Annotated in this window: 66 protein-coding genes, 1 pseudogene and 1 riboswitch (1 of these 68 only partly in view); of the genes and pseudogenes, 30 read left to right on the top strand and 37 right to left on the bottom strand. The window is 28.7% G+C overall.

Going from position 1 to position 57,671, the window contains the following annotated elements:
• From SY27_RS07410 to SY27_RS07395, 5 genes are all read left to right on the top strand, one after another.
• On the top strand, positions 1–48 hold the end of the coding sequence (locus SY27_RS07410) for a DUF6503 family protein (RefSeq protein ID WP_045968760.1). 762 nt of this gene lie to the left of the window's left edge; the window shows 48 of its 810 coding nt (coding positions 763–810); its start codon lies beyond the left edge, outside the window; its stop codon occupies positions 46–48.
• 2 nt (positions 49–50) lie between these two features.
• Positions 51–626: a DUF2911 domain-containing protein gene (locus SY27_RS07405; RefSeq protein ID WP_045968758.1), complete on the top strand. Its 576-nt coding sequence runs from the start codon at positions 51–53 to the stop codon at positions 624–626.
• 114 nt (positions 627–740) lie between these two features.
• Entirely contained in the window at positions 741–1,562 is an 822-nt protein-coding gene (locus tag SY27_RS07400; protein WP_045968756.1) for an AraC family transcriptional regulator, read from the top strand.
• Between the two features lie 95 nt (positions 1,563–1,657).
• Positions 1,658–1,816, top strand: a complete 159-nt coding sequence (locus tag SY27_RS18845) for a hypothetical protein (RefSeq protein ID WP_161794134.1) — start codon at positions 1,658–1,660, stop codon at positions 1,814–1,816.
• A 40-nt stretch (positions 1,817–1,856) separates the two neighbouring features.
• Positions 1,857–2,390, top strand: a complete 534-nt coding sequence (locus tag SY27_RS07395) for a carboxymuconolactone decarboxylase family protein (RefSeq protein WP_045968754.1) — start codon at positions 1,857–1,859, stop codon at positions 2,388–2,390.
• Between the two features lie 172 nt (positions 2,391–2,562).
• On the opposite strand, the gene SY27_RS07390 is transcribed toward SY27_RS07395, so the two are convergent.
• Both SY27_RS07390 and SY27_RS07385 read right to left on the bottom strand, forming a co-directional pair.
• Positions 2,563–3,555: a glycoside hydrolase gene (locus SY27_RS07390; RefSeq protein ID WP_045968751.1), complete on the bottom strand. Its 993-nt coding sequence runs from the start codon at positions 3,553–3,555 to the stop codon at positions 2,563–2,565.
• Between the two features lies 1 nt (position 3,556).
• The gene (locus SY27_RS07385; RefSeq protein WP_045968748.1) at positions 3,557–4,813 is read right to left on the bottom strand and encodes a POTRA domain-containing protein; all 1,257 of its coding nucleotides are present in this window, start codon (positions 4,811–4,813) and stop codon (positions 3,557–3,559) included.
• A 155-nt stretch (positions 4,814–4,968) separates the two neighbouring features.
• Here SY27_RS07385 and SY27_RS07380 point away from each other — a divergent pair, with 155 nt between their 5' ends.
• From SY27_RS07380 to SY27_RS07340, 9 genes are all read left to right on the top strand, one after another.
• A complete protein-coding gene (locus tag SY27_RS07380; RefSeq protein WP_045968746.1) occupies positions 4,969–5,832 on the top strand; it encodes an anti-sigma factor in 864 nt (287 codons plus the stop codon).
• A gap of 133 nt (positions 5,833–5,965) precedes the next feature.
• Positions 5,966–6,871: a hypothetical protein gene (locus SY27_RS07375; RefSeq protein WP_045968744.1), complete on the top strand. Its 906-nt coding sequence runs from the start codon at positions 5,966–5,968 to the stop codon at positions 6,869–6,871.
• A 68-nt stretch (positions 6,872–6,939) separates the two neighbouring features.
• Complete coding sequence (locus SY27_RS07370) at positions 6,940–8,232, top strand: NAD(P)/FAD-dependent oxidoreductase (RefSeq protein ID WP_045968742.1); 1,293 nt, start codon at positions 6,940–6,942, stop codon at positions 8,230–8,232.
• A 4-nt stretch (positions 8,233–8,236) separates the two neighbouring features.
• Complete coding sequence (locus SY27_RS07365; RefSeq protein ID WP_045969299.1) at positions 8,237–9,826, top strand: 4Fe-4S dicluster domain-containing protein; 1,590 nt, start codon at positions 8,237–8,239, stop codon at positions 9,824–9,826.
• A 2-nt stretch (positions 9,827–9,828) separates the two neighbouring features.
• Entirely contained in the window at positions 9,829–10,218 is a 390-nt protein-coding gene (locus SY27_RS07360; protein ID WP_045968740.1) for a toxin-antitoxin system YwqK family antitoxin, read from the top strand.
• On the top strand, positions 10,218–10,910 hold the full coding sequence (locus SY27_RS07355) for a glycosyltransferase family 2 protein (RefSeq protein ID WP_045968737.1): 693 nt from the start codon (positions 10,218–10,220) through the stop codon (positions 10,908–10,910). The genes SY27_RS07360 and SY27_RS07355 overlap by 1 nt, the downstream gene beginning before the upstream one ends.
• The gene (locus SY27_RS07350) at positions 10,910–12,400 is read left to right on the top strand and encodes a cellulose synthase family protein (protein WP_045968734.1); all 1,491 of its coding nucleotides are present in this window, start codon (positions 10,910–10,912) and stop codon (positions 12,398–12,400) included. Before SY27_RS07355 ends, SY27_RS07350 begins: the two co-directional genes overlap by 1 nt.
• 2 nt (positions 12,401–12,402) lie before the next feature.
• On the top strand, positions 12,403–13,740 hold the full coding sequence (mptB, locus tag SY27_RS07345; protein WP_045968732.1) for a polyprenol phosphomannose-dependent alpha 1,6 mannosyltransferase MptB: 1,338 nt from the start codon (positions 12,403–12,405) through the stop codon (positions 13,738–13,740).
• Positions 13,741–13,851: 111 nt separating this feature from the next.
• Positions 13,852–14,178, top strand: coding sequence for a co-chaperone YbbN (locus tag SY27_RS07340; protein ID WP_045968730.1), 327 nt, complete (start codon positions 13,852–13,854; stop codon positions 14,176–14,178).
• Positions 14,179–14,188: 10 nt separating this feature from the next.
• On the opposite strand, the gene murF is transcribed toward SY27_RS07340, so the two are convergent.
• On the bottom strand, positions 14,189–15,466 hold the full coding sequence (murF, locus tag SY27_RS07335; RefSeq protein WP_045968727.1) for a UDP-N-acetylmuramoyl-tripeptide--D-alanyl-D-alanine ligase: 1,278 nt from the start codon (positions 15,464–15,466) through the stop codon (positions 14,189–14,191).
• Between the two features lie 65 nt (positions 15,467–15,531).
• Positions 15,532–17,235, bottom strand: a complete 1,704-nt coding sequence (gene gldJ, locus SY27_RS07330) for a gliding motility lipoprotein GldJ (protein ID WP_045968725.1) — start codon at positions 17,233–17,235, stop codon at positions 15,532–15,534.
• A gap of 210 nt (positions 17,236–17,445) precedes the next feature.
• Here gldJ and porU point away from each other — a divergent pair, with 210 nt between their 5' ends.
• From porU to SY27_RS07305, 5 genes are all read left to right on the top strand, one after another.
• The gene (gene porU, locus SY27_RS07325) at positions 17,446–21,327 is read left to right on the top strand and encodes a type IX secretion system sortase PorU (RefSeq protein WP_045968723.1); all 3,882 of its coding nucleotides are present in this window, start codon (positions 17,446–17,448) and stop codon (positions 21,325–21,327) included.
• Positions 21,328–21,365: 38 nt separating this feature from the next.
• Positions 21,366–22,565 carry a type IX secretion system outer membrane channel protein PorV gene (gene porV, locus SY27_RS07320; protein ID WP_045969298.1) on the top strand — a complete coding sequence of 400 codons (1,200 nt, stop codon included), beginning with the start codon at positions 21,366–21,368 and terminating at the stop codon, positions 22,563–22,565.
• Between the two features lie 65 nt (positions 22,566–22,630).
• A complete protein-coding gene (gene cdd / locus SY27_RS07315; protein ID WP_045968721.1) occupies positions 22,631–23,116 on the top strand; it encodes a cytidine deaminase in 486 nt (161 codons plus the stop codon).
• A gap of 157 nt (positions 23,117–23,273) precedes the next feature.
• Complete coding sequence (pdhA, locus tag SY27_RS07310; protein ID WP_045969296.1) at positions 23,274–24,272, top strand: pyruvate dehydrogenase (acetyl-transferring) E1 component subunit alpha; 999 nt, start codon at positions 23,274–23,276, stop codon at positions 24,270–24,272.
• 4 nt (positions 24,273–24,276) lie between these two features.
• Positions 24,277–25,905 (top strand): pyruvate dehydrogenase complex dihydrolipoamide acetyltransferase, encoded by a 1,629-nt coding sequence (locus SY27_RS07305; RefSeq protein ID WP_045968719.1) that lies wholly within the window; start codon positions 24,277–24,279, stop codon positions 25,903–25,905.
• A 153-nt stretch (positions 25,906–26,058) separates the two neighbouring features.
• Here the strand turns inward: SY27_RS07305 and SY27_RS07300 are convergent, their stop codons facing one another.
• Positions 26,059–26,517 (bottom strand): hypothetical protein, encoded by a 459-nt coding sequence (locus SY27_RS07300; protein ID WP_045968717.1) that lies wholly within the window; start codon positions 26,515–26,517, stop codon positions 26,059–26,061.
• A gap of 125 nt (positions 26,518–26,642) precedes the next feature.
• On the opposite strand from SY27_RS07300, the gene SY27_RS07295 reads away from it, so the two are divergent.
• From SY27_RS07295 to SY27_RS07275, 5 genes are all read left to right on the top strand, one after another.
• Positions 26,643–27,149 carry a GbsR/MarR family transcriptional regulator gene (locus SY27_RS07295; RefSeq protein ID WP_045968715.1) on the top strand — a complete coding sequence of 169 codons (507 nt, stop codon included), beginning with the start codon at positions 26,643–26,645 and terminating at the stop codon, positions 27,147–27,149.
• Positions 27,150–27,487: 338 nt separating this feature from the next.
• The gene (locus tag SY27_RS07290; protein WP_045969294.1) at positions 27,488–28,198 is read left to right on the top strand and encodes a YqjF family protein; all 711 of its coding nucleotides are present in this window, start codon (positions 27,488–27,490) and stop codon (positions 28,196–28,198) included.
• Positions 28,195–29,016, top strand: a complete 822-nt coding sequence (locus tag SY27_RS07285; protein WP_045968713.1) for a DCC1-like thiol-disulfide oxidoreductase family protein — start codon at positions 28,195–28,197, stop codon at positions 29,014–29,016. Before SY27_RS07290 ends, SY27_RS07285 begins: the two co-directional genes overlap by 4 nt.
• 2 nt (positions 29,017–29,018) lie before the next feature.
• Positions 29,019–29,927 carry a TIGR01777 family oxidoreductase gene (locus SY27_RS07280; protein ID WP_045968710.1) on the top strand — a complete coding sequence of 303 codons (909 nt, stop codon included), beginning with the start codon at positions 29,019–29,021 and terminating at the stop codon, positions 29,925–29,927.
• 100 nt (positions 29,928–30,027) lie between these two features.
• The gene (locus SY27_RS07275) at positions 30,028–30,489 is read left to right on the top strand and encodes an SRPBCC family protein (RefSeq protein ID WP_045968708.1); all 462 of its coding nucleotides are present in this window, start codon (positions 30,028–30,030) and stop codon (positions 30,487–30,489) included.
• Here the strand turns inward: SY27_RS07275 and SY27_RS07270 are convergent.
• The 3 genes from SY27_RS07270 to SY27_RS07260 all read right to left on the bottom strand — a co-directional run bounded on the left by SY27_RS07270 (position 30,482) and on the right by SY27_RS07260 (position 33,548).
• Positions 30,482–31,045 (bottom strand): AidA/PixA family protein, encoded by a 564-nt coding sequence (locus SY27_RS07270; RefSeq protein WP_082084317.1) that lies wholly within the window; start codon positions 31,043–31,045, stop codon positions 30,482–30,484. The two genes, SY27_RS07275 and SY27_RS07270, sit on opposite strands and share 8 nt — an antisense overlap.
• A gap of 93 nt (positions 31,046–31,138) precedes the next feature.
• A complete protein-coding gene (locus SY27_RS07265; RefSeq protein WP_045968705.1) occupies positions 31,139–31,687 on the bottom strand; it encodes an inclusion body family protein in 549 nt (182 codons plus the stop codon).
• A 391-nt stretch (positions 31,688–32,078) separates the two neighbouring features.
• Complete coding sequence (locus tag SY27_RS07260) at positions 32,079–33,548, bottom strand: sulfatase-like hydrolase/transferase (protein WP_045968703.1); 1,470 nt, start codon at positions 33,546–33,548, stop codon at positions 32,079–32,081.
• Between the two features lie 255 nt (positions 33,549–33,803).
• On the opposite strand from SY27_RS07260, the gene msrA reads away from it, so the two are divergent.
• The 5 genes from msrA to msrB all read left to right on the top strand — a co-directional run bounded on the left by msrA (position 33,804) and on the right by msrB (position 37,659).
• Positions 33,804–34,334, top strand: a complete 531-nt coding sequence (gene msrA / locus SY27_RS07255; protein WP_045968701.1) for a peptide-methionine (S)-S-oxide reductase MsrA — start codon at positions 33,804–33,806, stop codon at positions 34,332–34,334.
• Positions 34,335–34,845: 511 nt separating this feature from the next.
• Positions 34,846–35,106, top strand: a complete 261-nt coding sequence (locus SY27_RS07250) for a glutaredoxin domain-containing protein (protein ID WP_045968699.1) — start codon at positions 34,846–34,848, stop codon at positions 35,104–35,106.
• An 18-nt stretch (positions 35,107–35,124) separates the two neighbouring features.
• Positions 35,125–36,690 (top strand): YdiU family protein, encoded by a 1,566-nt coding sequence (locus tag SY27_RS07245; protein ID WP_045968697.1) that lies wholly within the window; start codon positions 35,125–35,127, stop codon positions 36,688–36,690.
• 10 nt (positions 36,691–36,700) lie between these two features.
• Complete coding sequence (locus SY27_RS07240) at positions 36,701–37,204, top strand: peptide-methionine (S)-S-oxide reductase (protein WP_045968696.1); 504 nt, start codon at positions 36,701–36,703, stop codon at positions 37,202–37,204.
• 11 nt (positions 37,205–37,215) lie between these two features.
• Positions 37,216–37,659, top strand: coding sequence for a peptide-methionine (R)-S-oxide reductase MsrB (gene msrB, locus SY27_RS07235; protein ID WP_045968694.1), 444 nt, complete (start codon positions 37,216–37,218; stop codon positions 37,657–37,659).
• 55 nt (positions 37,660–37,714) lie between these two features.
• Here the strand turns inward: msrB and SY27_RS07230 are convergent, their stop codons facing one another.
• The 12 genes from SY27_RS07230 to SY27_RS18515 form a co-directional block, all read right to left on the bottom strand.
• Positions 37,715–38,311: an HPP family protein gene (locus SY27_RS07230; RefSeq protein ID WP_045968692.1), complete on the bottom strand. Its 597-nt coding sequence runs from the start codon at positions 38,309–38,311 to the stop codon at positions 37,715–37,717.
• A gap of 15 nt (positions 38,312–38,326) precedes the next feature.
• The gene (locus SY27_RS07225) at positions 38,327–39,640 is read right to left on the bottom strand and encodes a voltage-gated chloride channel family protein (protein ID WP_200894140.1); all 1,314 of its coding nucleotides are present in this window, start codon (positions 39,638–39,640) and stop codon (positions 38,327–38,329) included.
• Between the two features lie 30 nt (positions 39,641–39,670).
• Positions 39,671–39,738, bottom strand: a riboswitch (Fluoride riboswitch).
• 143 nt (positions 39,739–39,881) lie between these two features.
• On the bottom strand, positions 39,882–40,103 hold the full coding sequence (locus SY27_RS07220) for a hypothetical protein (RefSeq protein WP_045968690.1): 222 nt from the start codon (positions 40,101–40,103) through the stop codon (positions 39,882–39,884).
• A 131-nt stretch (positions 40,104–40,234) separates the two neighbouring features.
• Complete coding sequence (locus SY27_RS07215; RefSeq protein ID WP_045968688.1) at positions 40,235–40,960, bottom strand: GNAT family N-acetyltransferase; 726 nt, start codon at positions 40,958–40,960, stop codon at positions 40,235–40,237.
• Between the two features lie 2 nt (positions 40,961–40,962).
• Positions 40,963–41,412: a DMT family transporter gene (locus SY27_RS07210; RefSeq protein WP_045968686.1), complete on the bottom strand. Its 450-nt coding sequence runs from the start codon at positions 41,410–41,412 to the stop codon at positions 40,963–40,965.
• Positions 41,413–41,462: 50 nt separating this feature from the next.
• Positions 41,463–42,065 (bottom strand): Crp/Fnr family transcriptional regulator, encoded by a 603-nt coding sequence (locus tag SY27_RS07205; protein ID WP_045968684.1) that lies wholly within the window; start codon positions 42,063–42,065, stop codon positions 41,463–41,465.
• 38 nt (positions 42,066–42,103) lie between these two features.
• Entirely contained in the window at positions 42,104–42,766 is a 663-nt protein-coding gene (locus SY27_RS07200; RefSeq protein ID WP_045968681.1) for a class I SAM-dependent methyltransferase, read from the bottom strand.
• A 229-nt stretch (positions 42,767–42,995) separates the two neighbouring features.
• Entirely contained in the window at positions 42,996–43,169 is a 174-nt protein-coding gene (locus SY27_RS18840) for a hypothetical protein (protein WP_161794133.1), read from the bottom strand.
• 78 nt (positions 43,170–43,247) lie between these two features.
• The gene (locus SY27_RS07195) at positions 43,248–43,757 is read right to left on the bottom strand and encodes a hypothetical protein (protein WP_045968679.1); all 510 of its coding nucleotides are present in this window, start codon (positions 43,755–43,757) and stop codon (positions 43,248–43,250) included.
• Between the two features lie 5 nt (positions 43,758–43,762).
• The gene (locus SY27_RS07190; RefSeq protein WP_152640726.1) at positions 43,763–44,134 is read right to left on the bottom strand and encodes a hypothetical protein; all 372 of its coding nucleotides are present in this window, start codon (positions 44,132–44,134) and stop codon (positions 43,763–43,765) included.
• 383 nt (positions 44,135–44,517) lie between these two features.
• Positions 44,518–45,369 carry a hypothetical protein gene (locus SY27_RS07185; protein WP_045968676.1) on the bottom strand — a complete coding sequence of 284 codons (852 nt, stop codon included), beginning with the start codon at positions 45,367–45,369 and terminating at the stop codon, positions 44,518–44,520.
• A gap of 246 nt (positions 45,370–45,615) precedes the next feature.
• The gene (locus tag SY27_RS18515; protein WP_255350298.1) at positions 45,616–46,029 is read right to left on the bottom strand and encodes a GNAT family N-acetyltransferase; all 414 of its coding nucleotides are present in this window, start codon (positions 46,027–46,029) and stop codon (positions 45,616–45,618) included.
• A 214-nt stretch (positions 46,030–46,243) separates the two neighbouring features.
• Here SY27_RS18515 and SY27_RS18985 point away from each other — a divergent pair, with 214 nt between their 5' ends.
• Positions 46,244–46,420: a hypothetical protein gene (locus SY27_RS18985; RefSeq protein ID WP_200894146.1), complete on the top strand. Its 177-nt coding sequence runs from the start codon at positions 46,244–46,246 to the stop codon at positions 46,418–46,420.
• Positions 46,421–46,530: 110 nt separating this feature from the next.
• Here SY27_RS18985 and SY27_RS07180 read toward each other — a convergent pair whose 3' ends face one another.
• The 17 genes and pseudogenes from SY27_RS07180 to SY27_RS07115 all read right to left on the bottom strand — a co-directional run.
• Positions 46,531–47,136, bottom strand: coding sequence for a hypothetical protein (locus SY27_RS07180; RefSeq protein WP_152640725.1), 606 nt, complete (start codon positions 47,134–47,136; stop codon positions 46,531–46,533).
• Between the two features lie 35 nt (positions 47,137–47,171).
• Positions 47,172–47,984, bottom strand: a complete 813-nt coding sequence (locus SY27_RS07175) for an RHS repeat domain-containing protein (RefSeq protein ID WP_082084316.1) — start codon at positions 47,982–47,984, stop codon at positions 47,172–47,174.
• An 18-nt stretch (positions 47,985–48,002) separates the two neighbouring features.
• Entirely contained in the window at positions 48,003–48,395 is a 393-nt protein-coding gene (locus tag SY27_RS07170) for a hypothetical protein (protein ID WP_152640724.1), read from the bottom strand.
• A 68-nt stretch (positions 48,396–48,463) separates the two neighbouring features.
• Positions 48,464–49,168 (bottom strand): M91 family zinc metallopeptidase, encoded by a 705-nt coding sequence (locus SY27_RS19070; protein ID WP_255350297.1) that lies wholly within the window; start codon positions 49,166–49,168, stop codon positions 48,464–48,466.
• A pseudogene (locus SY27_RS19190) lies at positions 49,166–49,339 on the bottom strand (RHS repeat-associated core domain-containing protein); the annotation flags it as partial. The pseudogene SY27_RS19190 and the gene SY27_RS19070, both read right to left, overlap by 3 nt.
• A gap of 47 nt (positions 49,340–49,386) precedes the next feature.
• Entirely contained in the window at positions 49,387–50,139 is a 753-nt protein-coding gene (locus tag SY27_RS07160) for a hypothetical protein (protein WP_045968665.1), read from the bottom strand.
• Positions 50,111–51,244 carry an RHS repeat domain-containing protein gene (locus SY27_RS07155; protein WP_045968663.1) on the bottom strand — a complete coding sequence of 378 codons (1,134 nt, stop codon included), beginning with the start codon at positions 51,242–51,244 and terminating at the stop codon, positions 50,111–50,113. Before SY27_RS07155 ends, SY27_RS07160 begins: the two co-directional genes overlap by 29 nt.
• A gap of 140 nt (positions 51,245–51,384) precedes the next feature.
• Positions 51,385–51,909, bottom strand: a complete 525-nt coding sequence (locus tag SY27_RS07150; protein WP_045968661.1) for a hypothetical protein — start codon at positions 51,907–51,909, stop codon at positions 51,385–51,387.
• A 14-nt stretch (positions 51,910–51,923) separates the two neighbouring features.
• Positions 51,924–52,073 carry a hypothetical protein gene (locus tag SY27_RS18835; protein ID WP_161794132.1) on the bottom strand — a complete coding sequence of 50 codons (150 nt, stop codon included), beginning with the start codon at positions 52,071–52,073 and terminating at the stop codon, positions 51,924–51,926.
• A 160-nt stretch (positions 52,074–52,233) separates the two neighbouring features.
• Positions 52,234–52,500: a MafI family immunity protein gene (locus SY27_RS07145; RefSeq protein ID WP_045968659.1), complete on the bottom strand. Its 267-nt coding sequence runs from the start codon at positions 52,498–52,500 to the stop codon at positions 52,234–52,236.
• 5 nt (positions 52,501–52,505) lie between these two features.
• Positions 52,506–52,721: an EndoU domain-containing protein gene (locus SY27_RS07140; RefSeq protein WP_052705204.1), complete on the bottom strand. Its 216-nt coding sequence runs from the start codon at positions 52,719–52,721 to the stop codon at positions 52,506–52,508.
• Between the two features lie 45 nt (positions 52,722–52,766).
• Entirely contained in the window at positions 52,767–53,324 is a 558-nt protein-coding gene (locus SY27_RS19275) for a hypothetical protein (RefSeq protein ID WP_369793057.1), read from the bottom strand.
• An 8-nt stretch (positions 53,325–53,332) separates the two neighbouring features.
• On the bottom strand, positions 53,333–53,878 hold the full coding sequence (locus SY27_RS19065) for a hypothetical protein (RefSeq protein WP_369793056.1): 546 nt from the start codon (positions 53,876–53,878) through the stop codon (positions 53,333–53,335).
• A 307-nt stretch (positions 53,879–54,185) separates the two neighbouring features.
• Positions 54,186–54,701: a YgcG family protein gene (locus SY27_RS07130; protein WP_045968655.1), complete on the bottom strand. Its 516-nt coding sequence runs from the start codon at positions 54,699–54,701 to the stop codon at positions 54,186–54,188.
• Positions 54,702–54,748: 47 nt separating this feature from the next.
• Positions 54,749–55,912, bottom strand: a complete 1,164-nt coding sequence (locus tag SY27_RS18155; protein ID WP_052705199.1) for an RHS repeat domain-containing protein — start codon at positions 55,910–55,912, stop codon at positions 54,749–54,751.
• Positions 55,913–56,189: 277 nt separating this feature from the next.
• Positions 56,190–56,768, bottom strand: coding sequence for a hypothetical protein (locus tag SY27_RS07120; RefSeq protein ID WP_045968653.1), 579 nt, complete (start codon positions 56,766–56,768; stop codon positions 56,190–56,192).
• Positions 56,765–57,671: RHS repeat domain-containing protein (locus SY27_RS07115; RefSeq protein ID WP_161794131.1), on the bottom strand; the 907-nt coding region annotated here is incomplete at its 5' end. The genes SY27_RS07120 and SY27_RS07115, both read right to left, overlap by 4 nt.

Raw genomic sequence — 57,671 nt, 5'->3', positions numbered from 1 at the left:
TCAAAAATAGAAACAGAAAATATTAGTAAAAACACTAACACTAAATAAAAATGAAAAAAATTGTAGCAACAATGATCTTTGCTGTAGCAGCATTAAATGTAAATGCTCAAGAATTTGCTAAATTAGATAAAAGCGGATTAGATGCAGCTTTTTACCCTGAAAATGCTCCAAAACGTGCATTTATAAAAGATAAAACAAAACAACTTGAAGCTGAACCAAAAATTAGAATTTTATATTCAAGACCATTAAAAAAGGAAAGAGAAATCTTTGGGAAAGTAGTAAAATTTAATGAAGCTTGGAGAATTGGAGCAAATGAATCTACAGAGATTTTGTTTATGACAGACGTTATTTTTGGAGAAACAAAAGTAAAAGCAGGTCGTTATACACTGATTGCAATTCCTACAGAAAAAGAATGGACAATTAAATTAAACACTGAAAATGACGGTTGGGGAAATTACTCTTATGATAAAAGTAAAGATATTGCAAGCGTAACAGTTCCTACATCATCAAGCGACAAAGAAATTGAAGCATTATCAATTACAATGTATGAGAAAAGTAAAAATGTAGTACATATAAAAATTGGATGGGATAATACTATTGCGGAAATCCCTGTAACACTACAATAATATAAAGAAAACCATTTTTTAATTAAAAAAATAAACATTAACAAAATAGGCTACAAAGAGAAATAAAACTTTTTGTAGTCTATTAGTTTTATAATTTAAATAGCTCCTAAAACAATGCTCTATACAGGTCAAATTAATGAGTTTATTAGATTAGCAGAAATAAATGCGGCTAATTGCGAGTTGCTTAAAGAAAAAATAAGAGAAGGATTAAGCATTGTTTGGTGTTTAGAAGACTTGACTATAAAAATTGATGGAAATGAAGTTCTATTTCAAAAAGACACTATATTTTTTCTAACAGAATATCATAAAATTGAAATCATTGAAGTAGAGAAAATCAGATTAGTACACTTTAATAGAGCTTTTTATTGTATTTCAGATCATGATAATGAAGTAGGTTGTAAAGGAATATTGTTTTTTGGAGCGTCTCAATTACCAAAAATTACAATTCCAGAGCATGAATCGGATAAATTTGAGATACTCTGGAAAATGTTCTCAATTGAAATGGAATCAAAAGATGATTTACAAAATGATATGCTTCAAATGATGCTAAAAAGACTACTCATCCTTTGCACAAGAATATATAAAGAACAAACCCAGTTAACAAACTTTGATAGAAAACAATTAGACATTGTTAGAGAGTATAATTATTTGGTAGAAATTCATTTTAAAACAAAACATAAAGTCTCAGATTATGCAGAAATGCTAAATAAAAGTCCAAAGACACTTTCAAATGTTTTTAAAAAATATGGCGAAAAATCACCATTACAAATTATTCAAGATAGAATTGTTTTAGAATCAAGAAGATTACTCCGTTATTCTGATAAAACAATAAAAGAAATTACTTATGAAGTTGGATATGAAGATATTCAAACATTTAGTCGATTCTTTAAAAAAATAGAAGGAATCTCTCCTTCAGACTTCAAGAAAACAATATAACAGGAAAAATTACCTACTCAAAGGGAAATCCTGTCTAACTCATAAGGCTATATTCTTCTCAACTTTGTACTATCAAATTGAAAGTATAAAAGACAATGAAAAGATTACAATTTTTACAAGCATTCTTGAAGGATTTTAAAAATCCTTTTTCGAAAAAACAAAAAGCAACATTAATCACAGTAGGTGAAAAGCAATATTGCGAAAGTCATTTTATGGTAGACTACTACTGTAATGATCAGTTTCTATTTATATAATTTAATAAAACCAATAATAATATTTAATAATTAAAACAATATGTCAAATTTTTCAGTACCAACAAGAGATCAAGTTTCAGAAAGCAATCAAGCAATATTTGATAATTTACAAAAAGCAGTAGGTTTTGTCCCAAATATTTATGCTGCAATGGCACATTCTAAAAATGCATTAGGAAGTTATTTACAATTTTCAGGATCAGAAACATCTTTATCTAAAAAAGAAAAAGAAGTTGTTGATTTAGCCGTTAGTCAATTAAATGGTTGTCGTTATTGCCAATCTGCACATACTGCAATAGGGAAAATGAACGGATTTACAGATGATCAAATCATTGAACTTAGAAAAGGAACAGCAAGTTGGGATAATAAAACAAGCGTTTTGGCACAAACATCAAAACTAATAGCAGATAAAAGAGGAAAAATTTCTAATGAAGAACTAGAAACTTTTTTTAACGCAGGATTCACAAAAGAAAACCTAGTAGATTTAATTGTGGCTATTGGAAGTATAACAATAACAAACCTATTCCATAATGTTACTGATGTTCCAATTGATTTTCCAATTGCTCCAGAACTATAATTTTAAAAATAGAATTGGGTAAAATTGATAAATATTCATGTAAAATTGTATAATACTATTTTTAAAATATTTATCATTTTTGTGAAAATCATAAATATGAAACCATGAAAATGGTTCTAATTTAGTTTTTATTTAATTGATTTGTTTATAAGTGCGATGAGTGATAAAATCCTTATCGTACTTTTTTATATTCAAATGCTATAATTTCAAAAGCAGGTTTATTTTGTACAGTATAATCACTATTGTCAAAACCACCAACATTGTTATGATTGTCATACCATTTCCATAAAAAACCACCTGCAAACCAATCTTCTTCCCAAAAAGTATTAAAAAGAGCCTGTAAAGCATTAGATTGTCCTTCTAAATTAACAATTCTGTTTTTTGAAAATTCCCAAGGTTCATGTGTTGTATAATCTTTACTTTGATAGCCAAACTCTGTAAATAAAACTTTCTTCTTTAGTTTTTTAGAAAAACCTTCTATTTTCTCTTTATATATTTCCCAATTGTTTTCTAATTCATTTATTGTAGGCGTTTTTTCTTTTGAAAGCGGAAAGTAAGCATCGATACCTATGTAATCTAAAGCATCAAAAAAAGGAACAGTTTGATAAGAATCCCAGTTTTCAGCATAGGTTAATTGTCCAGAATAAATAGCTTTTATTTTTTCTATTAAATGATGCCAATATTTAGGACGATTAATCACAAAAGTATTTAATTCAGTACCAATGCAAAATAATTCTATTTTTTGTTTCTCGGCAATTTCAGCATAAAATAAAATAAATTTTTCATAGTTTTTTTCAAGTGAAACCCATTCTGCTTCTGAGTTCATTTCAATATGACCTGTAAACCCATTTGGAATCCAAATTTGAGGTTTTAGCATTACTTTAATCTTGTTTTTATTGAATAATGCAGAAGCTGTTTCAATACCTTCTTTTCTTTCTCCAATCCATTGTCTTTGTGAGTTAAAAAAAACAGTACTATCCTTTGTAGATTTCATAAAAGCAAAAGGCATTAATGTAATCCAGTTTGCATTTGTTTTTATTACAGGTTCAATTTCCTTTTGAGAAGTTAATGTATTGGATGCAACAAAACTTATTCCATTGATTTTGTTTTCTTGTGACGAACAAAAACAAAAAAGTAGAAACGATAAATAGAATAATTTTTTCATCTTAAAAATATTGACCAATTCCAAATACTAATCCTTTTGTACCATTTTTTGATATACCAAAACCATAATCTAACCTAAAAATAGCATTAAAAATAGTTTTGTGCATAAAACGCAACCCAACTCCTGGATAAACTCTAAAGTTTTCAGATTTTGTAAAATCGCTAAAACGACCACCTGGTTTTCTCCATGAGCCTACATCGAGAAATGAATTGCCTTGTAAAACAAACCATTTCCTTTCATATAAAGTGGTTCTATATTCTGTATTTATTACAAAAGTGCCTGTTCCTCTATCTATTATGTTTCCAACTCCTCTTATGTTTACATTATTATCTAATGAAAAAGGAGAAAAAGGAGAAGTATCATTTGAAGATAACCCTAGTCTTATTCGTGTAGCCCAATTACCAGTTAATCCTATTCTTTTGAAATATGAAAAATCGTTCCAACCGATTAGAAATTTATCTTGAAAAGAATTGGATTGTGTAACAAATTGAAGATTGGTAGTGTTTTTTATTCCTCTTATTAAATAAAAATCATATTTTAAGTTATCATAGTTATTATTTAATTTAAACAAAAACTTATCAATATCAAAGTATTGCGGAACACTTGAACTAGTTGCACCAGATTTATATTCGTATTTTTCGTTGAAAATAGAACCTCCAAATTTTATAGTATTCTTAAAGCTAGTTCTATAAACGCCTAATAACTCAAAAGACTTATTAATATACTCATATTTTGCAGAAGTGTCTTCAAAGAAAATAGGTTCAATGCTTCCTATATTTTGAAAACTAGTTTCAATACCTAAGTTTTCATTAAATAAATATGGAGATGAAAAATTTATTCCGAATGAATTTATCCCATTATTTTGATAGAAAGCACCAACAGTAATGTTTTTACCTAGTAAATTATATTCATACATGCCTATTCTATAAGCAGCAGCAACATCATCTGTTGTCCAAATAGTTAAGTTGGGAATTAAACTAAGGTTTTCAATAATTGTAAATAAAACAGAATAGTTATTGTTAGAGCTAGTTTTTTCTACTTTGTAAGTAACATTCGATATACCATTTAATCGAGTAAGTGCTTGTACATCATGGTCTAGTTTTATGCTATCTAAAACCTTTCCTTCTTTTGATTGAATGAAATTTGCCATGAATTTAACATCCATTTTTTTTGCTCCAGACCATCCTATTTTATCAATAATGTTTTCTTGAGAAAATGAAAATTGAAAAAAAAGAATTATAAACACTAGTTTTTTCATTTTTTTATTCAAATATCTATAAAAATATTTATAAAAATAAAAATAGGGTAAAATTGACAACAATACAGGAAAAATAGAAAAACAGATAATTAATTAAAAACATTAAATTTGTTAAAATAAAGCGATTTAACTGATTAAACTTAAAATAAAGCGTTATGAAAAAGAATTTTTTTACAATTTTAATGTTAGGGTTTTTAATAACCTCATGTAATAATGATGATGAAGTAGTTTCTTCAACTCCTGAATTAAAATTAAATCTTGAAGGATTAGAAGATCTTGGTTCAGATTTTAAATATGAAGGATGGATTATTGTGAATGACAATCCTATCTCTACAGGTGTCTTTACTGTAGATGCTAATGGAACATTATCACAAACATCATTTATAGTTAACCAAACAGATTTGGCAAATGCTACTAAATTTGTTTTAACTATTGAGCCTACAGTAGATCCTAGTCCAGCTCCTTCAGATACTAAATACTTAGTAGGGGATTTTTCTGGAAATTCTGCAAGTATTTCAGCAGGAATTGTTGGAGACTTTAGTGAATCAACAGGTAAATATTTACTAGCTACACCAACAAATAACAATATGAATCCAGAAGCAGGAGTTTGGTTTATGGATGTTTCAGGCGCAAATCCAGTAGCTGGATTATCTTTACCAACATTGGATGAAGGTTGGAAATATGAAGGATGGGTTGTGAGTAATGATGTTGTTTTAAGTACAGGAAAATTTACTTCTCCTGAAGGTTCTGATGAAGCAGCTCCATATTCTGGAACAATGATGGCTCCTCCTTTTCCGGGAGAAGACTTTCTTATGAATGCTCCTGAAGGATTAACATTTCCAGGTAATTTAAGCGGTGCGACTTTGGTTATTTCAGTAGAACCACATCCTGATAATTCTCCAATGCCATTTGCTTTAAAACCATTATCGCACACAGTTGCAAGTCCAGCAGTAACAGGGACTAACTTTGATATGATGAGAAGTTTGTCTTCTTTTCCATCAGGAACAGTAACAAGATAAATTTAAATTTTAGTTTGTTTTTAATTAGGGGTGAGATAATATCAAACCTCTATTTTTATTAAATGAAACAGAAAATCTGACAAGTAGTATACTTATGATTGCTTGTTAAACAAATATTTAAAAAAATAAAGAAATGAAAAAGCATAAAATATTTTTTGGAGTCTTATTGTTAAGTTCAATGTCTTTTGCGCAAGAAGTAGAAGATGAGCAAACAAATATTCAGAATTATACACCTTCAAAATTATTAGAAAATGGAAAATGGGATATAAAATGGTTTAATAATTTATATACTCAAACCGAAAGAGACGATAATGGAGAAAGAATAAAAAACGAACCACGTCAAAATTATTTTACAACATCCTTAGAAATCTTTACAGGAATAAGTGAAAATAAAAAATTTAATGCAGGTTTTATCGTTGAATTTAGATCTAATACTTTTAATAATCAAGATGTTATAAGTGTTTTTGATTTTAAAAATGCAGTAGGAAAATCGAGAAGTAGTATAGGACATATTGCACCTTCAGTTAAAATAGCACCTTTTAATTCATTGCCAAGATTCTCTATTCAAAGTTCGTTTTTTATTCCAACATTTGATAAAGAAAGTAATGAAAATGGTTATTTAGCTCAAAAAAGTTTTATTTGGCAAAATCGTTTTTTCTATGATTATACTTTTCCTGGAAATAAATTTCAACTTTTCTCTGAATTAGGAACTCGTTTTTTCTTTGGAGAAGATAATGTAAATGATAATGGCTCTTTTAATCCAGACGGTGGATTTGCAAATAATAGTTTAGAAGTTGCACCTGGCGTTTTTTTGAGTTACTTTCCAACATATAAATTTACAGTTCTTGGATTTGTTCAGCATGCCCAATTAATCGATTTAGGAAATGAATTCTCACAAAATTATACTGCACTTGGTGCAGGAGCAAAATATCAATTAACAAATGTTCTAAATGTTGAACTATTATATAGTAAGTTTGTAAGAGGAAGAGATAGTGGTCTAGGACAATCGTTTAATTTTGGTTTAAGGGCAATTTTTTAATAGACTGTTAGAAATCGAACTATTTTTTTTATCTTCAACTAATAAATTTGCATTTTAATACCTTGTATATGGAACATGTAGTTATAATAGGAAACGGAATATCAGGTGTCACTTTAGCAAGACATATTCGTAAAAAATCTGATAAAAAAATCACAATCATATCTGCCGAAACTGAGCATTTTTTTTCTAGGACAGCTTTAATGTATGTATATATGGGACACATGAAGTTTGAACATACACAACCCTATGAAAATTATTTTTGGAAAAAGAATAAAATTGAACTTGTTTTTAATAAGGTTGAAAAAGTAATTACAACTAAAAAAACATTGGTTTTAAGTGATAATACTCAACTAAAGTATGATAAGTTAGTAATTGCTACAGGGTCAAAATCAAATAAATTTGGCTGGCCAGGTCAAGACTTAGAAGGTGTTTTAGGATTATATCATAAACAAGATTTAGAACAATTAGAACAATTTTCGAAAAATGCAAATCATGCTGTTATTGTAGGTGGTGGATTAATTGGAATTGAATTAGCTGAAATGTTAATATCAAGAAAAATACCTGTAACTTTTTTAGTAAGAGAAACTAATTTTTGGGGAGGAGTTTTGCCAGAAGGAGAAGCTAAATTAATTAATAAGCATATTATAGAACATCATGTAGATTTAAGATTGGAAACCAATTTGAAAGAAATCCTTTCTGATGAAAATGGAAGAGCAAAAGCTGTTGTTACAGAATCGGGAGAAGTAATAGATTGTAATATAGTAGGTTTAACAGTTGGAGTATCGCCAAATATAGATTTCCTGAAAGATTCAGATATAAAAACCAACAGAGGTGTTTTGGTAAATCGCTTTTTAGAAACAAATATCCCAGATGTGTATGCTATAGGTGATTGTGCAGAACAGCATGAACCAATTGGAAATAGAAGAAATATTGAAGCAGTTTGGTATACAGGAAGAATGATGGGAGAAGCATTAGCACAAACATTAACAGGAAATAGAATAGAATATAATCCAGGACATTGGTTTAATTCAGCAAAGTTTTTTGATATTGAATATCAAACTTATGGTTGGGTTTGGGCAAAGCCTAAAGAGTATGAAAAACAATTTTATTGGGAACATACTTCAGGAAAGAAAGCAATAAGGATATCATATCATAAAGATACAAATGAGTTTCTAGGGATTAATACATTCGGAATTAGAATGCGACATGAATTTTTTGATAAAGCTCTTACAGAGAGGCAAAGTGTAGAGTTTGTAATAAATCGTTTAAAGGAGGCTAATTTTGATCCTGAGTTCTTTGCAACATATGAAAAAGAAATCGCTGTACAATTTAATCGCCAATTTCAAACTATAAATGCCTAATAATATGGAAAAATCTACCCAAAATCTAGCAATTACAGCAACGAGTACATCAATTAATGGATTACAAAAAATAGGATTGTTTTTAGGTTTCTCCGGACTTCTAGTTTTAGCTTTAAGTTTTTTTAATATAGAAGCTTTAAACAATTCAGTTTGGTTGACTTTTTCTTTACTAAGCATTACTGTTGGGTGTATTGTATATGCAAAAGGTTTATATGCTAATAGACCTGAAGGAATAAGTAATACAGGAGTGTTTTTTAGTAGTTTAAGTTTTAGAGGAACAGTAGCTTGGTTAATAGGAATTATTTTAACCGCATTCTATGTTTTTTTATATTGGTTTCCAGAATATTTAGGATTAGGGCAAAATGGAGCATCAAATACAGGGATTGTTGCGTTTTTTGATCCACTAAGCCTCTTTTTAAACGGAAATGTAGCAAGTCAATGGTTTGTTTATGGAACATTGTATTGTGTTGCTATACTAGGTTTAGGAATTAAATTTATGTATAAATACAGGCATAATAAATATCAATTATTTAGAACAGGTTCTGTAATATTTTTTCAATTAGGATTTGCTTTTCTTTTACCAGAAATATTAGCAAAACTGAATCCATCAGATGCTTATTATGCAAAAGATTTGAAAAACATGTGGCCTTTAAATTATTACTTTTTTGATGAATGGCATGTGAACAATATGTTACAAGGAGGCAATCTGGGAATGTTCATGTTATTATCAGGATTAGCCTTGATTTTTATTATTTCACCTATACTAACATATTTCTATGGTAAAAGATGGTATTGTTCATGGGTTTGTGGTTGTGGAGGATTAGCTGAAACGGCTGGAGATTCATTTCGTCAATTATCAAGTAAGAAAGTCTCAGCATGGAAATTCGAAAGATGGCTAATTCATCTAATTTTGGTATTTTCTTTTGTAATGACTGTGGCTGTTATTTTTACTTTTTTAAATAATAATCCAGAAAAATATTTAATTTCTAAAAACCAATTCATCTACTTTATCGTATCTTTTATAGGAGTCTTCACTTTTGTGTTATACAAATTCAAAAAGAATGATTTAGATACTGATGCAAAGTTTACAATAGGATCATTATTAGCCATTATGGTATTAGTAATAGTAATGAATTTTTATTCAGGAAATCATAATATATTCTTTTTAGATAGTTATAAATTGCGTGAGTGGTATGGTTTTGCAATAGGTTCAGCTTTTAGTGGTGTAATAGGTGTTGGATTTTATCCAATATTAGGAAATAGAGTATGGTGTCGCTTTGGTTGTCCAATGGCAGCAATTTTAGGACTACAACAACGATTATTTTCTCGATTTAGAATTACAACAAATGGAGGACAATGTATTTCTTGTGGAAATTGTTCAACATATTGTGAAATGGGAATAGATGTTAGATCGTATGCTCAAAAAGGTGAAAATATAGTGCGCTCTTCTTGTGTAGGATGTGGAGTTTGTTCCGCAGTTTGTCCAAGAGGAGTATTAAAACTAGAAAATGATTCCGAAAAAGGAAGAATTAATTCTAACGAAATCTTATTAGGTAACGATGTTAATCTATTAGATTTATTAAATACTAAATAACAATGAAAACCTTTATTTTAATTATAACTTTACTATTTGCTTTAAACACAGAACAACATTATGTGAAAAATTATTATTCTAATGGGAAAATGAAAGAAGAAGGATGGATGAATAATGGGAAAAAATGCAAGTATTGGTTTTATTATTATGAGAATGGGAATACAAAACAAGAAGGGCATTATGAAAATAATAAAAAAGTGAATTGGTGGATTTATTATGATAAAAATGGAGAAGTACTAAAGAAAACAGAATATAAAAATAATGTTCCAAATGGATTTTCAATAATATATAGAGATGGAGATGTTGTGAAAGCAGAAAAATATTCTGTTGGGAAAAAAATTAAAGAATGGCATTCAATTGCCGAATTTAGAAGGGATAACCCTAATTTTTAATGAAAAATATTAAAGTAATTATACCTGCCTATAATGAAGAAAAGGCAATTATTAATGTTATAAAAGAAATTCCTGAAATTGTTACAGAAGTTATAGTAGTAGATAATAATTCTACAGACCAAACTTCAAAAGTAGCAAAAGAAGCAGGAGCAACTGTATTGTTTGAGTCTCGAAAAGGATATGGTTATGCATGTTTAAAAGGATTAGAATATATAAAAAACTCAGAAGACAATGTAGATATTGTTGTTTTTTTGGATGGTGATTATTCTGATTATCCTGAAGAGTTAATTAAAATTGTTGATCCAATTTTAAATCAAAATATAGACTTTGTAATAGGAGCTAGGGTTAAAAAACTTAGAGAAAATGGCTCAATGACACCGCAACAGGTTTTTGGAAATTGGTTAGCAACATTTCTAATGAAACTTTTTTTTAATGCTAATTTTTCAGATTTAGGTCCTTTTAGGGCTATTAAATATGAAAAATTAGTAGCTTTACAAATGGAAGATAAAACGTATGGATGGACAGTTGAAATGCAATTAAAAGCATTGAAACAAAAGTTGAATTATACGGAAATTCCCGTTCGATATAAAAACAGAATAGGGGTTTCAAAAGTTTCTGGAACCGTAAAAGGGACAGTAATGGCAGGTGTAAAAATAATAGGTTGGATACTAAAATATACCTTTAAAAAGTAATGACATATTTAATACTTTCTTACATCACATTATTTTTTTATAGTCTTTCCATTATCTTAATTTTTTTCTATAGTTTGGCTCAGTTTAATTTGTTATTGAATTATCTGAAGAACAAGAAGAAAAATATAAATGAAAGCAGAGAAAAATTTGATTTTACTAAAGAATCTGAAATACCTTATGTGACAATTCAATTACCTATTTTTAATGAAAAATATGTAGTAGAAAGATTGTTGAAAAGTATTTCGTTGTTAGATTATCCAAAGAATAAATTAGAAATTCAAGTTTTAGACGATTCTACAGACGATTCAGTTATTCAAACTAAAAAGTTTGTCGAAGATTATGTGAAAACAGGATTAGACATTCAACATATAAGAAGACAAAATAGAGTAGGATATAAAGCAGGAGCATTAAAAGAAGGGTTGAAAATAGCAAAAGGAGAATTCATCGTAATATTTGATGCTGATTTTATACCCAAACAAGACTGGTTATTAAAAACAATCCCATATTTTAAAAATGAAAAAGTAGGTGTTGTGCAAACACGTTGGGGACATATCAACAGAGACTTTTCAATCCTTACAAAAATACAAGCATTTGCTTTAGATGCTCACTTTACATTAGAACAAGTTGGACGTAATTCAAAACAACATTTTATCAATTTTAATGGAACAGCAGGTGCTTGGAGAAAAACCTGTATTATTGATGCTGGAAATTGGCAAAGCGATACATTAACAGAAGATTTAGATTTAAGTTATAGGGCACAATTAAAAAAATGGGAATTCGTTTATTTAGAAGAAATAGAAACTCCAGCAGAATTACCAGCCGTTTTAAGTGCTGCACGTTCGCAACAGTTTAGGTGGAATAAAGGAGGAGCAGAAAATTTCCGAAAGATATCTCAAAAAGTAATTGCAGCACATAATATAAAATTAAAAACAAAATTTCATGGATTATTACATTTGTTAAATAGCTCCATGTTTTTGTGTATTTTCACAATGTCTGTTTTAAGTGTTCCAGCCTTGTTTATAAAAAATCATTATCCTCAATTAAATGTTTTTTTTAATATAATGGCATTTTTTGTTATTACATCAATCCTTTTTTTTATTTGTTATTGGTACACATTTAAAAATTTACGTGGTGGTGGCTTAAAAAGTTTTTTAAAATATGTTTCATTGTTTTTTACTTTTTATTCTATTGCAATGGGATTTTCTTTTCAAAATTCAATAGCTGTTTTAGAAGGATTATTTGGCAAAAAAAGTGAGTTTGTTAGAACACCAAAATTTAATATTGAAGCTCTAAAAGACAAATGGAGAGAGAATGTTTATCTTTCTAAAGCAATCTCTAAAAACACTATTGTAGAAGGACTGCTAATGTGCTATTTTTTATTTGGAATGTACAGTGCTTTTGTCTTAGATGATTTTGGATTATTTCCTTTTCATTTAATGTTATTAATAGGTTATGGCTATGTGTTTATTAAATCATTCAAATCCGCATAGTATTGGATAATTTAGTCGCAAAATATAAGAAACTATTTTTAATAATTCTATCTATTTTAGCTTACATTGGGTTAGGATATTTTGTGCCAAGAGAAAATTTTATCTATTTAGCATCATTATATACGATTACATTTTTATGCTTTTATTATATATATAAGTATAAAATGGAATATGATGATAAAATACTTTTCAGGCTTGGGTTATTACTCCGTTTTTTACTTCTTTTCTGTTTGCCTTTTTGGTCGCAAGATTTTTATCGATTCATTTGGGATGGTCGCTTAATTTTGTCAGAGATGAGTCCTTATGCGTTTAAACCACAAGATATTATAGATTCTGTTACTATTTCTCAATCAAAAGAATTGTTTGAAGGAATGGGAAGTTTAAGCGCTCAACATTATTCAAATTATCCACCTGTAAATCAAATCCTTTTTGTTATTGCCGCTATTCTTTCGTCAAAGTCTATCTTCTTTTCTGCACTTATATTAAAGATAATTGTTTTATTAAGTGATGTTGGAATTTATTACTATGGCAAAAAAGTATTGCGAATATTAAAAATAAACCCAAAGCGAATCTTTTTATATTTTCTAAATCCATTAGTTATAATTGAATTAACAGGGAACCTTCATTTTGAAGGAGTGATGTTGCTGTTCTTTGTTATGGGATTGTACTTTTTCTTTTTAGAAAGAGAGATAATTAGTGCTGTTTTAATAGGTTTGTCCATTGCTACTAAATTATTGCCATTATTACTGCTTCCATTCTTTTTTCAGAAATTAAAACTTAAAAAAAGTATAGTTTTTTATAGTATAATTATAGGATTAAATGTTTTGTTGTTTTTACCTTTTATAACAAAAGATTTGATAGCAAATTATTCAGAAACAATAGCATTGTGGTTTGTTAATTTTGAATTTAATGCAAGCTTTTATTATTTATTCAGGGAAATAGGTTTTTATATTAAAGGATATAACACTATTGGAATTATTGGAAAAATCACACCTGTAGTTTCAATTTTGATTATTCTATTCTATTCATTGTATAAAAAAAATATTGATGCTAAAGAAATGTTGACGAATAGTTTAATTGCATTGTCTTTTTATTTTTTTATATCAACTACAATTCATCCGTGGTATTTAATTAATCTAATGCTTCTTTGCATTTTTACAAAATTTCGATTTCCAATAATTTGGGCATTTTTTGTAATCTTGAGTTACTTTGCTTATAGTCAAACTCCTTTTAAGGAAAGCTATGTTTTAATATTTTTAGAATATTTATTTGTTATAAGTTTTTTAATATATGAGAGTTTTCCTAAAATCTTTAAGAATAATAGTGTAAAAATGTTTTAAACTTGGATTCATATGTTTTTCTTTTGTATGAAAAATTGACAATTAATTATGTAAAAAGGAATATTATAAATTTAAATATAAAATCAATCTTTGTAACTTAAAAACGATATAATGATTGAAATTACTAGTGATAATGATTTGTTTACTATTTTAAAAGATAACGAATTAGTAATTGTTTTGTTTTATGCAAATTGGTGTAATCCTTGTCGTAAAATGAAAAAAATATTAAAAAGTATTCATGATGAATTTAAAATGATTAGAATTATCACTATTGATATTGAAAGAGATTCCAATTTGTTTTTGGATAATGATATTAATGTAATACCAATGGTGCATTATTATAAAAAAGGACATGTTTTTTCTAAAGAAAGCGGTTTGAAATCTTCTGAATATCTGAGAATGAATATTGAAGCTTTAATAAAAATACCTTTAAACTAGTCAATAAAAATTAAAGTAGTTCTAAAACTCTTTCTAAAGCCATTCCTCTCGATCCTTTTATAAGTATTAAATGGTTTTGAAATAGAGTCCTCTCAAATGACTTTGAGAAATTTTCATAATTATCAAAAAAATCAAAATTACTATCTCCAATTTTATTTTTATAGAAATCATTACCTATGAAATAACATTTTAATTCTTTTCCAATTAAAGATTCTATGATTTTTTTATGTTCACTTTCACTTTCATTTCCTAATTCAAACATGTCTCCTAGAATTAGTATTTTATCTTCTTTGTCTAATTGTAAGAAATTTGTAATTGCAGCACTCATGCTGCTTGGATTTGCATTATATGCATCTAAAATGATTTCGTTATCATTTTTTTTGATTAATTGTGATCGATTATTTGTTGGAATGTAACTCTCTATGGCTTCTTTTATCAGTAAATTGTCTATGCTAAAATAATTACCAATTGTTATAGCGGCATTGATGTTGTTAGCATTGTAAATTCCTATTAAATTTGAATGTATATTAATAGAATCATACTCAATATTTACCATTGGATTAGCTTCAATGCTTTTTATTTTAATATCACTATTATAGTTTTGAGAAAAAGTATATCTAGTAATTTTTTCTGTTTTAGAAGATTGAAGTTCGTCATCAAGATTTACGAAAGCTATTTTTTCATTTTCATGCAAATAATTATATAATTCGCTTTTTCCTTTTATGACACCTTCAATTCCACCAAATCCTTCTAAATGTGCTTTTCCAAAATTTGTAATATATCCAAAATCAGGTTCCGCGATATTACATAAAAATTCAATTTCCTTTTGATGATTAGCACCCATTTCTACAACTCCTACTTCTGTTTCTTTAGTAAAAGACAATAAGGTTAATGGTACTCCAATATGATTGTTAAGATTACCAATAGTTGCTTTGGTTTGATATTTTTTGGATAAAACAGCATGAATTAATTCTTTGGTTGTTGTTTTTCCATTACTTCCTGTTAAGGAGATAATTTTTAGTTTTAATTGTCTTCTATGATAATTAGCTAATTCTTGTAGTGTTTTAAGAGTGTCATCGACAAGGATTGTTCTGTTGTCTATAAAGTAGTTTTTGTCATCTATGATAACATATTTTGCACCTTTCTCTAATGCTTGTTTAGCAAAAGTATTTGCATTAAATTTTTCACCCGTTAGAGCAAAAAATAAGTTTCCTTGTTCAATTTTTCTTGTATCAGTTGTAATAGAATTACAATCAAGAAATTTAGAGTAGATGTCTTTAATATTCATATAGCGAAGATAATAAAAAAGCCCTTTTCTTAAAAAGGGCTTTTTTATAAAAAATAAATATTTTTTTAGAATTTAGGATTACCTCTAGGAGTCTTTTTATTTGACTTAGGACCTACTTTTGACATTGCATTTCTAAATCCAATATAATCAGTAGCCATATCTTGAGGGAAATATCTTCTTGAAGCTGGGTCTAACCAATATGCTCTATCTCTCCAAGAACCACCTTTGTAAACTCTTACATCGTCATTTACTAATGTTGTTCTTTTGTCAGACTTGTCATATTTTTTGATAATTTGACCAGCGCTATCAACAGATATTGAATGCTTTGGTGATTCATACATTCTTGTTTTATCGTCTTTTTTCTCTCCTTCTTCTTCATCAGAAGTGTTAAAGTTGAAATAACGAGTTGAAGGTTTATCACCATCTCTATAATTTCTATTATCAGAAGTAGAGAAGTTTTGTCTTAAATATGTTTCGTTATCATCTACAGGAACTTGTGCAAGTTGTCCTGGTAAATTTCTAGCCATAATTCTACCATTACTTAAAGTATCATAGGTAATATTATCAGCAGTTACAATTTCTGTAGATCCATCTTCACCAATTTTGTTTTTCATATAAACATTTCCTCTATAGTAGTTGAAGTCATTTGCTTCATCGTCTACCATTGGTCTGTAAACATCAGCAACCCATTCTGCTACGTTTCCAGCCATATCATATAAACCAAAATCATTTGGTGGGTAACTTTTTACTTTATTAGTAATATCAGCACCATCATCACTCCATCCAGCAATTCCTCCGTAGTCTCCTTTTCCTTGCTTAAAGTTTGCTAATTGATCACCTCTAAATTGTCTTTTTCCTGAACGAGTATATTGTCCACTCCAAGGATATTTCTTTTGTCCTTTATATATGTTGAATTCTCTACTTCCTACTAGTGCGATTGCTGCATATTCCCATTCAGCTTCTGTTGGAAGTCTGTATTCAGGTAATATTAAGCCAGAATTTCTTTGAGCATATACATTTTTAGCTGTGTCAGCTACTTCTTTTTTACCACCATTCATTTCTCTTTTGTAAACAATGTCTTCGTTTCCACCAAAAGTTTGTGTTGGGGCAGCAAGATATGTTTCAGTGTTGAATGAAGACTCAGCAGTTACATCTGTACCTAATTTGATTTTTGCGTCTTTTTTCAAATATCCATTTTTTTCTAAGATATTTTCATTAACGCGGTCTGTTCTCCACTTACTAAATTCTACAGCTTGTATCCAGTTAACACCCACTACTGGGTATTCTGAATAAGCAGGGTGTCTTAAGTAGTTATTAGTCATGGTTTCGTTATAACCTAAACGATTTCTCCATACTAATGTATCAGGAATTGCACCTGTGTATATATTCTTGTAATTTTCTTCTGTTGGAGGGAAAACCGTTTTTAACCAGAATAAATATTCTGTGTACATTAAATTAGTTACTTCGGTTTCATCCATGAAAAATGATTGCACATGCTGTTGACTAGGAGCATTGTTCCAATCATGCATTACATCATCCTGTACTTTTCCCATTGTAAAAGTTCCTCCTTCTACAGGAACCATTCCTGGAGGAGTTTCTTGTTTTGAGAATTTAGAATTGTGTTGAAATCCACCATTCTTGTCATTGATTTTCCATCCAGTTGCTCTAGAACCACCTTTAGTCCCAGAACTTTTGCTACAACTGGTAAAACCTATAGCTATTGATAATATCAATAAAGCTTTCATTGTCATAATTTTCTTAATTTTCATACTCTAGTAGGTGTATAAATTTGAGTCGCAAGATAGCAATTATGTGTTAAATTGCAACATGTTTTTAAAAAAATGTAAAAAAAAAATAATTTTTTGTTAAAACTGTCTATATACTAACGTATAAATTTATTTTTTATTATAAATAATAGGAATATGATAAATATTTTTTTCTATTTGTAATATTAAAAAATATATTACGTTTTATACATAATGAAAAAAATAGCTGTATTTATATTTCTTTTACTTGGATTACTTATTTTCTCTCAGAATCAGCAAAGTATAGCTATTCAATGGGAAGGAAGTGTTTCGTTTGAAGAGCAGGATTTCACTGTTAAATATCCAAGTTTTAAGGGAGAATTTTATAATTTAAATGTTGCTTCAAGGTCTCTTTTGTATAAAAAAGAAGAGTTTGTTACGAGTTTAATTGATGAAAATTCTTTACAAATTTCAAATATAAGTTATAAATCTATTTCAGAAGAAGAACTTTTAAATCTTGATAAAAATAAAATACCAACTTCAATAAAAGCTGAAATTGAATCTGTTATTGCAAGAGGTCAATATGTGTCTTTATTCAGTTTTTCGCCTATAATAAAGGAAGGGAATGGCTATAAGAAAATAATTTCATTATCTTATAGCTATAATTTTAAGAATTCTAATTTAAATAAAGGGGGTAATAGTCTTTTTGGTGTGCAAAGTGTTGAAAATTCGGTGCTTTCTTCTGGGAATTGGTATCGTTTTTATGTAGAAAAATCAGGAGTCTATATAGTTTCTAAAACGTTTTTACAAAGTCTAGGGCTTGATGTTAATGTTGATCCAAGAAATATTAAGATTTATGGTAATGGAGGGAGAATGTTACCTTTATTGAATAGTGCGTCATATCCAATAGATTTGGAAGAAAATGCTATTCAATTTATAGGAGAAGATGATGGTGTTTTTAATGATTCAGATTATATATTGTTTTATGCTGAAGGGGTTGATACATGGAATAAAGAAAGTTTGACTAAAAATAATTTATTTGCTGATAAATCCTATTATTATGTAACTTCTTCAGGCGGTCAAGGAAAAAGAATTCAGAATGCATTAGAGCCTGTTGGTGCTCCCGATTTTAGTTTCTCAAAATTTGATGATATAATTATTCATGAAAGAGACTTGGTTAATGTTGGGAAAGTAGGAAGAAGGTGGTTTGGAGAACAGTTTAATATTGATGATGATCAAGTTTTTGATTTTGAAATTCCTAATATAGATGTAAGTGTTCCAGTTGCAATTAAGGTTAATTTGGCTTCTAAATCATTTGGATCTGCTTCTTTTAGTGTAAAAGCGAATAACCAAGTTTTGGGTAATGTCCCTTTTCAAATAGCTACTGGAGGAGCATTAGGTTATGAAAATATTTTAAATGCTAATTTTAATGCAGTTTCTTCAAGTGTTTCTATTGGTTTGAAATATAATAATGGAGGTGTTCCATCTTCAAATGGGTATTTAGATTTTATTATGTTGAAAGCAAAACGAAATCTTCAAGGCTATGGAAAGCAGTTTTTCTTTTTTAACAATCAAGAATCTAATAATATTGGAGTTGGAGAATATCAAATTGCTAACGCTTCTGGTATTACCCAAGTTTGGGATGTAACAGATATTTTTAATGTTAAAAAATATTCAAATAACGGACAATCTAATTTTTCTTTTAAGGTTACGCTTGGTTTTGAGAAAAAATATATTGGAGTTGATGCAAGCGATTATTATAGACCATCTAAAGAATCAAGCTCTCAAGTTTTAAACCAAAATTTAAAGGGCACTATATTTAATGATAATCAAGGAGTTTTTCAAGATATAGATTATTTAATAATCACGCCATCATCATTGGTTAGTCAAGCTGAAACTTTAGCAAATTTTCATAGGAATTATTCCAATTTGATTGTTAAAGTTGTTCCATTAGAAACAATTTATCAAGAATTTAGTTCTGGAAAACAAGATGTTGCCGCTATTCGGAATTTTGTAAAATATGTTTATTGGAATGCTTCTTCTCCCGATAAAAGAGTTAAATATCTTAATCTTTTTGGAGATGCATCTTATGATTATAAAGATAGAGTAGTGAATAATACAAATATTGTTCCTGTTTTTCATGGATTTAACCCAAATGCTAATGAAGTAAATAATTCTTCTAATATGTCTTTGTTTATTTCATTTATGTCTGATGATTTTTATGGACTAATGGATGATAACGAAGGGCCAATGGTTAATAGTATTGATGGAATAGATATTGCAGTTGGAAGAATGTTAGTATCATCATCAGTTCAAGCTCAAGAAATGGTAAATAAAGTGATTGAATATCATAAAGAAGAGTCTTATGGAAGATGGAGAAATAATTATGTTGTATATTCAGATGATGCAGATACTCAAGGAGATTCACAATTGCAATTTGCATTAAATGCTTTAGCAGATGATTTAGTTGCGGCAAAACCATTTGTCAATGTCAAGAAAATTCATACAGATGCTTATATTCAGCAAGTAGCAGCAGGAGGAGAACGTTATCCAGATGCTAAAAATGATTTTTTAGATGCAATGCAATTAGGAGCGTTAGTGTTTAATTATTTAGGACATGGAAATGAAGAGTCTCTAGCAAGGGAGAGATTGTTTGAAAAGCTAGATGCTCAAAATTTAAATAATCATTACCGATATCCGTTGTTTATTACAATAACTTGCGATTTTACTCGTTTTGATGATCCAAACAGGTTTTCAGGTGGAGAATATTTATATTGGAATCCTGCTGGAGGAGCAATAAGTACAATTGCTACAACAAGAGAAATAGGGGTAACAACTGGTTTGGTGATGAATGATTTGTTAAATGAGAAATTATATGCTTTCGGTTCAGATGATTATCCGACTATAGCAGAGGCTCTTAGGCAAGTAAAACTTCAACCAGGAACATCAAGTAATAGAAGAGTTGTTTTTTATATTGGTGATCCTGCTTTAAAATTAGCTGTTCCAAAACCTAAAGTTGTACTTACTGAAATAAATGATATACCTGTGGCTTCGTTTACTGGAACCTTTCAAGCGTTAAGTTTAATGAAGATTAAAGGTGCTTTAGTTGATGAAAATGACGCTGTAATTACAAATTATAACGGAGATTTAGCAGTTCAAATCTTTGATAAAGATGTTAATAGAACAACTTTGGGTAATAATGGAGTAGTTAATGGTGCGGGACAATTAATTACAATGGATTTTACAACGCTCGGAGAAACAATCTTTAGAGGTAATGCGTCATTAAATAATGGGATTTTTGAATTAAGCTTTGTAGTTCCTCAGGATATAAAAATACCTGTTGGAAATGGGAAAATTAGCTTTTATGCTAAACGTAATAATCCAATGTTAGAAGATCAAGCTGGATATAGTAGAGATATTCTTATAGGTGGTGTTAATGTTAATGCACCAACAGACGAAACACCTCCTACTGTTAGACTGTATATGAATGATGAAGGATTTGTTTCAGGAGGAATTTCAAATTGTTCACCTATATTATTAGCATTTCTTGAGGATGAGCACGGAATTAATACAGCAAGTGGAATTGGACATGATATAGTGGCTATTTTAGATGGCGATGAATCAAATCCATATATACTAAATGATTATTACGAAACAGAAAATGATGATTTTACAAAAGGAAAAATTAGATATCAGTTTAGAGATTTATCTCCAGGTTTGCATACAATAGTTTTTAAAGCGTGGGATGTTTATAACAACCTTGTTACAACAGAAATTCAATTTAATGCAGTATGTGGAGATGATAACCTTACATTAGAAAGAGTATTGAATTATCCAAATCCTTTTGTGAGCTATACAGAATTTTGGTTTACACATAATAGGCCTTTCGAACCTTTAGATGTTCAGGTACAAATTCTAACTATTACTGGAAAACTAATAAAAACAATAAATCAACAAGTAATCACGGATGGTTTCTTATGTAGAGAAATAAAATGGGACGGAAAAGATGACTTTGGTGATAAAATAGGAAAAGGAGTTTATATTTATAAATTAACTGTGCGTTCGGCAAATAATGGAAATCGAGCGGAAAAATACGAGAAACTTGTAATACTATAATAAAATATTATATTTGTCTAATTAATTTAATGTCAGGAATGAGAAAAATTGCATTTTTACTACTAATAGCTTTAACGAGTCACTATACTATAGCCCAAGAAAGGGTTATTACTACTGGAGTTCCATTTTTATTGATTGCAGCAGATGCAAGATCAGCAGGAATGGGAGATATGGGTGTGGCTACGTCAGCAGATGCGTATTCACAACAACATAATCCAGCAAAATATGCCTTTTCTTTAGAAAAACAAGGATTTTCATTGAGTTATACACCATATTTGACAAGTATCGCAAATGACATTTCATTAGGTCAAGTTACCTATTATAATAGAATTAACGAAAGAAGTGCTTTTGCAGGTTCTTTACGTTATTTTGGATTAGGAGATATTCAATTAACAAATGCGCAAGGTGATTTATTGAATACGGTAAGTCCAAATGAATTTGCGTTAGATGGTTCTTATTCGCTTAAACTAAGTGAACGTTTTTCAATGGCAGTTGCAGGAAGATTTATAAGATCAAACCTTAAAATTGCTACAGATAATAATGATGCTTCTGCTGCTTCTACATTTGCAGTTGATGTTGCAGGGTATTATCAATCTGAAGAATTAGCATTTGATGATTTTAATGGTAGATGGAGAGCGGGATTCAATTTTCAAAATTTAGGACCAAAAATCAATTATGATAATGATAATTTAGATGAAAATTCAAACTTTTTGCCTTCTAATTTACGTTTAGGCGCTGGTTTCGATTTTATTTTTGATGAATATAATAAAATTGGAGTTTCTGCGGAAGTAACAAAATTATTAGTGCCAACTCCTCCTTCTAGAATTACTGAGGTAAATGAAGATTTAAATAATGATGGTACTATTGATGACGCAGATGTTCAAGTAGCAAATAGTAATGCGATATTAGATTATAAAAAAACAGGCTGGGTAAGTGGTCTTTTTAAATCCTTTGGAGATGCACCAGATGGTTTTTCAGAAGAATTAAAAGAATTTACTTATGCATTAGGTGCTGAATATTGGTATCAAGATTCCTTTTCATTAAGAACAGGGTATTTTCATGAAAGTGAAACAAAAGGAGCAAGAAAATATTTTACTCTAGGAGCTGGTTTTAAATATAACGTTATGAAAATTGATGTTTCTTATTTATTCTCAGCATCAAAAGTTAGAAACCCATTAGAAAACACATTACGTTTTTCTCTAACATTCAATTTTGGAGATAAATATGATGAATTATAGAAATTAATATATAAAAATAAAAGCATCCAAATTCTTAATTGAATTTGGATTTTTTTTCCTTATTTATGAAGCAAATTACAATTACAACAACGTTCTCTGTTTACGAATCATTAAAAGAACTTAATCAAGAAGATAGTGCTTTGATGATGCAAGCAATAAAAGCAAGAAAAAATGCTTATTCTCCTTATTCAAAATTTAATGTAGGTGCTACAATTTTATTAGATAATGGAGAAGTCGTTCATGGTTCAAATCAAGAAAATGCTGCATATCCTTCAGGATTGTGTGCAGAAAGGGTAGCTATTTTTTATGCTGGAGCAAATTATCCAAACGCAAAAGTTTTAAAATTATTTATTTCAGCATCTCCAAGTGATAGAGAACTAGAAGAACCTATTCCTCCTTGTGGAGCATGTAGGCAATCTATTGCAGAATATGAAATTAAGCAAGAACATGATATTGAAATCTTTTTTATGGGTGGAAGTGAAGGCAAAATTTATAAATCAAATTCTTTGAAAAATTTACTCCCTTTGCTATTTGATAAAAAATATTTGTAATATCTCTATGGTTTTTACAGCATTCCAATAAAAAAAGTAAAATTGATAAGAATTAATTTTTTCAATAAGGTTGGATGTAGTATTTTTGCTTTTTGTAAAATTTTACAAAGTGAAAGAACCAGTTTGTAAAAAATTTCAATTTAACAAAATAAACCAAATGAAGCCAATAACAAAAGAAGTTTACCTTAAGTGGTATGAAGACATGCAGTTATGGAGAAAGTTTGAAGATAAACTTGCTGCACTTTACATTCAACAAAAAGTAAGAGGATTTCTACATTTATATAATGGTCAGGAAGCAGTTTTAGCTGGTGCTTTGCACGCAATGGATTTGTCTAAGGATAAAATGATTACAGCTTATCGTAATCACGTTCAACCTATAGGAATGGGTGTGGATCCAAGAAGAGTTATGGCTGAACTTTTAGGAAAAGCAACAGGTACTTCTCAAGGATTAGGAGGATCAATGCATATTTTTTCAAAAGAACATGGTTTTTATGGTGGACATGGAATTGTAGGAGGTCAAATTCCTTTAGGAGCAGGTTTAGCATTTGCAGATAAGTATTTTGAAACTGGAGGAGTTACAATGACTTATTTTGGAGATGGTGCAGCTCGTCAAGGTTCATTGCATGAGACTTTTAATATGGCAATGAATTGGAAACTTCCTGTGGTTTTTATAGTAGAGAATAATGGATATGCTATGGGGACTTCTGTTGAAAGAACAGCAAATCATACCGATATTTGGAAATTAGGTTTGGGTTATGAAATGCCTTGTGGACCAGTTGATGGAATGAATCCAATAAAAGTTGCTGAAGCAATGCATGAAGCAATCGAAAGAGCGCGTCGTGGAGATGGGCCAACATTCCTTGAAATGAAAACATATAGATACAGAGGACACTCAATGTCTGATGCACAACATTATAGAACAAAAGAAGAAGTTGAAGAATACAAAAAAATAGATCCAATTACACAAGTTTTGGATATTATTAAAGAAAATGGATATGCTTCAGATTCAGAAATAGAAGCAATCGATCAAAGAGTAAGGGATTTAGTAGAAGAATGTGAAAATTTTGCAGAAGAATCTCCATACCCAGATTTAAGTGTGATGTATGACGTAGTCTACGATCAAGAAAATTATCCATTTTTATCTCATAAATTATAATACTATGGCAACAGTAATTACAATGCCTCGTTTGAGCGATACAATGACAGAAGGAACTGTAGCAACATGGCTTAAAAAAGTAGGCGATAAAATTAATGAAGGTGATATTTTAGCCGAAATTGAAACGGATAAAGCAACGATGGAATTTGAATCTTTTAATGCTGGAACGTTATTACATATTGGAATAAATGAAGGTGAAACGGCTGCTGTAGATTCATTATTAGCAATTATTGGTAAAGAAGGAGAAGATATCTCAGGAATATTAGCAGGAGATAAAATATCTGCTACTGAAGAGAATACAAATGTTGAAGAAAAGAAAGTAGAAACAAATGAAGCTGTTACAATTCCTGAAGGAGTAGTTGTTGTTACAATGCCTCGTTTGAGCGATACAATGACAGAAGGAACTGTAGCAACATGGCTTAAAAAAGTAGGTGATAAAATTAATGAAGGTGATATTTTAGCCGAAATTGAAACGGATAAAGCAACAATGGAGTTCGAATCTTTTAATGCTGGAACTCTACTTTATATTGGAGTTCAAGAAGGAGATTCTGCACCAGTTGATACAATTTTAGCAATATTAGGACCAGAAGGAACTGACGTTTCTAATATAGTTGCTAATTATAAAAATGAGTCAGGTAATAATTCTGCTGAGGAAGTAAAAACTGAAACTAAAACAGAAGAAAAAGAGGCTGTAGTTTCTAATTCTAATACTTCAGTTTCTGAAACTAACTCAGGTGGTAGAATTTTTGCTTCTCCTTTAGCTAAAAAAATAGCTAAAGAAAAAGGAATAAATTTAAGTCAGGTTAAAGGATCTGGAGAAAATGGAAGAATTGTAAAGTTAGATGTTGAGAACTTCACACCATCTTCTGTAGTAACTAAATCAGTTGAAACGGAAGTTTCTCAAGCTACTTCAACAGTTGCAAATGTGAAACCATTTGTTCCAGCAGGAGAAGTATTCCAAGAAGAAATTAAAAATTCGCAAATGCGAAAAGTAATTGCAAAACGTTTAGCAGAATCTAAATTTACTGCTCCACATTATTATTTAACAATTGAGTTAGATATGGATAATGCAATTGCTTCAAGAGGATTAATTAATGCACTTCCAGAAACTAAAGTTTCCTTTAACGATATGGTTGTTAAAGCAAGTGCTATGGCATTAAAAAAACATCCTCAAGTAAATTCACAATGGAAAGATGATGCTATGATTATTAATCACCATGTAAATATTGGTGTTGCTGTAGCAGTAGAAGACGGATTAGTAGTTCCTGTGTTGAAATTTACAGATCAAATGAGCTTATCTCAAATAGGAGCAAATGTTAAAGATATGGCTGGAAGAGCGAAAACTAAGAAAATTCAACCAGCAGAAATGGAAGGAAGTACATTTACTATCTCTAATTTAGGTATGTTCGGAATACAATCTTTCACTTCTATTATTAATCAACCAAATTCAGCTATTTTATCAGTTGGAGCAATTGTTGAAAAACCAGTAGTAAAGAATGGTCAAATAGTTGTAGGAAATACAATGACTGTTACTTTAGCTTGTGATCATAGAACAGTTGATGGAGCAACAGGAGCTCAGTTTTTACAAACTTTCAAATCATTTATGGAAAACCCTGTTACCATGTTAGCATAAAAAACATAATTACAATATATAAAAACTGTCTAAATAATTTTTTAGGCAGTTTTTTTATGATATTAAATTATTTAAAAAAGGAATAGAGATAAAAAAAACGAACTATTTAAAATAATTCGTTTTTTAAAATCTAACAATTAAAAATTATGGCAATTAATCGTCATCTTCATCATCATCATAATAATGTCTTTTGTGTTTTTTATAATGTTTATGCTTATAAACCTTTTTATATGATGGTTTGTGATATTTTACTCTATGAGTTTTAAAATGAGTATAAGGTCTATGACCATGATAATCAATAGCCACTCTGTAACCTCTATTTACATCATAATCTCTGCAGTATCTTGGTAAATATCTTGATCTTACCCAATTATTAGACTCATAATAAATGTAAACAGATGAATGAGTGTCATAATAAGCCTCAATTTCTGGGTAATAATAATATTCAACCTCTTCATAGTGATTGTGAACTTCAGGATGTGAATTCACATTGATACTAATTGCAACTTTTTGAGCATTACTCTGTAATGAAAATAGTATTACAAATGTCGCTGCAAATATTTTAAAACTTTTTCTTAAACTTCCTAAGTTATTTTTAAATGTATATTTCATAAGGCATCTTGTTTGTTTTCTTTTAAACTAAAATCAATTATTGTGCCAAAAACAAACTTTCATTTTTTTTTGAAAGTTTAAAAACTTTTATATACATTTGTAGTATCAAATTAAAGAGATAATAAATGCAATTTAAAGAGGCTAAAAATAAATTCGTTCAAACATGGGGAGCACTTGGCTCTCAATGGGGAATTAATAAAACTATGGCTCAAATTCATGCTTTGTTAATGGTTAGTAATGAGCCAGTTTCAATGGAAGATATTATGGAAGAATTGCAAATTTCAAGAGGGAATGCAAGTATGAACATTCGCGCTTTGATGGATTGGGGAATTGTTTATAAAGAATATAAAGCAGGTGAACGTAGAGAATTTTTTATAGCTGAAAAAGATTTAGACGAATTAGCTGTAAAAATTTCAAGAGAAAGAAGTAAAAGAGAAATAAAACCAGCATTAAAAGTATTAAAAGAAGTTTCATCTATTGAAGCCTATAAAACGGAAGAAGAAAAACACTTTATAGAACAGACGGGCAAATTATATGAATTTGTTTTAAAAGCAGATAACGTTTTAGATAAAATTACCGAGTATAAAGACAATTGGTTAGCCAAACTAGTTGTAAAAATAATGAAGAAATAAAGAAAAAAATTTAATCAAAACTTTCATTTTTTTCTGAAAGTTTAAAAATAAAAAAAAGCATGAAAACAATTCTTAAACTAATAAAAGGCATAAATATAGTAGCTTTGTTATTATTACTATTTGGAGCTTATGGGCTGGTTTTTACGGGAATATTGCAAGTTTTAGCTGCTATTTTATTTCTGATACAATTTCCAAAAAATAAATGCATATATGTATATTTTACCTTAGTAATAGTCTTTTTCTGTCTTTGGGATGGTAGTTTTAATTGGCTATTCTCAATACCGATTTTTTTGATCTTTTTCTTAACTTTTATTATTCATAAACAAAATACAATGAACATGAGCTTTTTAACTGCACAATGGAAAAATTTAGCTTTAATTAATTATGAAATTGACGCTTCAATTTTGGAAAAATACCTTCCAAAAGGGACTGAAATAGATTTTTATAACGGAAAATGCTATGTAAGTTTAGTTGGCTTTCTCTTTCAAGAGACCAAATTGTTGGGATTTAAAATTCCATTCCATGTTAATTTTGAAGAAGTTAATCTTCGGTTTTATGTAAAACGTTTTGAAAATAACGAATGGAAGAGAGGTGTGGTATTTATTAAAGAAATTGTTCCAAAATATGCCTTAACTCTTGTTGCTAATACAATTTATAAAGAGCACTATCAAACACTTCCAATGAATCATAACATCATATTATCTGAAGGAAAAATGGATATTGGATATCAATGGAAGTTAGATAACAAATGGAATTCAATTGATGTAACAGTTAAAAGCAAATTACTTCCTATTGAGGAGAATACAGAGGCAGAGTTTATTTGCGAACATTATTTTGGTTATACTAAATTTAATAACAATACAACATTTGAATATGAAGTAAAACATCCTAGATGGAAGCAATATGAAGTAATTAGAACAAAAATTAATGTTGATTTTGAAAATGTATATGGAAAGGAATTTGCCCATTTAAAAGAAATGAAACCAAATTCAATAATTCTAGCAGAAGGTTCTGAAATAAGTGTTGAAAATAAAAGGAAAATAAGATGAAAACGCTAAACAACCATACACTTCTTTATGATGAAGATTGTCCATTATGCAATATTTATACTTCTGGATTTATTAAAGTAAAAATGTTAGATGAAAATGGACGTAAATCATATGCTTCTATAATTAAGGAAGAACAAAATTATATCGATTTTAATAGAGCAAAAAATGAAATAGCTTTAGTTGATACCCAAAATAAAAAAGTTTTTTATGGGATTGATAGTTTACTAAAAGTAATTGGAACTTCATTTCCTTGGATAGAAAAAATAGGAAATTGGAAACCAATAAATTATGGACTAAAAAAAGTATATAAATTTATTTCTTATAACAGAAAAGTAATTGCACCAAGTGTAATTAAAAATAAAAATACAACGGAATGTGTTCCTGATTTTAATGTAAAATATAGAATGTTTTATATTCTATTTGTAACCTTTTTTACTGCAATTGTATTGTTTCAATATGCAAAAATGATTACACTTTTACCTAAAGCTAATTTTGGAAGAGAAATACTTTTAGCTATTGGACAAATTGGATTTCAATATTTGTTTATTCAAAAATTAGATAAACAAAAACAACTTAATTATATAGGGAACTTAGTTACAGTTTCAGTAATGGGAAGTTTAGTCTTATTACCAATTTTATTATTAAACCAATTTGTAATTATAAATGAATATCTAATTTTAGGTTGGTTTGGATTAACTGTAAGTATAATGATATTAGAACATTTCAGAAGAATTAAACTTTTAGAATTACCAAAGTATTTAACAATGACTTGGGTTTTATATCGAATAATAGCATTATTAATCATTTTAAATAGTTGAAAATGAAAAAAATAGTCATAGTAGCAGGAACAGGGTTTTTAGGACAAGTTTTAGTGAATTATTTTAATAATAGCTTTGATGAAATTGTGATTCTAACAAGAGGAAAATCAAGAATGAGAGATAATATTAAATATGTTAATTGGAACACAGTGTCATTAACAGGCTGGGAAAATGAATTAGAAAATACAGAAGTATTAATCAATTTAGCAGGAAAATCAGTAGACTGTCGTTATACAAATAAGAATAGACAAGAAATATTAAAATCAAGAATTGATAGTACTAAAATATTAAATGAAGCCGTTTTAAAATGTAAAAATCCACCAAAACATTGGTTAAATTCATCTACAGCAACGATATATAGACATTCTGAAGATAAGCAAATGACAGAAAGCAATGGAGAAATAGGAAATGATTTTTCTATGAATGTAGCTAAAGCTTGGGAAAAAGCTTTTTTTGAAACAGAAACACCAAATACATTAAAAACAGCCTTAAGAACCTCAATAGTATTGGGAAAAAGTGGAGGTGCTTTTGCTCCATTAAAAAGATTAGTACAAACAGGTTTTGGAGGAAAACAAGGTAATGGTAATCAATTTATAAGTTGGATTCATGAATATGATTTTGCAAGGGCTCTCGATTTTGTAGTTCAAGAAAAAATGATTGGAATTGTAAATATTGTAGCACCAAAACCAATTAAAAATAAAATATTTATGAGCCGATTAAGAAAATCAGTTAAAGTATCAATTGGTTTGCCAATGTCAATATCACTTTTAAAAATGGGAGCTAAAATTATTGGTACAGAATCTGAATTAGTTTTGAAAAGTAGAAACGTAGTTCCAGAACGGTTGCTTCAAAAAGGATTTCAATTTCAATTTGATACTATTGAGAAAACATTTAAGAATTTAGTGTCATAACAAACCTTAATATCATTGATAATATAATTTATTTTCGATAGCCTTTTTTATCCTTCTAAAAAATAAAGAAAATAACAATTAACTCTTTAATAAAAAAGATATGACAGTTATACACATTACTACTGAAATAAAAGCTCCAATATTTACGGTATTCAATAATTCTAGAAATATTGATTTGCATCAAAAATCAGCTAGTCAAACGCAAGAAAAAGCAATTGCAGGAGTTACATTGGGATTAATAGAAAAAGGAGAAACAGTAACTTGGAAAGGAAAACATTTTGGGATTTATATTCAACATCAAAGTATCATATCTGAAATGGAATTTCCTACTTATTTTATAGACGAACAATTAAAAGGGCATTTCAAATCATTTAAGCATCAACATTTATTTGAACAAAGAGAAGGTACTACAATAATGCAAGATATTTTGCAATATGAAACCCCATTTGGAATATTTGGAAAATTATTTGATTACTTTCTGTTAAAAAAACACCTTACTAAATTTCTTTTATATAGGAATCAAGTTTTAAAAAATACTTCAGAAAATGAAAAGTTTAATTGAATATTGATTTTTTGCGAATGTTTATTTCTAAAGGAAACCAGAAATAGCCATATAAATTTTGTTGATTACCATTATTATCTAAATTGTAAACTGAAAATATAATTTTAAATTTATTTTTCCCGAAAGAAGCAATAGTAGATTCAAACCAGATAAAATTTTGATTAGTATTAGTTATAGCTAGATCATTATCAGTATTTAAATAACTTGTAACAATATTTCTAGAAGTACAAACTGATGTAAACAAATTAGAAGTTTCTTTTTTTGTATTAAAGTTTTCAATTTCATTTAGCATAATACTATCAGACGAATCTCCATCAATAGAAATCCCTGAAATAGAAATTTTATGATTTTTTTTTGCCTGAAAAAAAACAGAATGTAGAGAATCAGGTAATTTATGATTCGTTTTTTTTGGATAGATAGCAAACCAAGTCGATTCATCTATTTTAATAGGTTCATCATAGTTAATATTTGGATTTGTATATCTTTTTTGAATTTCAACGGTATCAATTACAATCAAAATTTTAAAAATAGACTGTTGAGTTATTGTAGACATCATAATAATATATATTTAAATTTAGAAAACACGAACTAGATTTCTCATGTTCGTGTTCTCAATTAAGACCTTATGTTTAATAAAGTTGATGAAAAACTAGGTTGGAACAACAACTTGTGGATCCCAATAGTAATATCCATATAACTCTTGTGTTTGTCCATCACTAGCAAGAGTATAGACAGCAATGTAAACATAGAAGTTTTCAGTTCCACCTCTAGCAATTTTAGAATCATAACTTGTAAAATTCTGAGTTGTTAAAACAGGTGGAATACCATTTTGTTGTTCAGGATTAGGCTGAACAGCTCTATTTCGAGTAACAATATTAGTAGTAAATGTATTAAAAACTTTATCTCCTTTCCAGTACTCAATTCCATAAAGAATTACTGAATCATCAGAATTTTGTTGAATTGATGTGCCTCTAAAAGAAACATTATCTCCAACATTAGCTTTAAAACTCAAATCTGCTGTTCCTTGACCAGAAACAATTCCTCTAGGACTATAGCAAATCATATATTGACTGTTATGATTTATACCTTGAGCTTTTTTAGGGTCAGTATTCTTTGGAAAATTATTTTTGATGTACTCTGTGTCTATGACTACAAGAACATCGATCTGTGCCGATGAGGCTGCTAAACTTTGACTCATAATTTGTTTGTTTGTTTATTTGTTTCCTTACTCATAAGGCTTTTCAGGTTTTCGCCTCGTTTATTAATGTGGTTTCTGAACTCCACGTTGGGATTTTGTAATATTACTATGTAAAGGTATTTAGTATAGATTGTTTTTTTAACCGTATAAATACCTGTTTTTTAATTAATTATGTTTTTATTTCATGTAAAAAGTGCTTTTATAAGTTTAATAAATGAAAATTATAATCAAAAAAAAGAAGTAAGGAATTGAAGTAATAAGTAATGCAATTATTTTAAAACTGGGAGATGTTTTTAAATGATTAGATTAATTATCTTTAAAATAATTTTTGAACAAAAAACACTTGCAGTTTATTTGATAAACTGCAAGTGTTTTTTTATATTAAATAGGGTTAGTTGTGAATTAGTAATTTTTCTGCTTCAAGTTTTTTTAGTGCTAATTCTAATTCTAGTCGGATCTCTTTATAATTAGAATCATAAGCTAAATTAGTAGTCTCCTCAGGGTCATTCTTTAAATCATACAGTTCATATTCTGTAGGATAAGCTCCTAAAGCGTCAAAATAATAATCAAATTTCCAGTCTTTTGTTCTAATACATCTCAGTCTGTTTGAGGCTTTCACAGCAGAAGGCATATTATTAGCTCCAGCTTTAGTATCGTCATACGTAAATAAAATAGCATCTTGAACAGAAACATCTTCTTTAAGTATAGGAGTTAAATCTACACCTCGTAATCCAGAAGGAGGAGTAGCTCCAGTTAGGGAAGCTATAGTGGGCATTATATCAATCAGAGAAGCTAAATTCATGGTTGATTTATGTGGTTCATCTGCTGGGAATAATATCGGATTTGATATAATTATTGGAATTCTAATAGCTTCTTCATACGCTACAAATGCTTTTTGGCGTAATCCTCCATGCGAAAGTCCCATTTCACCATGGTCAGATAACCTAAATACAATAGCTTTGTCCGCTAAGCTTTCATTGTTAACGTCTTTTTTATAAAGAGTATCTAAGAAAAAACTAATTTCCTTATCTACCCATTTAAGCATGTTCCCATAGAAATTAATGTAATTTAGTTTTTTTTCATCCGTTTGTAGTGGTCCTAATAATGATGCAGAACCAATTAAAATTTGCTCTTGTGCCATTGGTTTTTTACTTACTAATAAATGTTCATTAACAGTCTTAGGTAAACCAATAGATCCTTTTAAGAAATTGTCATTATAACCATAATCAAACCCACCAGGATAGCATAACACATCATGAGGATTAACTAATGATAATACTAAACAATAAGGTTGGTTATCTCCTTTAGAGCGACGTTTTTTAACTTGTTCTAGGAAAGCTATTCCTTGTTGGATATAATCTTTATCATGATTAGCAAATCCTCCACCAAAGTTTTCAGGTTTAGTATCTTCTCCTGCATCAGGTGCTTCCCATCCTTTGAAGCCATATAAGGCTACATCAGATGCGGTTAATCCATTTTCTCCTTCACCTTTGCTTAAGTGCCATTTTCCACGATATTGAACATCATAACAATCATCAATAAGCATTCTGGCCATATTGGGTAATGTATTGCTTAATTCTACTTCTGCAGAAGAATAATCTCCACCAAAAGTTAGAGTTTGTGTTACATTATGTTGTGCAGGATAAGTTCCAGTGAATAAAGTTGCACGACTAGGTGAACACATACAGCTATTACAAAATGCTCTATCAAAACTAAATCCATTTTGTTTTAAGAATGTAAGGCTATGTAAATTTTCTTTTTCCCAACCAATAGGAAAATTTTGAGTAGCTCTTTCTTGGTCAGTAATAATTAAGATAATGTCTGGTTTAGACAATTTTTCAAGTCTTTTTTCGAAATCCATTTTTGTAAGTTTTTATTGTTTGCTTTTTTTTTATTGTTTTTCTTTTAGAAAATATTTTAAGATATACTCAAAATTAAGAGTATTAAAAAGTTATTTATAGCGTATAAATACCTGATTTTTAAAGCTAAAATTGTATTTAGTTTAATTATGGGAAGAAAGCACAAATAAAAAGGAAGTATTATTAAGTATAAAAATTACTTCTATACTACCTTTGTATAAGTAAATAATCAACACTATAAAAGAAAGGTTTAAAAAATGAAAAATAGAATGTTAGCAACTTTTGGAGGTGGGTGTTTTTGGTGTATTGAAGCAGTAATTCAAAGATTAAAAGGGATTGAAAAAATCGTATCTGGTTACGCAGATGGACATATTAAAAATCCTGCTTATCGTGAAGTTTGTTCTGGAAACACAGGTCATGCAGAGGTTGTTCAAGTAACTTTTGATGCTGATGAAATCTCTTATGAAGATTTATTGACTATTTTTATGACAAGTCATGATCCTACAACTCTTAATGCCCAAGGAGCAGATAGAGGAACACAATACCGTTCTATTGTACTTTATCATAATGATGAACAAAAAAAAATAGCGAAAAAAGCGTTTAAAAATGTACAAGAAGTATATACTATGCCTATTGTAACAGAGCTTAAACCATTAGAGGTTTTTTATGAAGCAGAAGATTATCATCAAAATTATTACAATGAAAATCAAGAAGCAGGTTATTGTAGAGCGGTTATTGATCCAAAAATAGCTAAACTAAGAAAAATGTATGCCGATAAATTAAAATAAAGAAAGGGAAATGTTATATCTACAAATGTAATACAATACGGAATTAAGCTAAGAAAAGCACTAGAATTAAAGGTGAAAAGATGGATTGATGAAAATGGTAATGAGTAAATCCTATTCAATTATCAAATTATGAAGAAAAGTTAAAGTAATATATTGTTTTTAGCATTGGTGTCTAGGTTGTCATAGTCATGAAGTATTATTACTTTAAAAAATGGTAAATGCATTAAAAGGGAAATGATAAAGCTATCTTTTTAGCGATTCAAACTGTTTTTAAAGAAATCATACCAATACATTTGATAAAATTATTGAAATACAAAAGAATAGGATTTAAAAATCTCTTTCAAACACGATGAAGGTTCGGAAGAAACTCATAATATTTCTTCAGTTATACATGATTATAGAACAAGTGGAATACCTTGGTTTATTTTAATAAATCAAAAAGCAATGTTGTCTTTAATGATTTTCAGTTGAATGTTGAAAAGCAATTGAATTTTTGAAAACATTATAAATTATGCTTAAATTACCAATTATTAAGATTTATGGTGCTAATAGGTGTCATAAAACACAATATTATATTCACTATTTTAAAAGTCGAAATATAAATTTTCAGTTTTACGATGTAGAAGAAAATGAATTTTATGCTGACGAATTGAGAAATTTATATGAAAATAGAAAGTTAAACTTTCCTACAATTGTTATTGGCACAAAGAGATTAAGAAATCCAAAAGAAACTGAAATTGGAAAAGAATTGCAAAAGCTAACAGAGAAGTAACTCTTATATACAACAAAAATGAAACTCAATATAAAAAATAGATTTACTAATGAATTGCCTTCAGATATAGTTGAGGTTAACGAGCCTAGGCAAGTAGTAGAAGCCTGTTTTTCTTATGTGAAACCACAGAATCCTTCAAATCCAAAACTTATTCATTCTGCATTGGAAGTAGCTAATTTGGTAGGTTTATCAAAAGAAGATACCTATTCAGAAGCATTTTTAAATGTATTTTCGGGAAAAGAAGTTTTAAAAAATACAGAACCTTATGCAATGTGTTATGCTGGTCATCAATTTGGACATTGGGCAGGACAACTAGGAGATGGTAGAGCTATAAATTTATTTGAAGTAGAGCATAATAATCAATATTATATGCTTCAATTAAAAGGAGCAGGAAAAACACCTTATTCAAGACGTGGTGATGGTTTCGCAGTTTTACGCTCTTCTATTAGAGAACATTTATGTAGCGAAGCTATGTTTCATTTAGGTGTTCAAACAACACGTTCTTTAGCACTATTATTAAGTGGAGACGAAGTCCTAAGAGATGTTTTGTACAATGGAAATGCGGATTATGAAAAAGGAGCTATAGTTTGTAGAGTAGCACCATCATTTATTCGATTTGGAAATTTTGAAATCTTTGCAGCTCGTGAAGATTATAAAAACTTGAAAATAATAACAGATTTTACCATAAAATATTATTATCCTGAAATAAAAACAGAAGGTAAAGATAAATACATTTCTTTTTTTGAAGCAGTTGCTAATAATACATTAGAGATGATTGTAAATTGGCAGCGTGTTGGTTTTGTCCATGGTGTAATGAATACAGATAATATGTCTATACATGGAATAACTATAGATTATGGACCTTATGGATGGTTAGAGGATTATAATCCAAATTGGACGCCTAATACAACGGATAATGAACATAAACGTTATCGTTTTGGTAACCAACCTAAAATTGCGCAATGGAATTTATTACAACTTGCCAATGCATTATATCCATTAATTGATGAAGCTAAGCCATTAGAAGAAATCTTGAATGATTTTTCAAAGAAGTATGAGATGAAATATTTGAAAATGATGCATGATAAGCTAGGAATTAAAAAGGAAGATGAAAACACAAGAAATATAGTGTATTCATTAACTGAAAACCTTCAGCTTACAGAGACTGACATGACTATTTTCTTTAGAAATTTAAGTGAAATTAATAAAGAAGATTCGGTTGAAACAGCATTTGAAAAAATTAAAAATGCTTTTTATATTATTGATGAGGTAAAAGACTTAACTTTAGATACTTGGTTTTATTGGTTAACCTTATATTTAAATCAATTGAATATAGAAAATCTTTCTAATATGGAACGAAAAACAGCAATGGATAAGGTTAATCCTAAATATGTTTTACGTAATTATATGGCTCAATTAGCTATTGAAGATGCAGATAAAGGTGATTATAACTTGTTAAATGAGTTATACGAAATGCTTTTACATCCTTATGACGAACAACCAAAGTATGAAAAATGGTTTGCTAAAAGACCCGATTGGGCTCGACATAAAATTGGCTGTTCTGCCTTGTCATGTAGCTCTTAAAAAAAATAATATGATAGAAAAAATAGGATTTGGAGGTAGTTGTCATTGGTGTACAGAAGCTATATTTCAATCATTAATAGGAGTAAATAGAGTAGAGCAAGGTTGGATTGCATCCGTTAATGAAAATGAATCTTTTTCAGAAGCCGTAATTGTTGAATATGACTTAAATAAAATGAGTCTTAAAACTTTAATTGAAGTCCATTTAAACACACATAGCTGTACTTCAAATCATTCCATGCGAGAAAAATATCGTTCAGCAATTTATTATTTTTCAAAAGAGCAAGAAAATAAAGCAATAACAATACTTAATGATTTGCAAAAAGAATTTGATAACAAGATAATTACAAAAGTATTACCCTTTCGTTCTTTCGAAATGAACAAAGAAGAACAATTAAATTATTATTTAAAAAATCCTGAAAAACCTTTTTGCAAGAATATTATAAATCCTAAGTTAAAGAAAATTATGCGACTTTTTTCAGATACTATTGAGTTTAAAAAAACGATTAACTCTTAAAAATTAAAATTATGCTAAATTGGAATAATATTATACATTTTACGAATAGAGGTAATCCTGACCCAGATAAAAAAGTAGTAAAATCGGATGCCGAATGGAAAGCTCAATTAACAGAAGAAGAATATAGAATAACTCGATTAAAAGGAACCGAAAGACCACATAGTTCAGAATTATGTTCTCTATTTGAGCCAGGAATTTATGGTTGCATCTGTTGCGATACTTTGTTGTTTGATGCAAATGAGAAGTTTGAAAGCGGAACAGGCTGGCCTTCTTTTACACAACCTATAAAAGAAAATGCAGTAGGTTATGTTAAAGATATTTCATTTGGAATGATTCGAGTAGAAGCAGTTTGTAATACATGCGATGCGCACTTAGGTCATGTTTTTCCAGATGGACCAGAACCAAGTGGTTTACGATATTGTATGAATGCGATATCTATGAAAAAAATGAAATAGAATAATTCACAAAGCCTCGTTTCATATCCAAGCGAGGCTTTTTTATTGAAAGTACTTAGCTTTTCTTTTTAATAAAAACTTTCCGAATAGAATTTGTAAACCGTTTATTAGTTGGGTATTGTCTGCGAGGAGTTATGTTGTTGAAAATTAATGCAAGGGTAAACAAAATAAGTGTGCCAGATAGCACAGGAGATAAAACATAAAAATATCCTAACTCTTTAATTTTTTCAGTACCTATAATGGCGATTAAAGCTGTTGCGCCACCAGGTGGATGTAAGGTTTTGGTAACTTGCATTAAAACAATAGAGGAAGCAACGGCAAGAGGAGCTGACAACCAAATAATGTCAGGTATTATTTTATAAATTGTGACACCAATAATTGCCGATATTGTATGACCACCAATTAAATTCCTAGGTTGTGCTAAAGGGCTCTGAATTGCACCATAAATAAGAACACAAGAAGCACCAAAAGAGCCAATAAGGAAAATATTCTCAGTTTTTGATAGTAAATTACTTTGTAAAAAAGCAATTAATCCAATACCAAAAAATGCTCCAATAAAAGACCATAAGTGTTCTTTGTAATCAACTAATGTTTCTTTATATATGACATATCTTGAAATACGTAATTTTCGTTTTATTTTCTTCTTTACCATTTTTTGTAAACAGAATTAAAGATCGTTTATTCGTTTTTTTCTATAATTAATGTACTTACTGTGTTTAGGTTCTCCAATCATTTGTTTTCCATAAATACTATTATGCCCAGAAACAAGATAAGCAACTACACAAGCTAAGGCAATATAAATGCCACATGAAGAACCAAACAATTCAATACCCATTAACATACAAGCCATAGGTGTATTTGTAGCACCTGCAAAAACAGCAACAAATCCCATTCCTGCTAAAAGACCAGTTGGTAGTGGAATAAAAAGAGATAAAGCACTTCCTAATGTAGCACCAATATAAAATAATGGGGTTACTTCACCACCTTTAAACCCAGCGGAAAGCGTTATAATTGTAAAAGCCATTTTTAAAGCAAAATCATAAGTTGGCATTTGTATTTCAAAAGATTCTACTATGGTAGGAATTCCTAAACCAATATATTTAGTAGTACCAATTAAAACAACAGCTATAGCAACAATTATACCTCCTATAAAAGGACGTAAAGGAGGAAATTTAATTTTAGATTTAAATATTGAGCTTGTAAAATGAATAATTTTACTAAATGAAGCAGCACAAAGACCAAATAAAATACCAGCTAAAACACTATATAAAATAGTTGTAAACGATACTTCAGGAATAGTAGGTATATGATAGTGAGTGTGTTTTGCTTGCCAAATATCCGTTACTAAATCAGCTAAAATTGCAGAAGCAAAAGCAGGGAAAATAGCATTGTAACGAATTCGGCCTATTAAAAAAACTTCTAAACCAAAAAGTGCACCAGCTAATGGTGTTCCAAAAACAGAACCAAAACCAGCAGCAATAGCAGCAATAATTAAAATTTTTCTTTCACTTGTATTTAGTTTAAAAGGTTTACTAAATTGATCAGCAATAGCGCCAGCCATTTGAAGAGCAGTTCCCTCTCGTCCGGCCGAACCACCAAAAAAGTGAGTAACTATAGTTCCTAAATAAACAAAAGGAGCCATTTTAAAAGGAATAGTTTCTTTAGGCTTATGTATAGTATCAATAAGCATATTATTCCCAGCTTCTACATCTTTTCCAAAATAATGATATAATAAGCCTACAAATAAGCCTCCTAAAGGAAGAAACATAATAAGCCATAAATGATTTTCCCTAAAATTTGTGGCCCAATTTAAAGATTCTAAAAATCCAGCCGAAGCAGAACCTATACATAATCCAATAATTAAACTAATAAATAGCCATTTTGTAAGATAAGAAATTACAGGAAATTGTTTTAGTAATAAGTTTATTTGAGTTGTAATGCTACTACTGAATGACGGCTTCTTTATTTTATTTTTTTGCATAGTAATCCTGATTAAATGCATTAAACATTATATTAATCAGGCGTCATCAGCTTTTAGAAAGCGGTTGGGTAAGGAAGAACACCATTTCCTTCTATTTCTTTTGCAAATGTAATAATAAAATATAAATATACAATCACTGTCTTAATAGTGATTATTAATATTATTATTAGTTGTATGTAATAAAAAAGACAAATAATTAACAATTATCTGTCTTTATAAATACTCTATATTTTTTTACTTTTTAAATAGGACAGCAATATCCTTGACCATTATATATTACAAGAGCATAAGGACCAAAACAACTATATACTCCTGTATCAGCATTTTGTAAAGCTCTGCTACAATGATCCACAGGAGAAGCTCCGTTTATTTTTTTTAATTCATTTTTTTTCAACTCTTTAACGCCTTCTAATTTTAAATTCTTTTTTAACATAATAAATTGTTTAATTGTTTGATTTTCCATTTTTTTTAAAACATTGGATTTCTGTCTAAATGTTTATTAATGGAATAAATTTAATGATTTTTAGAGTTTAAAAAAATAAAAATAGCTCGTTTTATATTGTTAAGTTGATTTAAATGAGCTTATTGAGTTTTTTAAAGTTGAAAGTTTCGCATTATAAATTGAGTTGAAAAGCCCATTTTTTGGTACATATTTCTTGCCATTTCAGAAGCTTGTAATGTAGCAAAAAGAGCTCCTGAATTTAGAGAATTATTTAAAACAGAATACATTATTTCTTGAGCATAACCTTTTCCTCTCATTTCAGGAATAATACCTAAGCTATGAATTCCAGCAATGTGGTTTGTTAAATATAAGATGACAGTTCCAACCACTTCATTTTCATGAAGAACAATAGTATAATTAATTTTCGAATAACTTTTGTTAACTGTTTCTTCGCTTATTTTGTAGCCAAATGCTAACTCAAATGCTTCACACCATATTTTTGAATCTTTCTCATTTTTAACATTCTTAAAAGTCAAATTCATTGATGTTTTAAATAGGCGAGTAAGATGTAAACTCATGCCATATTGAATAGATTTGCTTTTAAAATTATGACTGATAGCGAATGAGTTTTCTTGTCCATTGACAATTTTATCAAAATAAGAAAAAGTAAGCTCAGTTTCATTTAGTGTTATAATTTCTGCAATTTTTAATAATTGATCATCTGTTAACTCATCTGTAGTCCAAATACGATTAGGCCATTTAGAATTTGGAATCAAGCAATAATGAATATTACCAGTTTCATTATAACTATTGAAAGGATTACACACAGTTTTCCAGAGCGAAATAAGATTGTTAATGTTTAATTGAATAATGTCCATAGTTATTTAGTGTTAATTAAAAAAATACCAATAATCATTGCTAAAATACCTAATACTCGTTTTGTTGTTATGGGTTCAATAGGAAGATTAAGCCAGCCAAATTTACCTGCAATTAAAGAAAAAGCCAATTGCCCACAAAGACCTAAAGCAATCATTTTTGAAATGCCTAATTTAGGAATAGTATAGAAGTATAAAGAAATACCAATTACACTAAAAAGACCTCCTACAAACCATAAATACCAAGGAACTTGTCCAAATGTATTAGGTTGAATATTCTCTTTTCCGAAAATTAAGATAAGAACACAGCCTAAAATAACACTAGTTATAGATGTAGAAATAACGGCCAAAATAGGCTGTTTTAATAAAACACTTAATTGAGTATTAAATCCAGCTTGAATAGCTAAGAAAACCCCACCGATAAACGCTAATAGATATACAATAATAAATTTCATAATGCAAAGTTGCAGAGATGAAATTTGTTTTGCATTTACATATGTTGATTCTATAACTTTTTTTTCAAATCTTTTCGAATTCGGCTTAATTGCGTAGGAGTAATTCCCAAATGAGAAGCTATATAATGCAAAGGAATTCTTTTTTCTATATCAACATGTTGATTAATATAGTTTATATACCTAACTTTAGCTTCTTTCATAACTATTTCAATTTCTCGTTGCTCTTTGTCTATTACCCAATTTTTTTCAAGATATGAAATATAGAAGTTTTTTAAATCTACATTTTCCTCAATAAGAGTTCTATATTTTTTATAATCAAAGCTTATGATAATACAATCTTCAACAACTTCTAAAGCAAAATTTGAAGGTTCATTTTTTAACGCAGAAACAGTTGAACCAACGAAATCACCTTCTAAAAATATATTTTTATGATAAGTACTTCCATCGTCATATAAAAAACTTGACACAACGATTCCTTTATACAAAATATGAACATCTTTTGAAATTTGTCCGACAGCTAGTAAATAATCATCTTTTTTTAAGTGTTTAACGGTAGCAATTGACAGCATAAGTAAAGTAGATTTTTCACTTATAGGATAATATGCTGTAAAAAAGTTTTTAATAAAATGTGAATAGGCTTCTATTTCTTGCATTTTAAAGGAGTAAATATTGCGAAATAATCTAAATCAGATTATTTCTTTGTTAATTTCATTACAGTAAACTCTCTTTCAACAAAATCACCTATTTTACTCTCTACGTTTTCAGTTTTATTTATAATATCTAATACTATAAAATTTGTTTTTGAGATAAGCTCTTTTAAAGTATCATTATTATAAAGCATAAATTTATCTTTTACAAAAGGAAGACTTTGCATAAACTTTTTTTGGGCAAAGGTTAAAGTGAAAATTCCATTTGATTTTAAGACTCTGAATATTTCATTTAAAAAAGAAATAGGATCGCTCCAAAAATAAATAGTATTTACAGTGAACAGTTTGTCGAAGGAATTATCTGGAAAAGGAATTGTGTTTCCATCATAAATTTGAAAGTTAACAGTATTATTCAATATAAAATCTTTATTAATCCTTTCAGCTTCGTTTTTCATGGTATCCGATATTTCTAAACCAAAATATTGAATAGCGTTTCCTTTTTCTAATATTTTACTTAAATGACCACAATTTCCATGTCCAATTTCTAGTATAGAATCTTCATTTTTAAGTTCTAAATTTTCAATAGAGGATAAGGTCATTTTAATGTTAGTATAGTTCATGTTTTCGGCAACTTTTATCCCATTATCGCCAGTAGGACAACTTAATTGCCTTTCAAGTTCAATCAATTCTATTTTTTTAGGTTCCATTTTTAGAACTATAATATTTTTAAAATAAGTAAATAAATAATCTATACCAAATATAAAAAAAGGTTTTCTAAATTGATAAAAAAAACTTTTTAGTTGTTTAGACTAATATGAATTTATCTTAACTTTCAGTGGAAGAATTATTTAGCCTTTCACTCCAATTGTCTTCTTTGTCAAAGGCATACATACATTATAACTCCTAAATTGTCATTGCTAATTGAATTCATTGGAGTTACAATTCATTTATTTTATCATTTTTACTCATAATTAATTCAAATTTAGTATCATTTCCATAAAATACTTTGTCGATCTTATCATTTGTAGCGATAAAGAGCATGTTGTCATTAAAATTTAGTCCGCCACCAATTGGACTTTCCCAAGTTCCTGTACCACTTAAGTTTTTCAAATAAAAAACTGTGTAAAGGTCATTAATAGCTTTACACAGTTAATTATAAGATAGGCAATAAATTATTCCCTATTTATATTAATAGATTACAATAGTATAAAACCAAACATTTGGTGCAGGATTAGAACAATCATAGTCTAATTGCCATCCAGCTCCAGTTACCGCAGGAGCAACAGTTGTTACGCCTGTTGGCACAGCAGGTAAATTGTTATAACTACTACCTACATAAAACAGCATTCTATGGAATACTTGACTATTACCAAAAGACCATGCAATAGGACTTGTAAGTACCGTTCCAGAAGAAGGAGAATTTAATCTTTCCCATTTATCTATATATGGTATACTTGTAGGCGATTCAAATGGAAATCTAAAAACATTAGAAGCATTCTCCAAAGTAAAACTTCCTCCAGGAGGAATAGATATTAACCCAAAAGGTTTACTGTGAAATTCAGGATAAGTTGAAGTCCCTTTTGTAATGATACTAGCAATTTCTACAGTTTGTCCTGTAAAATTATATATTTCAAATGTTTTTTGAGCAAAGTTTTGTAAACCAACTAAAAGTGCTGCAATTAAGATTATTTTTTTCATAATGTTTAATGATTTTTTTGTTGGTTATACATTTCAGTTAGTTTTTTAGAGTATTCTTTCATGGTTAAGCGTACCAGTTCATCAGTAGACAATTCAGCTTTTCCAATAAATTCATCTTTACCAATTGCTACTAATAAATCTTTAGAAGCTTTTTCAGTTTCAAGAATTAGAGTAGGGTTTTGTTTGGTGTTTAATTTGTCTCCTTTTTTAAATTGCATCCATGTTTTCAATGCACTTTCAAAATTTAACATTTCATCTGTTTTTGAAAACGCAATAGTTTCCACGTTTTGTTCAACTGTTGTTTCCTCACTTCCACAAGAAATGAATAACATACCCGATAATAGTATGCTAGATAAAAACAATTTAGTTTTTTTCATAATAAGTAATAATTTAAAAGATTAGTGAATATCCCATTATAATAGTATAATCGCTCTATTCCCTTTCCTTACTTTAATCAAAGTTAGTAAGTGATTTTCCCAAAGCGTTGGTTTATTTGTTATTTGTTTGTTTTATATATTCAATACACTATAATCTGTTTTAAATATAAGAATTATAGATGATTAAGAATATTTTTCATTTTCAAAGTTAAGCTTTCTTTTTACAGTAATCAATACGTATAAATACGTATTTTTTCATTTTTTTGAGATAGTATAAATTTAAGTATTTTTAAAATTATAGAAAAAGTAAAAGAGGTTGAGATTTTACCTTCAACCTCTTTTAAAATTATGTAAAAGTAAGTAATGAACTTAAAAATTATGTTTTATTCATATTCATAAGAAACAACTGTTTTAAGCTTGCCTTTATTTTGAGTATGAGTTTTAGGAAAGTTTAAATTATTATAAGTATAAGTGTTGCCATATTTTGTTTTGTGAGTAGCAGTAGATGAAAAATTCAAAAAGTTATGATACGAAATACTTTCTATAGGAAATTCGTTTTCGTGTGGTGCAATTAAAGGCACAATAGTTTGATAATTTTCTCCAAAAACATTCTTTACAAGTAATAACATCGCAGAATTTTTATCATCATAAGTGTAATTATCAATAGATTTATCACCAACTAATCCTTTATATCTAGATAGATTGTCTTTGTAATAATGCATTTCCTTTTTATTGATTATTTTTTGACTTAAATTGCGTTCAGATTCACGTATTATTTTTCCATTTTCTACAACGTAATCAATGTATTTAGTGAATTTAAGAGAACTATTACTGTTTTTAGTAATGGCAATAATTCGGCTTCCTTCATGTTTAAAAGTTACCGTTTTAGTAACATTCTCATCTCCTTCTTCATATTTACTTGTAAATTTTACTAAACGATCACTCTCATCATAAAAATAAGAAGCCACTTCTTTCCATGTACTGCCTTCTCGTTCTTTAACGGTTTTATCTAAAATACCTTTTTTATTATAAAAGAAAGATTGGATAAGATCAGATGTTTTAATACTAGTTAATTTTCCATCTTGAAAGGAGTATGTCTTTGTAATTTTATCTCCATTTAGAGTGTTGGTTTCTACACTTTTAATTTGTTTTAGCTTAACACTTTCATTTGTGGTTTGACTTTGGACTGATAATGACAAAGCAAGCCCAAAAAGAGCTAGTAATTGTTTTTTCATAGGTATTTTTTATTTGATTTGGGGTTGCGAAAATACAAATAAAAAAGAGGCTATTTTTTTGTTAAATCAAGAGAATGCCAGATAGAGTAGAGGTTTATAGTGGTTTTTAACTCTAAGTTTTTCATAATCAAACGGTAGCACGAAAGATATTTTTTGTAAATAAAAAATAGAGATTGTTGTATTTAAAAATAGTTTCATTTTTTTGAAATTATTTTTTATAGAATAACGGGATAGGTTAATTTATTTTTAATTTAAGAGTTCTGTTAATTCTTTTTTCATTTTGTAATTTATCAATTCGATTCCTTTCTTTATGACAATTTGTTCCGTAGCTACATTAAAACCTATTTTTTCAAAAAAAGGCTTTGCTGTTTTGCTTACATCAGCAGTTAATAAGATTTGATTTTGTTTTTTGGCTTCTTTTTCTATAGTTAGATAAAGAGTATGAGCAATACCTTGTCTTTGAAAATCTTTATGAATAAATAAAAGATCGATATAATTTCCATTATCTAAAGAACAAAACCCAACTATAACATCGTTGTTTTCTGCAATTAATAAGTACTGATTCGTTATAATGTTAACCCAACGATCTTTGTTTTCAACGCCTGAAATCCAAGCTTCTAATTGTTCTTTCGTATAATCTTTTTGGCATGTTGAATTTATTGTTTCAACAAATAAGAACTGTAAAATTTCTAAATCACTTAGTTGACCAAATCGAATTGTTATATCTAAAGGTATTTATTCCAAATTTTAAAGAATAGCTGATTTGTTTAATTATGCAAAAATAGAATATAAATTTTTTATTGATTTTTAGGTAAGAGAGGTTAACTTTTTCGTCTACTCAAAGGTAGCAACTCCATTGATGAGATAGTACATTTTGAGGATAAAACTACCCCCTAAAGAAATAACGATTCAAGATAAAGCGATTGTAGAACAAGTAAACTTGATTTCTCAATTAGATGAAAAAGAAAAGAATGTGGTTTATACCATTGTAGAATCTTTTATTTCTAAAAAACGGTTTAAAGATTTTGTTCAAGAAAACATAACCCTATAAAACAACAAAAGCACCCTTTTTTACAAGAGTGCTTTTTGCTTTTTTATTCATTTGCCACACGAAAAGATTCGTGCGGGAGGAGGAGCTGGGTAGCAAGCTTTGGATTTTATTTAATCATTCTTTTCTAAATAATAATTTTGATATTCTCCATCCATTCCTATGGGTTTTATTTTATCTTTTTCAATAATCCAAATTTCATTTTCAAAAACACGTTTTGTTTCAAACTGCACCTCAAAATTATTCGAAAACTTTCCTTTTTTAAAATATGTTGGAGATTGTAAACCTTTGGTGTCAACTATATAAAAACCTTTTATTGTTTGATTTTTAATTTTCGTTTTATCCCATTGGTCTCTCAAGCAAATTACTTTATCATCTAAAAGTATTATATAAATATGATAAGTTAAGATATTGCCCTCTTTATCTTTTACTATTATTAAACTATTTTTTTTATTACCTTCATTATATTCTTTTATTATTATTTTATCTCTTTGAGGGTTGCTATCTAAAACAAGACTATCATTACTAATTCTATAATTTCCCTTAATTTCATAACTTATAAACTCATTTTTATAATTGTAAATAAACTGTCTGCTTTCTTTTAAATTAATACTTTCATAATAATTTCTTGATTTAAAAGAATACTGACCTGCATAATTTTCTTCATTGATTGATAAAGAAAACATAATTGAAATAAATATAAATATCGCTGCTTTCATTACCTTCTTTTTTTAACGCCTTTTTGATAATCTTTTTACCACCCCATATAGACCTCTTGAACATCTACGTCTTTTTTACCTGCTTCAATAGTTTTATTTCTCAAAGCCTTACCTTCCTTTGAATTAATATCTATAGGACCTGATGGCAAACTTTCATATGCAGGAGGGGTCATTGTTTTGCCAAAAGTTCTAACTTCTTTATCCTTCCAAACAAAATCAGGGTCAGTAAATGAATTTTGTCTGTTAAATGATTCCGTTTCATCACTTATATCATATAAACTGCCATATCCAGAATTATCTACCAAAAGGGATACCTTTCCTTTATCATATTGATATGCATGTCCCATTTCATGATAAATTTGCCCTCTATCATTAGTGCCAATAGATACTGTGATTTCTCCACTATCTTTGTCATAGCCAACAGACCCTCCTGTATCACTTTTATCAGCAAATACTTTGTAGACTTGTTCTGATTTTTCTAATTCAGAAATTTCACTTAAAGCCCTATTATTTATTGCGATTAACTTTTTACCTAATTCTGAACTAATAGTCCCTTTTTTTACAATTGAATTAATTGCAATGATGGATTGGTTTAATTGATTTTTATAATTTTCTATAATTTTATCTGGATATTTAATCTCCATACCATTTGGGTCAATAAATCTTAATGGACTGTTGGCTACGTACGTATATGGACTGATGTTAAAATACTTCTCCACCAGCGGGTCAATATTCATCCATCTACCCAAAGCAGCATCGTAATTCCTAGGACCATAATCATACATGTTTAATCCCAATTCATTTTGCAGTTCTTTCCCGTTGTATTTATACTGGTATGTGTTATAAATAAAAGCATCATTTTTCGCTTATTTTAAACTTGACAATATTTCATCAAATTCTTTTAATTTATCTTCAGTAACATTTAAATATCCAATATTTATTTCTTTGTATTTTATGTTTTTCCAATATTTTCCTTGGCTGTCTATCCCAGATATTGTTAAAATATCTTGCGATGCATTTGATAAAAAACTTTCTTTAATAGATAAAGTATCGCTCATGATATTTTCATAATTTATTGTAGGTACACCTTTTTCATTATTTATATATAATATTGATGAATCAGTATACTTAAATTGTTTTTCTTTCCACTCGCTACCTCCTTCAATTACATTAATTTCATACCCATTAGGAATAACAAAAGTATAATTATAGTTATTCCTATTTAAATTATTATAACCTTTAAATTTTTGAGTTGACATGTTTTTTGTTGACATACAAGACGATATAATCACAACAAAAATAAAAAGTGATTTTTTCATATTATTTGCTATTGATACCATGTAGGTTTAATGTTTTGATTTAATGGTGCTGGAGTTAACATTCTTGGACCTGTTCCTATTTTACTACCAGTACTTAAATTTGATTGAATAATATAATGCGTTCTTTGTGGTAGACCTAATTGTGTTCTTAAATTATTTTCTCTATATACTGCTTGCCATTCATTTCTTTTGCCTCCTTGTTCTAATCTGTCATCCATTGTACCTCTATTCGCATCTAATGCATGAAACATCTCATGTGCCAAATCTGTAGAAGAGCTAGTTCGCATTCCTGAGGTGGTAGGCAATGATGATCCTGATGTATTCCAATATATAGTTCCTCCTGAACCGCCATTAAAATTGAATCCTGATGAGGATAAAGCAGAAAAGAGAAGGTTTTGGTTAGGGTCAGTTTGGATTTGATTTCTATACGCTTTTTGGGTGTCAGATTGACGAAATTCACTTGAACCTTTTTCAATAGTGAAAACATTACTTGAAGATTGAAGTTCTTTAATCATATCGGCACCTTCTTGTCCCTCAGATATCTCAGCAAGAGCATTAGTTACTTTTTTAAGAAATCCTTTTTTCTTCCCTGTATATTCAGAACCATCTTCATTATATAAAGTACCATTTTCATAGAGTAAGGTCTCTTTTCCTCCTAATCCTAAAAATCCTTTCCTATGTGTTACATATAGACTATCTCCTGCAACATCAATATAATAAACAGGATTATTTGCACTATAATTATATGGGTTTCTGTCCATATATTTTTCAGCAAATCTATCAATCTTGGTAAAGCGTCCTATTGCTGGGTCGTAATCTCTCCAACCATAAGCATAGACGTTTTGTCCCAGCTCGGTTTGCAGTTCTTTCCCGTTGTATTTATATTGATTTTTATAACTATATTTTTAGCATACTTCTTAATTTATTACATTCATTCTAATACTCCATACCATTTAATATCTTGTTTCCAATCGATTTTTTTATAATCTATATCTTTATTAGTGAAAATTTGATAAACTTTCATATTATTAATATCCTTAATTATACTTTTTATCTTCAAAATATCTGCTTTAGAAACTCTTTCATCAGCAAATAACATCACATTTATTTTAGAAACATCATCTAATTCAGTATTTGCAATATGTAAATTAATATCTCTTTTTAAATCATCAAAACTTAAAAAAACATTGTCAGATGTCTTTAATATAACCTTATTTTTATCATATAAGGCATATAGAATATAAGCATTCTCTTCATTTAAAACAGGAGTAAGGTTTGATTTAACTGGCAAATTTAAATTTAAAGTTTTATTGAAATAGTCAAAAGCATTATTAATTCTTACAAGTTTTAAAAAATCAATTTCATTTTTGTTTTTTCTTAACAGTAAAGTATCGTTAATTAATACAAAATCATACTTATTATCAGGAGTATTTACTTTTAGACTGCTATAATAAATATTAGATTCATCATTATACCATTTAAAACTATTCGTATCTCCCCATTGCTCTATTACTAAAGAATCATTAAAAAACTCAATATTGATAAGATTGGAGCTATTTATTGAGCTCCAGTTTCCAATCAATTTTCTTTTTTGCTGAGTTGATGAACATCCAAACATTAGCAAAAATAATACACATATATATCTCATCTTATAATTAGTTTTTTGATTGAAAAATTTTGACATATTCATCAATTTTAGCACGCCAATATTTAACATATCTTATTCTTAATTCATTAGTCCTAAAACCAATAAAATTTATATCATATCCTCTTGAACCTTTATACTTTGTAGAAGAGAAACTAACAGCATAATGCCCAGCAGTAAAAGTATCTTGTCCTAAGCCCCATGTTTTAGTATTATCATAAAAATCTTTACCATCTACTTTGCCATGGTAATTATCTTTCTTAGCTTTTAAAACAGACGTATCAGTAGAATAATTTATAAAATAATCTTTACCTCCAGTACCTATAACCTTATAGTCCTTATCAAATTTTACATTCCCCCATAAAAATGATGTGTAATCACCTGTAACTTTATTTACCCCAACCATTGAAATATTAATATTAATTAGATTTTTCCTTAATTCATCAGAATCATTTCCAAAAACAATACTAGCTGCTTCATTTATCATAGAAAATTTCATTACAAGATTATAAGCATCCATTACCGCAGCAAACTTAGGAGTTTTATCGAATAAATAAAATGAAGCACTATTCATTTCAGCATTTTTAAGCACTCCCATAGCAAATTCATAAACATTAACGTTACTATTATTTGATGAAGAATTTGAATTATTATCTTGGTCATTATTTTTATATTGATCAGACCAATGACCTCCATTACGATTTAAAAATTTGCTATGAAAAAAACTATCTGCTCCTGAAGGATCAGAAAAAATTATAGGATTATTATCAAAAGCATTGTAAGGAGAATAATCAAAATGCACAACAGGATCTTGTACTATCCATCTAGCAATAGCAGGGTCATAGTCTCTCATGTCCATGTCATACATATTCAATCCCAGCTCCGTTTGCAGTTCTTTCCCGTTGTATTTATATGCGTAATTAGGTTGAGAATTATCCATATTATATCCTGAATGTTTCAGTCCAAAAGGATAATAATGATTTTCCTCTAGTATCGCAGATACAATATGGTCTTCACATGGTGGTGGATTTTCATCTATTTGTGGTGGACAATATTGTTGCAATTCACGACCTAATCTACCATTTCCATCAATRTCACTATAACTSACYCTWACATTTCCTAAATGATCGGTATAGTTAAACACATAGCTATAATCCCCTTAGTTATATTTTACATAACCTTCCGCATGTGGGAAAAACTCTAATCGACTATTCTTATACTGAAAACCCGATAAATATGTGGTTGTAATTGTTACAGACGAAGGGATAATGTAGTTATTGCTTTCTAATTTATTTTTTCCAGCGTTAAATAATTTATCTTTTGTTTACTAATTAATAATTCCTTTTTCCCTTTAAGTTCCACTAATTCAAAGCCAATTTCAGTATTCTTAAAATTAAAATAAATAAAAAAGCCTAATTTATTATTATTCTTTAAATTTAAAAAATCTTCATGTTTTATATTCTCTTTTAATACATTTACTATTTGTAAATCAATATCATCTAGATTGAACCCCTTTAGGTTCTGTTTAAACAAAACTTTTTTATTTTTTATTTTAAAACAGATTAATGAAGAAATAAAAACTGTGTTCTTATTTACTCCTTCATACATAATCTGGCTAATTACATCATTCGATAGAACGCTTTTAGTTAGGCTATCAATATTATTAAATTTTATCTTGCTATTAAACGACTCACTATCATATTTTATGTGTCTATAGTTATTATTTGATAATAAATCTATAGGTTTTTGTGCATTACATATACTTATTATAAATAAATAAAGTAATAATATATATTTTTTTAAAATCATATTTATTTAGATGGTTAATGAGTTTGTACTCCAGTAGGAGTGATTGATAGACCATTAATTGTAGTGGTGTCTTTTACCCCAGGGGTACTTTTAAGCCATTCTACATTAAAAGATTGATTATTTTTAAATCCAATTCCACTAGTTTTATAATTATTATACTGCATTTTTACATAGCCTCGCGGCATATATATGTTAATTCTATCATCAATTAAGGTTTTAATTTCATTTATCGTTTTTACACCGGTTTCACCAATACCAACGTTGCAAAATGCAAGTATTAAATTGAAACATTACCATAAAAATTGTATCACTAAATCTGAAACATTACCTATCTCTAATTAATTCTTTTAATAATTCGTATTCAGATAAATCAAGGTTTAATTTTTTTGCCGAACTTTCAAACAAATTATAATCTTCCTGTGTTATTTCTTGATCATATTCGTAAATCTGTGTAACTAATGTATTGTAACATAATGAATACTCTCTATTAGATAATAATTCTTTACAATTGATTATATCTTCACTTAATATTAATGAAGAAAATCTATCTAATAAAATTTCTAATATTTTTTTCTTTTTATTATAGAACATAACTTTTATTGTATTGGGAATGCTGTGATTATGTCGTCAACAGTTGTTATTACTTTTATTTTTACACCTTCATATACACCTTCAATTTTATATCTTACTAAATCTCCACTTCTAGTATGTGTTGCTCCAACCCTTCCTGTTTGTTGTATCCAAGGGTTACTTGTAGCCACTTCAGATATTGCATTCATTATCTTTTTATTTCCCCAAGTAACTGGAAACATAGACTTTGCACCTGTTACACCATTCCAAAAAGATTTTATGCTACCTCACCAAGCGTGACCGCCTCCTGTTGCATCTCCAGCTAATATATGAGCTGTTCTAGACCCACTTGCTAGGTTGACATATCTTGCATTTCTTGCTATGTTTTTAGCACGTATTATTTGAACTACCCATGCACCTCCTTGAAATATTTTAACAGCTGCCCACTCTCCTGTAATAAATAAGACTGTTTGACCAAATGCATTACCCGCAGCTTGATTGTCTTCTTCTGTTGGATTGAAAGGGTCTCTACCATTCATAGCCGCATTAAAGCCTCCTCCTGGTACAGAATATCCCATAGCATAACCCTCACCCATTAACTGAGCAGTACTTTTTTTCTTCTTTTTTGGATCAGTATCTCCATTTTCATCAATTTCATTTTCTCCATCCGTAAAAGAACCATTTCCAGTATTTGTCCAAACTGTCCCGCTTTCAGACTGCATTAATCTATTAATAAAAGATTCGGATAACATCCCATCAGGATCAATAAAGAAAACAGGATTATCCATTGCGTAGTTATAAAGAGACCATCTGCGTCCTTGCTCCGCCAGCGGGTCAATGTTCATCCACCTACCTAGGCAGGGTCATAATTTCTCGCCCCATAGTCGTATATGTTAAGCCCTAACTCGTCTTGCAGTTCCTTGCCATTATATTTATACTGGTAATTTGGTTGATTTGTTCCTTCATTGTATCCTGAATGCTTCAGTCCAAAAGGATAATAATGACTTTCTTCTAGTATTGAGTCTGTAAAATAAGTATTGTAAATAGTATATGGATTACCATTTCTGTCATAATGAGTTTCACAACTTTCAACATTTAATTCACCCCCTAAACTACCATTTTTATCTATATCTGAATAACTTACCCTTACGTTTCCTAAATGGTCGGTATAATTAAAAACATAGTTGTAATTGTTTGCTTCATGTTTTACATAGCCCTCAGCATGTGGGAAAAATTGCAATACATTATTTTTGTATTGAAAACCTCCTGCTAAATAATTGGTTTGGGTTATGTTGGTTGCTTCATTCACTATTTTGCTTACTTTTTGCCCTGTTACATTGTAAATATAGATAATAGATATTTTTAATACAAAAAAGCCATCACTAACTTTGATACACAAGGTCGACTTTTTTACCCTTTTCTTCGTTTTAAGGCTTTATATAATACAAAAAGGAACGCAATATTGCGTTCCTTTTCTATGCTTTTCTTTAATTAAACTTTGTTTATCAGTGGATTAACAATTATAAAAAAAGGTATCATTAACTTTGAAACATTACCTGCTTATTCGTGACTTTAAAAATAAACAAGCTTATAAATAAAAAATTATTTTTTGTACCAAAACATATATTTTTATTTTTACTTTTATAACTTTTAAATCATAAAAAAACCACATCGAGTCGATGTGGTTTTTTGTTTCTTTTTTTTAATTATTCCGAATCATTATTTATATTTCCATTCTTTTGCTTATAAACTAATAAAGAAGCTATTTCCTGTATTCCTTTTTTAACTCCAGCATAATAATTATTATTATTAAATTCAGTAATAATATTTAAGTTACTTTTTATAAGTACTTGATGTGTTTTTTCATCTGATGAAATATCAATTTTTTTCATTGATTTACTTATATTAAAAACTATATCATTTGCTAGCACAGAATATGATATTTCCCATTCCTTATTTGAAATATTTTTTGAAGGTATTGTTAAAACTAAAATTTTTATTTTGTTTTTATTTTCTAAATTTTTTAAATATGCATCTAATTCTTTTATTTGTTCATCAGTAAATAATTTTTCTAAATCATTTACATAAAAGGTCTTTTTATATTCTTTGTTTTTCTCCATTTTATCAAAATCAAATTTAATTTCAGGCACTTCATTATTTTCTTCTTTACAAGAAATAAAACTTATAAAAAGAATAGATAGTATTACTTTGATATTTCTCATTTATAGACTAATTTAAACTATTTATATTATGGCTTAAGAACAATAAACTAATCTGATAATTGTTTTAGTTCCTTATCAATCTTAGATATTTCATGTTTAATTTTTATTTTATCTTTATAGGTAATTGCATGGCTGGTTTGTGCTGTTTTATGCATCATTTTAGTTGCAGTATCTATATACACATTAGTAAGGTTTGCTAATAATATTATTCTATCTGATAATCCACTTAACTCACCTAAAATTTCATTATTAACTTCTTCTTGCGTTTTCTGTTTCATTTCAACAGAAATTTTTCTATCACCTATTGCAAGATCTAATTCGTAATTAATAACTACTCCTAACACATTTACTCCTACTTCGTTAGGATTATTAATTAAGTATTCTATTTGTTCATCAGTCATTTTCTTGTATTCAAGAATGTATGATTTTAAAATATAGGCAATTGCACCATTTGAAGTTAAATCTCTCGTTATATTAACATATTTCGTTTTTGTAACTAAAATTTCGTTAGTTTTTTTAAGATCTGATTGTAATTTTTTCTTTTTATTCTCTAGCTCCTTACATCGCTCACAATCTACACTATTACCATTCCCATCAGAAAAACTACCATTATTATTAGTCCAAATTGTACCACTAGCTGAATTATTAAACAAATCCATTATGAATGACTCTGAATCAGAGCCACTTGGGTCGGCATAAAATACAGGGTTGTTATCAAAGGCACTATATGGGGAATAATCAAAATGTACTATTGGATCTGGGTTTACCCAACGAGCAATTACTGGGTCATAATCTCTCATATCCATGTCATACATATTCAGTCCAAGCTCCGTTTGCAGTTCTTTCCCGTTGTATTTATACTGGTAATTAGGTTGAGAATTATCCATATTATATCCTGAATGCTTCAGTCCAAAAGGATAATAATGATTTTCCTCTAATATTGAGCTTGTAAAATACTCTATACAATTTGAAGGTACTCTAGGCTTACAATAGTATTGTAATTCATTTCCTAAACTACCATTTTTATCTATATCTGAATAACTGACTCTTACGTTTCCTAAATGATCAGTATAATTAAAAACATAGCTGTAATTGTTTGCTTCATGTTTTACATAGCCCTCAGCATGTGGGAAAAATTGCAATACATTGTTTTTGTATTGAAAACCTCCTGCTARATAATTGGTTTGGGTTATGTTGGTTGCTTCATTCACTATTTTGCTTACTTTTTGTCCTGTTGCATTGTAAATATAGGTAATAGTATGTTTTTAAAAAATATTTTTAATACAAAAAAGCCATCACTAATTCTGATATACGAGGTCTTAATTTTTACCATTTTCTTCGTTTTAAGGCTTTATATAACAGGAAAAGGAACGCAATATTGCGTTCCTTTTCTATCCTTTTCTTTAATTAAACTTTGTTTATCAGTGGATTAACAATTATAAAAAACAGATGTCACTAACTTTGAAACATTACCCTATTAAATTCTTCTTATCTTTCAAAAACTATACCTCCGTCTATAGTAACTTCTGTGATATCATTCCCGTTTAATATAAATGTTAAAGAAGTTATATCCTTAATTTTATTATTGTTAATTTGGATAGAATTATTTTTTAATTTATCTAAATCAATTTCATCTAAATATGTAATCACTTCTAAAAAAACCAATTTTTCACCTACACCTGAAAAAGTTAATATTTTTTTACTTTTCCGTCCTTTTGACAAACCCTCTAATTCAATATTTTTTTTATTCAAAAATTCTTTATTAATTTTTTTTTGTAATGATTCAAATTTTTCATTTGTTAGGTCTATTTTTTTCAATACATTATTTTTGTTTTTATAGGTTTTTTCATCAATTTCATAATTATTAGCTATATAATTGTTAAAAGCAAAAGAACCGAAATAAGGATTAACTATATAGGAACTATTTTCAAGAGAAGAATCATTTTTAATAACGTCTTTAATACATTTATTCAAGATGCTTTTCTCTCTATTTGTAAGTTTACCTTCTTGATTTTTACAATTAATAAAAATCGCAAAGAATATAAATAAATAATATTTTAATTTCATCCTTTAGGCTTTTTGTTTGGTGTTTTAAATATCTTTTTGTTGCCGTCTTTTTCAAAATATAATGATCCTGATGCTGTGTAATACTTTACCCTTGTTGGTAAGTCCATTTCTTTTCTAAAAGCGTTAACTTTTTTTACAACATATTCTTCATTTGAAAACCTACCATAACTTTTATTTGATTCATCTTCCTTTGATTTAAAAAAGTCTGCACCATCTTTAGTGTGTAAAGTTTCATGAAAAAATGCCATTCCAACACTTATAGCCTTTGGGTCAAAACCATTTTCCATTGCACCAGATTGCATACCATTAATTTCGGACGCATCAAGATATACTCTTCCATCAATAAATGCTTGTGTACTTGTCTTTGTACCAAAAACTTCAATATTAGTATCTTTACCTAGTAAATGATCTACATATTTAGCACCCTCAGACCCGTTACCTTCTCCACTTGCTTCTAAATATGATTTACCATCTTTTTTCTCGTGAACACTAATAGTTTTTCCTGATATTTCAGATAAGCTAATCATCATTTGAATCAATAACCATCCAGAATCATTGGAGTCATTTTTATTCATTTTATCATTGACTAAATCTGTAACATCTACATTTTTACCATCTGGATCTATAAAGAAAACAGGATTATTTAAAGCATAAGTATATGGTGATTTATCATAATATTTCTCCGCCAGCGGGTCAATATTCATCCATCTACCTAAAGCAGGGTCGTAGTTTCTTGCACCGTAGTCGTATAAGTTTAAAGAAAGCTCACTTTGAAACTCTTTTCCGTTATATTTATATGCGTAATTAGTTTGAGAATTATTCATATTATATCCTGAATGTTTTAACCCAAAAGGATAATAATGATTTTCCTCTAGTATCGCAGATACAATATGGTCTTCACAT

The sequence above is a fragment of the Flavobacterium sp. 316 genome, from assembly GCF_000967805.1.
Classification (GTDB): domain Bacteria; phylum Bacteroidota; class Bacteroidia; order Flavobacteriales; family Flavobacteriaceae; genus Flavobacterium; species Flavobacterium sediminilitoris.
The sequence above is the reverse complement of the archived record's forward strand: the minus strand, read 5'-3'. Positions and strand labels throughout refer to the sequence as shown.

Excerpts from the sequence above, each read along its gene's own strand:
- SY27_RS07405 (WP_045968758.1), top strand. The coding sequence starts at position 51 with ATGAAAAAAATTGTAGCAACAATGATCTTTGCTGTAGCAGCATTAAAT.
- SY27_RS07400 (WP_045968756.1), top strand. The coding sequence starts at position 741 with ATGCTCTATACAGGTCAAATTAATGAGTTTATTAGATTAGCAGAAATA.
- SY27_RS18845 (WP_161794134.1), top strand. The coding sequence starts at position 1,658 with ATGAAAAGATTACAATTTTTACAAGCATTCTTGAAGGATTTTAAAAAT.
- SY27_RS07395 (WP_045968754.1), top strand. The coding sequence starts at position 1,857 with ATGTCAAATTTTTCAGTACCAACAAGAGATCAAGTTTCAGAAAGCAAT.
- SY27_RS07390 (WP_045968751.1), bottom strand. The coding sequence starts at position 3,555 with ATGAAAAAATTATTCTATTTATCGTTTCTACTTTTTTGTTTTTGTTCG.
- SY27_RS07385 (WP_045968748.1), bottom strand. The coding sequence starts at position 4,813 with ATGAAAAAACTAGTGTTTATAATTCTTTTTTTTCAATTTTCATTTTCT.
- SY27_RS07380 (WP_045968746.1), top strand. The coding sequence starts at position 4,969 with ATGAAAAAGAATTTTTTTACAATTTTAATGTTAGGGTTTTTAATAACC.
- SY27_RS07375 (WP_045968744.1), top strand. The coding sequence starts at position 5,966 with ATGAAAAAGCATAAAATATTTTTTGGAGTCTTATTGTTAAGTTCAATG.
- SY27_RS07370 (WP_045968742.1), top strand. The coding sequence starts at position 6,940 with ATGGAACATGTAGTTATAATAGGAAACGGAATATCAGGTGTCACTTTA.
- SY27_RS07365 (WP_045969299.1), top strand. The coding sequence starts at position 8,237 with ATGGAAAAATCTACCCAAAATCTAGCAATTACAGCAACGAGTACATCA.
- SY27_RS07360 (WP_045968740.1), top strand. The coding sequence starts at position 9,829 with ATGAAAACCTTTATTTTAATTATAACTTTACTATTTGCTTTAAACACA.
- SY27_RS07355 (WP_045968737.1), top strand. The coding sequence starts at position 10,218 with ATGAAAAATATTAAAGTAATTATACCTGCCTATAATGAAGAAAAGGCA.
- SY27_RS07350 (WP_045968734.1), top strand. The coding sequence starts at position 10,910 with ATGACATATTTAATACTTTCTTACATCACATTATTTTTTTATAGTCTT.
- SY27_RS07340 (WP_045968730.1), top strand. The coding sequence starts at position 13,852 with ATGATTGAAATTACTAGTGATAATGATTTGTTTACTATTTTAAAAGAT.
- murF (WP_045968727.1), bottom strand. The coding sequence starts at position 15,466 with ATGAATATTAAAGACATCTACTCTAAATTTCTTGATTGTAATTCTATT.
- gldJ (WP_045968725.1), bottom strand. The coding sequence starts at position 17,235 with ATGAAAATTAAGAAAATTATGACAATGAAAGCTTTATTGATATTATCA.
- porU (WP_045968723.1), top strand. The coding sequence starts at position 17,446 with ATGAAAAAAATAGCTGTATTTATATTTCTTTTACTTGGATTACTTATT.
- porV (WP_045969298.1), top strand. The coding sequence starts at position 21,366 with ATGAGAAAAATTGCATTTTTACTACTAATAGCTTTAACGAGTCACTAT.
- cdd (WP_045968721.1), top strand. The coding sequence starts at position 22,631 with ATGAAGCAAATTACAATTACAACAACGTTCTCTGTTTACGAATCATTA.
- pdhA (WP_045969296.1), top strand. The coding sequence starts at position 23,274 with ATGAAGCCAATAACAAAAGAAGTTTACCTTAAGTGGTATGAAGACATG.
- SY27_RS07305 (WP_045968719.1), top strand. The coding sequence starts at position 24,277 with ATGGCAACAGTAATTACAATGCCTCGTTTGAGCGATACAATGACAGAA.
- SY27_RS07300 (WP_045968717.1), bottom strand. The coding sequence starts at position 26,517 with ATGAAATATACATTTAAAAATAACTTAGGAAGTTTAAGAAAAAGTTTT.
- SY27_RS07295 (WP_045968715.1), top strand. The coding sequence starts at position 26,643 with ATGCAATTTAAAGAGGCTAAAAATAAATTCGTTCAAACATGGGGAGCA.
- SY27_RS07290 (WP_045969294.1), top strand. The coding sequence starts at position 27,488 with ATGAGCTTTTTAACTGCACAATGGAAAAATTTAGCTTTAATTAATTAT.
- SY27_RS07285 (WP_045968713.1), top strand. The coding sequence starts at position 28,195 with ATGAAAACGCTAAACAACCATACACTTCTTTATGATGAAGATTGTCCA.
- SY27_RS07280 (WP_045968710.1), top strand. The coding sequence starts at position 29,019 with ATGAAAAAAATAGTCATAGTAGCAGGAACAGGGTTTTTAGGACAAGTT.
- SY27_RS07275 (WP_045968708.1), top strand. The coding sequence starts at position 30,028 with ATGACAGTTATACACATTACTACTGAAATAAAAGCTCCAATATTTACG.
- SY27_RS07270 (WP_082084317.1), bottom strand. The coding sequence starts at position 31,045 with ATGATGTCTACAATAACTCAACAGTCTATTTTTAAAATTTTGATTGTA.
- SY27_RS07265 (WP_045968705.1), bottom strand. The coding sequence starts at position 31,687 with ATGAGTCAAAGTTTAGCAGCCTCATCGGCACAGATCGATGTTCTTGTA.
- SY27_RS07260 (WP_045968703.1), bottom strand. The coding sequence starts at position 33,548 with ATGGATTTCGAAAAAAGACTTGAAAAATTGTCTAAACCAGACATTATC.
- msrA (WP_045968701.1), top strand. The coding sequence starts at position 33,804 with ATGAAAAATAGAATGTTAGCAACTTTTGGAGGTGGGTGTTTTTGGTGT.
- SY27_RS07250 (WP_045968699.1), top strand. The coding sequence starts at position 34,846 with ATGCTTAAATTACCAATTATTAAGATTTATGGTGCTAATAGGTGTCAT.
- SY27_RS07245 (WP_045968697.1), top strand. The coding sequence starts at position 35,125 with ATGAAACTCAATATAAAAAATAGATTTACTAATGAATTGCCTTCAGAT.
- SY27_RS07240 (WP_045968696.1), top strand. The coding sequence starts at position 36,701 with ATGATAGAAAAAATAGGATTTGGAGGTAGTTGTCATTGGTGTACAGAA.
- msrB (WP_045968694.1), top strand. The coding sequence starts at position 37,216 with ATGCTAAATTGGAATAATATTATACATTTTACGAATAGAGGTAATCCT.
- SY27_RS07230 (WP_045968692.1), bottom strand. The coding sequence starts at position 38,311 with ATGGTAAAGAAGAAAATAAAACGAAAATTACGTATTTCAAGATATGTC.
- SY27_RS07225 (WP_200894140.1), bottom strand. The coding sequence starts at position 39,640 with ATGCAAAAAAATAAAATAAAGAAGCCGTCATTCAGTAGTAGCATTACA.
- SY27_RS07220 (WP_045968690.1), bottom strand. The coding sequence starts at position 40,103 with ATGGAAAATCAAACAATTAAACAATTTATTATGTTAAAAAAGAATTTA.
- SY27_RS07215 (WP_045968688.1), bottom strand. The coding sequence starts at position 40,960 with ATGGACATTATTCAATTAAACATTAACAATCTTATTTCGCTCTGGAAA.
- SY27_RS07210 (WP_045968686.1), bottom strand. The coding sequence starts at position 41,412 with ATGAAATTTATTATTGTATATCTATTAGCGTTTATCGGTGGGGTTTTC.
- SY27_RS07205 (WP_045968684.1), bottom strand. The coding sequence starts at position 42,065 with ATGCAAGAAATAGAAGCCTATTCACATTTTATTAAAAACTTTTTTACA.
- SY27_RS07200 (WP_045968681.1), bottom strand. The coding sequence starts at position 42,766 with ATGGAACCTAAAAAAATAGAATTGATTGAACTTGAAAGGCAATTAAGT.
- SY27_RS07195 (WP_045968679.1), bottom strand. The coding sequence starts at position 43,757 with ATGAAAAAAATAATCTTAATTGCAGCACTTTTAGTTGGTTTACAAAAC.
- SY27_RS07190 (WP_152640726.1), bottom strand. The coding sequence starts at position 44,134 with ATGAAAAAAACTAAATTGTTTTTATCTAGCATACTATTATCGGGTATG.
- SY27_RS07185 (WP_045968676.1), bottom strand. The coding sequence starts at position 45,369 with ATGAAAAAACAATTACTAGCTCTTTTTGGGCTTGCTTTGTCATTATCA.
- SY27_RS07180 (WP_152640725.1), bottom strand. The coding sequence starts at position 47,136 with ATGAAAGCAGCGATATTTATATTTATTTCAATTATGTTTTCTTTATCA.
- SY27_RS07170 (WP_152640724.1), bottom strand. The coding sequence starts at position 48,395 with ATGTCAACTCAAAAATTTAAAGGTTATAATAATTTAAATAGGAATAAC.
- SY27_RS07160 (WP_045968665.1), bottom strand. The coding sequence starts at position 50,139 with ATGTCAAAATTTTTCAATCAAAAAACTAATTATAAGATGAGATATATA.
- SY27_RS07150 (WP_045968661.1), bottom strand. The coding sequence starts at position 51,909 with ATGATTTTAAAAAAATATATATTATTACTTTATTTATTTATAATAAGT.
- SY27_RS18835 (WP_161794132.1), bottom strand. The coding sequence starts at position 52,073 with ATGCAGTATAATAATTATAAAACTAGTGGAATTGGATTTAAAAATAAT.
- SY27_RS07145 (WP_045968659.1), bottom strand. The coding sequence starts at position 52,500 with ATGTTCTATAATAAAAAGAAAAAAATATTAGAAATTTTATTAGATAGA.
- SY27_RS07140 (WP_052705204.1), bottom strand. The coding sequence starts at position 52,721 with ATGTTTCCAGTTACTTGGGGAAATAAAAAGATAATGAATGCAATATCT.
- SY27_RS19275 (WP_369793057.1), bottom strand. The coding sequence starts at position 53,324 with ATGAACATTGACCCGCTGGCGGAGCAAGGACGCAGATGGTCTCTTTAT.
- SY27_RS07130 (WP_045968655.1), bottom strand. The coding sequence starts at position 54,701 with ATGAGAAATATCAAAGTAATACTATCTATTCTTTTTATAAGTTTTATT.
- SY27_RS07120 (WP_045968653.1), bottom strand. The coding sequence starts at position 56,768 with ATGAAATTAAAATATTATTTATTTATATTCTTTGCGATTTTTATTAAT.